The 56,296-nt window shown below is 44.8% G+C and carries 69 protein-coding genes (1 of these 69 cut by a window edge); 9 read left to right on the top strand and 60 right to left on the bottom strand.

Annotated elements, in window-relative coordinates; genetic code table 11:
• On the bottom strand, positions 1-11 hold the start of the coding sequence (locus KNP91_RS05620; RefSeq protein ID WP_214764479.1) for a CobW family GTP-binding protein. The gene continues 949 nt to the left of window position 1, outside the view; only the first 11 of its 960 coding nucleotides appear in the window; the start codon lies at positions 9-11; its stop codon lies beyond the left edge, outside the window.
• Positions 12-22: 11 nt separating this feature from the next.
• The gene (locus tag KNP91_RS05615; protein WP_214849042.1) at positions 23-1,213 is read right to left on the bottom strand and encodes an HD domain-containing protein; all 1,191 of its coding nucleotides are present in this window, start codon (positions 1,211-1,213) and stop codon (positions 23-25) included.
• A gap of 147 nt (positions 1,214-1,360) precedes the next feature.
• On the opposite strand from KNP91_RS05615, the gene KNP91_RS05610 reads away from it, so the two are divergent.
• A complete protein-coding gene (locus tag KNP91_RS05610; RefSeq protein ID WP_214849039.1) occupies positions 1,361-1,843 on the top strand; it encodes a hypothetical protein in 483 nt (160 codons plus the stop codon).
• A gap of 259 nt (positions 1,844-2,102) precedes the next feature.
• Here the strand turns inward: KNP91_RS05610 and KNP91_RS05605 are convergent, their stop codons facing one another.
• The 10 genes from KNP91_RS05605 to yvfG all read right to left on the bottom strand — a co-directional run bounded on the left by KNP91_RS05605 (position 2,103) and on the right by yvfG (position 10,891).
• Positions 2,103-2,675 carry a deoxycytidylate deaminase gene (locus tag KNP91_RS05605; RefSeq protein ID WP_214764736.1) on the bottom strand — a complete coding sequence of 191 codons (573 nt, stop codon included), beginning with the start codon at positions 2,673-2,675 and terminating at the stop codon, positions 2,103-2,105.
• A 64-nt stretch (positions 2,676-2,739) separates the two neighbouring features.
• Positions 2,740-3,960 (bottom strand): toxic anion resistance protein, encoded by a 1,221-nt coding sequence (locus tag KNP91_RS05600; RefSeq protein ID WP_214764455.1) that lies wholly within the window; start codon positions 3,958-3,960, stop codon positions 2,740-2,742.
• Positions 3,947-4,693 (bottom strand): 5-bromo-4-chloroindolyl phosphate hydrolysis family protein, encoded by a 747-nt coding sequence (locus tag KNP91_RS05595; protein ID WP_012370622.1) that lies wholly within the window; start codon positions 4,691-4,693, stop codon positions 3,947-3,949. The genes KNP91_RS05600 and KNP91_RS05595 overlap by 14 nt, the downstream gene beginning before the upstream one ends.
• Before the next feature lie 273 nt (positions 4,694-4,966).
• Complete coding sequence (locus KNP91_RS05590; protein ID WP_214764453.1) at positions 4,967-6,313, bottom strand: sodium-dependent transporter; 1,347 nt, start codon at positions 6,311-6,313, stop codon at positions 4,967-4,969.
• Between the two features lie 201 nt (positions 6,314-6,514).
• Positions 6,515-7,399, bottom strand: coding sequence for a diacylglycerol/lipid kinase family protein (locus tag KNP91_RS05585; RefSeq protein WP_012370624.1), 885 nt, complete (start codon positions 7,397-7,399; stop codon positions 6,515-6,517).
• Positions 7,396-8,913 carry an ABC transporter permease/substrate-binding protein gene (locus KNP91_RS05580; protein ID WP_214764446.1) on the bottom strand — a complete coding sequence of 506 codons (1,518 nt, stop codon included), beginning with the start codon at positions 8,911-8,913 and terminating at the stop codon, positions 7,396-7,398. Before KNP91_RS05580 ends, KNP91_RS05585 begins: the two co-directional genes overlap by 4 nt.
• On the bottom strand, positions 8,910-9,641 hold the full coding sequence (locus KNP91_RS05575) for an ABC transporter ATP-binding protein (protein WP_012370626.1): 732 nt from the start codon (positions 9,639-9,641) through the stop codon (positions 8,910-8,912). The genes KNP91_RS05580 and KNP91_RS05575 overlap by 4 nt, the downstream gene beginning before the upstream one ends.
• A gap of 144 nt (positions 9,642-9,785) precedes the next feature.
• Positions 9,786-9,992: a hypothetical protein gene (locus KNP91_RS05570; protein ID WP_012370627.1), complete on the bottom strand. Its 207-nt coding sequence runs from the start codon at positions 9,990-9,992 to the stop codon at positions 9,786-9,788.
• Positions 9,993-10,052: 60 nt separating this feature from the next.
• The gene (locus KNP91_RS05565; RefSeq protein WP_214764444.1) at positions 10,053-10,664 is read right to left on the bottom strand and encodes an NUDIX hydrolase; all 612 of its coding nucleotides are present in this window, start codon (positions 10,662-10,664) and stop codon (positions 10,053-10,055) included.
• The gene (yvfG, locus tag KNP91_RS05560) at positions 10,661-10,891 is read right to left on the bottom strand and encodes a protein YvfG (protein WP_233494521.1); all 231 of its coding nucleotides are present in this window, start codon (positions 10,889-10,891) and stop codon (positions 10,661-10,663) included. The genes KNP91_RS05565 and yvfG overlap by 4 nt, the downstream gene beginning before the upstream one ends.
• A gap of 80 nt (positions 10,892-10,971) precedes the next feature.
• Between yvfG and KNP91_RS05555 the strand changes: the two genes are divergently transcribed.
• On the top strand, positions 10,972-12,546 hold the full coding sequence (locus tag KNP91_RS05555; RefSeq protein WP_012370630.1) for an FAD-dependent monooxygenase: 1,575 nt from the start codon (positions 10,972-10,974) through the stop codon (positions 12,544-12,546).
• Between the two features lie 33 nt (positions 12,547-12,579).
• Entirely contained in the window at positions 12,580-12,888 is a 309-nt protein-coding gene (locus KNP91_RS05550; protein WP_012370631.1) for a hypothetical protein, read from the top strand.
• A 75-nt stretch (positions 12,889-12,963) separates the two neighbouring features.
• Here the strand turns inward: KNP91_RS05550 and gpsB are convergent, their stop codons facing one another.
• The 6 genes from gpsB to recU all read right to left on the bottom strand — a co-directional run bounded on the left by gpsB (position 12,964) and on the right by recU (position 20,741).
• Entirely contained in the window at positions 12,964-13,287 is a 324-nt protein-coding gene (gene gpsB, locus KNP91_RS05545; protein WP_214764442.1) for a cell division regulator GpsB, read from the bottom strand.
• A gap of 5 nt (positions 13,288-13,292) precedes the next feature.
• Positions 13,293-13,853 (bottom strand): SLOG family protein, encoded by a 561-nt coding sequence (locus KNP91_RS05540; protein WP_214764433.1) that lies wholly within the window; start codon positions 13,851-13,853, stop codon positions 13,293-13,295.
• A complete protein-coding gene (locus KNP91_RS05535; protein WP_214764426.1) occupies positions 13,850-15,031 on the bottom strand; it encodes a ribonuclease H-like domain-containing protein in 1,182 nt (393 codons plus the stop codon). Before KNP91_RS05535 ends, KNP91_RS05540 begins: the two co-directional genes overlap by 4 nt.
• Positions 15,028-17,292, bottom strand: coding sequence for a DEAD/DEAH box helicase (locus KNP91_RS05530; protein ID WP_214764419.1), 2,265 nt, complete (start codon positions 17,290-17,292; stop codon positions 15,028-15,030). Before KNP91_RS05530 ends, KNP91_RS05535 begins: the two co-directional genes overlap by 4 nt.
• A 107-nt stretch (positions 17,293-17,399) precedes the next feature.
• The gene (locus tag KNP91_RS05525) at positions 17,400-20,093 is read right to left on the bottom strand and encodes a transglycosylase domain-containing protein (RefSeq protein ID WP_214764408.1); all 2,694 of its coding nucleotides are present in this window, start codon (positions 20,091-20,093) and stop codon (positions 17,400-17,402) included.
• 33 nt (positions 20,094-20,126) lie between these two features.
• Positions 20,127-20,741, bottom strand: coding sequence for a Holliday junction resolvase RecU (gene recU / locus KNP91_RS05520; protein ID WP_041261972.1), 615 nt, complete (start codon positions 20,739-20,741; stop codon positions 20,127-20,129).
• A gap of 74 nt (positions 20,742-20,815) precedes the next feature.
• Here recU and KNP91_RS05515 point away from each other — a divergent pair, with 74 nt between their 5' ends.
• From KNP91_RS05515 to KNP91_RS05500, 4 genes are all read left to right on the top strand, one after another.
• Entirely contained in the window at positions 20,816-21,109 is a 294-nt protein-coding gene (locus tag KNP91_RS05515) for a DUF1798 family protein (protein WP_214764403.1), read from the top strand.
• A 169-nt stretch (positions 21,110-21,278) separates the two neighbouring features.
• A complete protein-coding gene (locus tag KNP91_RS05510) occupies positions 21,279-21,524 on the top strand; it encodes a hypothetical protein (protein WP_214764401.1) in 246 nt (81 codons plus the stop codon).
• A gap of 733 nt (positions 21,525-22,257) precedes the next feature.
• Positions 22,258-22,464, top strand: a complete 207-nt coding sequence (locus KNP91_RS05505) for a hypothetical protein (protein WP_214849036.1) — start codon at positions 22,258-22,260, stop codon at positions 22,462-22,464.
• 205 nt (positions 22,465-22,669) lie between these two features.
• Entirely contained in the window at positions 22,670-23,440 is a 771-nt protein-coding gene (locus KNP91_RS05500) for a hypothetical protein (RefSeq protein WP_214849034.1), read from the top strand.
• Positions 23,441-23,522: 82 nt separating this feature from the next.
• Here KNP91_RS05500 and KNP91_RS05495 read toward each other — a convergent pair whose 3' ends face one another.
• From KNP91_RS05495 to KNP91_RS05365, 27 genes are all read right to left on the bottom strand, one after another.
• A complete protein-coding gene (locus KNP91_RS05495; RefSeq protein WP_214849032.1) occupies positions 23,523-24,206 on the bottom strand; it encodes a peptidoglycan-binding protein in 684 nt (227 codons plus the stop codon).
• Positions 24,206-24,724, bottom strand: a complete 519-nt coding sequence (locus KNP91_RS05490) for a phage holin family protein (RefSeq protein WP_214849030.1) — start codon at positions 24,722-24,724, stop codon at positions 24,206-24,208. Before KNP91_RS05490 ends, KNP91_RS05495 begins: the two co-directional genes overlap by 1 nt.
• A gap of 76 nt (positions 24,725-24,800) precedes the next feature.
• Positions 24,801-24,947, bottom strand: coding sequence for a hypothetical protein (locus tag KNP91_RS05485; protein WP_214849028.1), 147 nt, complete (start codon positions 24,945-24,947; stop codon positions 24,801-24,803).
• Positions 24,948-24,979: 32 nt separating this feature from the next.
• Complete coding sequence (locus KNP91_RS05480; protein ID WP_214849025.1) at positions 24,980-25,267, bottom strand: hypothetical protein; 288 nt, start codon at positions 25,265-25,267, stop codon at positions 24,980-24,982.
• Positions 25,268-25,281: 14 nt separating this feature from the next.
• The gene (locus tag KNP91_RS05475; RefSeq protein ID WP_214849023.1) at positions 25,282-28,569 is read right to left on the bottom strand and encodes a hypothetical protein; all 3,288 of its coding nucleotides are present in this window, start codon (positions 28,567-28,569) and stop codon (positions 25,282-25,284) included.
• Between the two features lie 15 nt (positions 28,570-28,584).
• Positions 28,585-29,229, bottom strand: a complete 645-nt coding sequence (locus tag KNP91_RS05470) for a DUF2612 domain-containing protein (protein WP_251135903.1) — start codon at positions 29,227-29,229, stop codon at positions 28,585-28,587.
• Positions 29,230-29,231: 2 nt separating this feature from the next.
• Positions 29,232-30,401 carry a baseplate J/gp47 family protein gene (locus KNP91_RS05465; protein ID WP_214849021.1) on the bottom strand — a complete coding sequence of 390 codons (1,170 nt, stop codon included), beginning with the start codon at positions 30,399-30,401 and terminating at the stop codon, positions 29,232-29,234.
• A complete protein-coding gene (locus KNP91_RS05460) occupies positions 30,401-30,754 on the bottom strand; it encodes a contractile injection system sheath initiator (RefSeq protein WP_214849020.1) in 354 nt (117 codons plus the stop codon). The genes KNP91_RS05465 and KNP91_RS05460 overlap by 1 nt, the downstream gene beginning before the upstream one ends.
• Positions 30,751-31,095: a Gp138 family membrane-puncturing spike protein gene (locus KNP91_RS05455; protein ID WP_214849018.1), complete on the bottom strand. Its 345-nt coding sequence runs from the start codon at positions 31,093-31,095 to the stop codon at positions 30,751-30,753. Before KNP91_RS05455 ends, KNP91_RS05460 begins: the two co-directional genes overlap by 4 nt.
• Positions 31,095-31,982, bottom strand: a complete 888-nt coding sequence (locus KNP91_RS05450) for a phage protein (protein ID WP_214849016.1) — start codon at positions 31,980-31,982, stop codon at positions 31,095-31,097. Before KNP91_RS05450 ends, KNP91_RS05455 begins: the two co-directional genes overlap by 1 nt.
• A complete protein-coding gene (locus KNP91_RS05445; RefSeq protein WP_214849014.1) occupies positions 31,969-32,343 on the bottom strand; it encodes a phage baseplate plug family protein in 375 nt (124 codons plus the stop codon). Before KNP91_RS05445 ends, KNP91_RS05450 begins: the two co-directional genes overlap by 14 nt.
• An 8-nt stretch (positions 32,344-32,351) precedes the next feature.
• The gene (locus KNP91_RS05440) at positions 32,352-32,918 is read right to left on the bottom strand and encodes a LysM peptidoglycan-binding domain-containing protein (protein ID WP_214849012.1); all 567 of its coding nucleotides are present in this window, start codon (positions 32,916-32,918) and stop codon (positions 32,352-32,354) included.
• Complete coding sequence (locus tag KNP91_RS05435) at positions 32,918-36,397, bottom strand: phage tail protein (RefSeq protein ID WP_214849010.1); 3,480 nt, start codon at positions 36,395-36,397, stop codon at positions 32,918-32,920. Before KNP91_RS05435 ends, KNP91_RS05440 begins: the two co-directional genes overlap by 1 nt.
• A gap of 200 nt (positions 36,398-36,597) precedes the next feature.
• Positions 36,598-36,870: a hypothetical protein gene (locus tag KNP91_RS05430; protein ID WP_251135902.1), complete on the bottom strand. Its 273-nt coding sequence runs from the start codon at positions 36,868-36,870 to the stop codon at positions 36,598-36,600.
• 93 nt (positions 36,871-36,963) lie between these two features.
• Positions 36,964-37,356 carry a phage structural protein gene (locus KNP91_RS05425; RefSeq protein ID WP_214849009.1) on the bottom strand — a complete coding sequence of 131 codons (393 nt, stop codon included), beginning with the start codon at positions 37,354-37,356 and terminating at the stop codon, positions 36,964-36,966.
• 22 nt (positions 37,357-37,378) lie between these two features.
• Positions 37,379-38,368 carry a DUF3383 family protein gene (locus KNP91_RS05420; protein ID WP_214849008.1) on the bottom strand — a complete coding sequence of 330 codons (990 nt, stop codon included), beginning with the start codon at positions 38,366-38,368 and terminating at the stop codon, positions 37,379-37,381.
• A 15-nt stretch (positions 38,369-38,383) separates the two neighbouring features.
• On the bottom strand, positions 38,384-38,839 hold the full coding sequence (locus tag KNP91_RS05415) for a phage neck terminator protein (protein WP_214849007.1): 456 nt from the start codon (positions 38,837-38,839) through the stop codon (positions 38,384-38,386).
• Positions 38,839-39,201 carry a head-tail adaptor protein gene (locus KNP91_RS05410; protein ID WP_214849006.1) on the bottom strand — a complete coding sequence of 121 codons (363 nt, stop codon included), beginning with the start codon at positions 39,199-39,201 and terminating at the stop codon, positions 38,839-38,841. The genes KNP91_RS05415 and KNP91_RS05410 overlap by 1 nt, the downstream gene beginning before the upstream one ends.
• Positions 39,202-39,212: 11 nt before the next feature.
• The gene (locus KNP91_RS05405) at positions 39,213-39,704 is read right to left on the bottom strand and encodes a hypothetical protein (protein ID WP_353048711.1); all 492 of its coding nucleotides are present in this window, start codon (positions 39,702-39,704) and stop codon (positions 39,213-39,215) included.
• Between the two features lie 21 nt (positions 39,705-39,725).
• Positions 39,726-40,085, bottom strand: coding sequence for a head-tail connector protein (locus KNP91_RS05400; protein WP_214849002.1), 360 nt, complete (start codon positions 40,083-40,085; stop codon positions 39,726-39,728).
• Between the two features lie 2 nt (positions 40,086-40,087).
• Positions 40,088-40,333 carry a hypothetical protein gene (locus tag KNP91_RS05395; protein WP_214849000.1) on the bottom strand — a complete coding sequence of 82 codons (246 nt, stop codon included), beginning with the start codon at positions 40,331-40,333 and terminating at the stop codon, positions 40,088-40,090.
• A 24-nt stretch (positions 40,334-40,357) separates the two neighbouring features.
• Positions 40,358-41,329, bottom strand: coding sequence for a phage major capsid protein (locus tag KNP91_RS05390; protein WP_251135901.1), 972 nt, complete (start codon positions 41,327-41,329; stop codon positions 40,358-40,360).
• An 18-nt stretch (positions 41,330-41,347) separates the two neighbouring features.
• Positions 41,348-41,989, bottom strand: coding sequence for a capsid assembly scaffolding protein Gp46 family protein (locus tag KNP91_RS05385; protein ID WP_214848996.1), 642 nt, complete (start codon positions 41,987-41,989; stop codon positions 41,348-41,350).
• Between the two features lie 95 nt (positions 41,990-42,084).
• Positions 42,085-42,843 carry a phage minor head protein gene (locus KNP91_RS05380; RefSeq protein WP_214848993.1) on the bottom strand — a complete coding sequence of 253 codons (759 nt, stop codon included), beginning with the start codon at positions 42,841-42,843 and terminating at the stop codon, positions 42,085-42,087.
• Positions 42,844-43,004: 161 nt separating this feature from the next.
• A complete protein-coding gene (locus KNP91_RS05375; RefSeq protein ID WP_214848991.1) occupies positions 43,005-44,429 on the bottom strand; it encodes a phage portal protein in 1,425 nt (474 codons plus the stop codon).
• A 13-nt stretch (positions 44,430-44,442) separates the two neighbouring features.
• The gene (locus tag KNP91_RS05370; RefSeq protein WP_214848990.1) at positions 44,443-45,705 is read right to left on the bottom strand and encodes a PBSX family phage terminase large subunit; all 1,263 of its coding nucleotides are present in this window, start codon (positions 45,703-45,705) and stop codon (positions 44,443-44,445) included.
• Positions 45,702-46,130 (bottom strand): terminase small subunit, encoded by a 429-nt coding sequence (locus tag KNP91_RS05365; RefSeq protein ID WP_214848989.1) that lies wholly within the window; start codon positions 46,128-46,130, stop codon positions 45,702-45,704. Before KNP91_RS05365 ends, KNP91_RS05370 begins: the two co-directional genes overlap by 4 nt.
• Before the next feature lie 188 nt (positions 46,131-46,318).
• Between KNP91_RS05365 and KNP91_RS05360 the strand changes: the two genes are divergently transcribed.
• On the top strand, positions 46,319-46,822 hold the full coding sequence (locus tag KNP91_RS05360; protein ID WP_214848988.1) for a hypothetical protein: 504 nt from the start codon (positions 46,319-46,321) through the stop codon (positions 46,820-46,822).
• A 15-nt stretch (positions 46,823-46,837) separates the two neighbouring features.
• Positions 46,838-47,167 carry a hypothetical protein gene (locus tag KNP91_RS05355; protein WP_214848987.1) on the top strand — a complete coding sequence of 110 codons (330 nt, stop codon included), beginning with the start codon at positions 46,838-46,840 and terminating at the stop codon, positions 47,165-47,167.
• A 234-nt stretch (positions 47,168-47,401) separates the two neighbouring features.
• Here KNP91_RS05355 and KNP91_RS05350 read toward each other — a convergent pair whose 3' ends face one another.
• From KNP91_RS05350 to KNP91_RS05280, 15 genes are all read right to left on the bottom strand, one after another.
• The gene (locus KNP91_RS05350; protein ID WP_214848986.1) at positions 47,402-47,833 is read right to left on the bottom strand and encodes a hypothetical protein; all 432 of its coding nucleotides are present in this window, start codon (positions 47,831-47,833) and stop codon (positions 47,402-47,404) included.
• A gap of 596 nt (positions 47,834-48,429) precedes the next feature.
• The gene (locus tag KNP91_RS05345; protein ID WP_214848983.1) at positions 48,430-49,434 is read right to left on the bottom strand and encodes a hypothetical protein; all 1,005 of its coding nucleotides are present in this window, start codon (positions 49,432-49,434) and stop codon (positions 48,430-48,432) included.
• Between the two features lie 72 nt (positions 49,435-49,506).
• Positions 49,507-50,010: a hypothetical protein gene (locus tag KNP91_RS05340; RefSeq protein WP_214848981.1), complete on the bottom strand. Its 504-nt coding sequence runs from the start codon at positions 50,008-50,010 to the stop codon at positions 49,507-49,509.
• Between the two features lie 64 nt (positions 50,011-50,074).
• Positions 50,075-51,058, bottom strand: coding sequence for a hypothetical protein (locus tag KNP91_RS05335; RefSeq protein ID WP_214848979.1), 984 nt, complete (start codon positions 51,056-51,058; stop codon positions 50,075-50,077).
• Between the two features lie 97 nt (positions 51,059-51,155).
• Positions 51,156-51,599: a hypothetical protein gene (locus tag KNP91_RS05330; RefSeq protein ID WP_214848978.1), complete on the bottom strand. Its 444-nt coding sequence runs from the start codon at positions 51,597-51,599 to the stop codon at positions 51,156-51,158.
• A 157-nt stretch (positions 51,600-51,756) separates the two neighbouring features.
• Positions 51,757-51,993, bottom strand: coding sequence for a hypothetical protein (locus KNP91_RS05325; RefSeq protein WP_214848976.1), 237 nt, complete (start codon positions 51,991-51,993; stop codon positions 51,757-51,759).
• Positions 51,990-52,223, bottom strand: coding sequence for a hypothetical protein (locus tag KNP91_RS05320; RefSeq protein ID WP_214848974.1), 234 nt, complete (start codon positions 52,221-52,223; stop codon positions 51,990-51,992). The genes KNP91_RS05325 and KNP91_RS05320 overlap by 4 nt, the downstream gene beginning before the upstream one ends.
• Positions 52,224-52,235: 12 nt before the next feature.
• The gene (locus tag KNP91_RS05315) at positions 52,236-53,138 is read right to left on the bottom strand and encodes a DnaD domain protein (protein ID WP_214848971.1); all 903 of its coding nucleotides are present in this window, start codon (positions 53,136-53,138) and stop codon (positions 52,236-52,238) included.
• An 11-nt stretch (positions 53,139-53,149) separates the two neighbouring features.
• Positions 53,150-54,061 carry a recombinase RecT gene (locus tag KNP91_RS05310; protein WP_214848968.1) on the bottom strand — a complete coding sequence of 304 codons (912 nt, stop codon included), beginning with the start codon at positions 54,059-54,061 and terminating at the stop codon, positions 53,150-53,152.
• Positions 54,062-54,076: 15 nt separating this feature from the next.
• Complete coding sequence (locus tag KNP91_RS05305; protein WP_214848964.1) at positions 54,077-55,021, bottom strand: YqaJ viral recombinase family nuclease; 945 nt, start codon at positions 55,019-55,021, stop codon at positions 54,077-54,079.
• Between the two features lie 12 nt (positions 55,022-55,033).
• Positions 55,034-55,171 (bottom strand): hypothetical protein, encoded by a 138-nt coding sequence (locus KNP91_RS05300; RefSeq protein WP_214848962.1) that lies wholly within the window; start codon positions 55,169-55,171, stop codon positions 55,034-55,036.
• Positions 55,168-55,416, bottom strand: coding sequence for a hypothetical protein (locus KNP91_RS05295; protein WP_214848960.1), 249 nt, complete (start codon positions 55,414-55,416; stop codon positions 55,168-55,170). Before KNP91_RS05295 ends, KNP91_RS05300 begins: the two co-directional genes overlap by 4 nt.
• A gap of 52 nt (positions 55,417-55,468) precedes the next feature.
• The gene (locus KNP91_RS05290) at positions 55,469-55,621 is read right to left on the bottom strand and encodes a hypothetical protein (protein WP_214848958.1); all 153 of its coding nucleotides are present in this window, start codon (positions 55,619-55,621) and stop codon (positions 55,469-55,471) included.
• A 100-nt stretch (positions 55,622-55,721) separates the two neighbouring features.
• The gene (locus tag KNP91_RS05285; protein ID WP_214848956.1) at positions 55,722-56,009 is read right to left on the bottom strand and encodes a hypothetical protein; all 288 of its coding nucleotides are present in this window, start codon (positions 56,007-56,009) and stop codon (positions 55,722-55,724) included.
• Positions 55,996-56,289 (bottom strand): helix-turn-helix domain-containing protein, encoded by a 294-nt coding sequence (locus tag KNP91_RS05280; RefSeq protein WP_214848953.1) that lies wholly within the window; start codon positions 56,287-56,289, stop codon positions 55,996-55,998. The genes KNP91_RS05285 and KNP91_RS05280 overlap by 14 nt, the downstream gene beginning before the upstream one ends.
• Positions 56,290-56,296: the final 7 nt, after the last annotated feature.

Genomic DNA, 56,296 nt, shown 5'->3' with positions numbered 1-56,296 from the left:
CGTTCAGACATAGGTTCACTCCTTATGTTAACTGCGACTGGCGCCATTTTTCTTTTCGCGCATCGAGTAAATCGATGGCGTGCAAATACCAGGCGTCCGTTGTCTGCGGGGTAACGCTTGAGCCCCACTCTTTTTTACCATGATGGGATAAAATCATATGCATCAACCGGTGATACTGATCAACCGGAAGCCGGACAGCTTCTGCTTGTAGTGCTTGTTCCAGGACAAAACAACCGTACGGCATATGACCAACCAACACACCGTTCGGATCTAGAGCAATCCCGGATAATTTTTCATCGGTCGGTTCCGTTTGGACCAAACGGGAAAAACGGTCACCGCTTGCCCCAAGGTGGGTATATTCAAAGATTTTTCCGATATCGTGCAATAAAATACCCAACAGTAATTCATCCTGATGCGGTCGTTCGTTTAACAGGGCAATCGAACGTGCAGACTGATACAACGCATCAAAGCTGTCGTCCCAGGCAAATTGGCGCATGTCCCGTTCACCTGCTTGGAATAAATCATTTTTGTGATCCGCTTCGGCTTCCTGAATACATTGTAACAGCGTCAAATCGGGCCGTTCCGATTGACAGATGCCAAAACCAATCGTCATCATACACGCCGTATGCTTTAACAATCCACCGATATAGGCATGATGATGATACAAGGCTGCCGGACGAGTCGAAAAATCGTCCCAATAGGCGGATACCACCCGATGTGCGACTTGCCGGAGCGGTGCCTCCATTTTTTCAATCAATCCGATCAATTGATCACGGTAGTCTTGTGCGGATTCACCTGCTGGCATTTGCGGTAAATAGGCGGTACCCGATTGATCGTGCACAGCTTTCACCGTCTGGACCGTTAAAGATTTGTTTCCGGAATCAACGGGATATTCATCTACCTTGGCCGAGACATGAACGATTCCGGTTTCAAGATACGGACGCATCGCCTCTTCTGCTGTTCCCTGGTTCAACCATTGTTTCCCTTTGCAGGAACCACTTGGAGAGTTGAAGGTGAACTGTAACCATTCACGATCTGTCTGACTTGTTTTAATTTCAGCTGATGCGACAAGCAAGGTTTCTTCCACCTGTTCTCCAGGAACATGGTTCGAGATCAGAAAGCCGGTCGTCTTCTCAGTTCCGTCGACCGGATAATCTTCTCCGCTGTAAACCGGCAATTCAAGCTCGGGAATCGCTTTAAATAATCGAATCATCGTCAACACTCCTCTCATTTACTCTGCCTCTCATGATAACAAATCTTCCTGATTCCTGCATATGCTAAAACATTCATTGTAAGCGCTTCATTTATGATTTAAAATGACAAGTGAAGACAAATTATCCATGATAAGGAGGATTACCGGATGATTTTTTCATTATCGACTTGTTATGACACCGTTCAAGCTTCAGAACTGGAGCCGGAACAAACTATTGTCACTCGTGAACAGCTTCGTCAAGCCGTTTCGGTTTATGATCCGCTTGCTCTGAAAAATCCTTGTTTATTACATCAACTCATTGATCAAGAAATGATCTTAGCATGCCGACAAGTGGAGGCACTTGGTTTATCACTTGAAGCAACCCCTGTTAAGCTGTTGATTGTCTCGTCATTTAATCCGGGTGCCGGCTTTGATACGGTAGAAATCGATCGCATGTCCCATGAGACATTAAAACGGCAACTTGCAACGAACGATGTCGTTTTCTCACGGTTCATCCAGCAACTGTTTCTTCATCAAACACAACCCGACATTCTCTGTCAACGTTTGATGACCGTGTTAGCCGGCGCGACGGCGAAAAAAGCACGTGTTCGAGCTGAGCGCCTTCAAACTTCCTGGGCCATCCTGCATTAAGCATACAAAAAGTCCTGACTCAAATGAGTCAGGACTTTTTTTCAACGACCTGGCATTCCAGCTCCTTGATGGACATTTCTAATGAAAATGCGGCATTCCGCTTCGTCATATTCTATATACATCATTGCAGAATATTGGAAATATGTCAATTTATTTTTCAAAAAAAAGTGGGATAACTTCGTCTGAAGTTATCCCGAATGGAAGAGTGAATAATTACCATGGCAATGCTTAATTTCATAATACAATGCAATGGAAGCGTTTACAAGTCTTTATCGAAAATTCTTTCAAGAAAATATTCTTCTGTTAACGGACGATGAAGAACTTCGATCCCGCTTTGACGCATCAGTGTCAAACCATCCCCGTATTCGTAGCCTGTTGAATAGACGACACGATCGATCTTCGAGGCGATCAAGGCTAAGCTGCAGGCATGACAGGGACTGTGTGTCACATAGGCTGTCGCATGGCGGGCGCTCGTCGAGTCGGCCGCAAGTTTTCCGAGTGCATTGATTTCAGCATGAATCTCGTTCATCTTCGACCATTCGTGGTGTTCTTCTTGGTTGTTACAGCGGTAAAATACTTGACCGTTATGTACGATTGACAAGGCATCGGTCTTTCCTTCAGATTCTGCTTTATACAGGATGTTGTCCTGCTTTAAATAGATTTCATTACAATTCACGTGCTGACTCGGTGTTCCATTGATTCCAATCGATATCGGTTTCTCATCTTTGACGATGACACAAGCAACGGACTTTGACGCACACTTTGAATGGCGATCCGCCATCATCCGTGCAAACAAAAGCCAGGTCGTATCCCATTGATGTTGTTTTTTCATCATAACGTTTTCCCCCTGAATAACTATTTTAAAAAAACCACTAAGGAACACATAAATGTGTTCCTTAGTAAGGGCGGTTTGGTAATTCGCGATTTTTTGAAGCCACTTCCATGACTTTTTGCTTCAATTCATTTTCCATTCGTTCAAGCTCGTGTTCCGCATCACGACGTTTTTGTTTTCCGTCCTGTTGAATGCGAAGCGTTTCATCCAACGTTTCGATCAGGTTTTGGTGCGCCACTTTCAAGGACTCAACAGACACGATTCCTTTTTCGTTTTCTTCTGCAATTTCGATCGATGAATCTTTGAGCAGTCGTGAATTTTGTTCCAACAATTGATTCGTCGTATTCGTGACGTCTTTTTGCATCTGCAGGGCTGTTTTTTGCCGCGACAGACTGAGCGAGAGAACGACTTGGTTTTTCCAAAGTGGAATCGTATTGACGACCGCTGATTCAATCTTCTCCGCTAAAATCTGATTGTTTTGTTGAATGACACGAATTTGTGGAGCCATTTGTAAACTAATTGTCCGTGACAGTTTTAAGTCATGGATTTTCTTTTCAAATCGATCAGCGAGCTGAATCATGTCATTGAGTTCCTGTATCCGCGTCTGATCCTGTGACCGTTCGACTTCCATACGTAACGGTTCGATTTCATGTTCTCTGACATGTTTAATCTTTGTTTCCCCTGCAGCGATGTAGAGGTTCAGTTCTTCGAAGTACCGTTTATTTTTTTGATACATCTGATCAAGCAGCGTGATATCCTTCATCAAACCGAATTTTGAACGATCCAGATTATGAACGACTTCTTCCAGGTAAGCACTCATTTTTTCGTACTGTAAAAAGTACGTCTCTGCTTTTTTCTTCGCCCGGCCGATGACCGGAACATTGGACCAGAAACTTTTCTTTTCCTGTAATGTATCCGGATCCATCTGACGGACCCGTTGCATTAAATCCGACAAAAGTTTGCCGGCATCGCCGCCGTCTTTCATTTTCACTTCACTCAACACTTGATCTGAAAACTGTGACAATTCGCGTTGAACCGGTGCCCCGTACTGCATGACGGCATCTGATTTGTTTAAATCGATGACTTGGAGCAACCGTTCAATTTTTTGGCGTTGTTCTGCCGGAACGTCACTCGGGATCATGTCTTCGACCGGCCGGACCGGTGCAGCCGGACGGGATGTCGCTTCCGCAAGGTTCAAGTCAACGGACGGATCCGAAATTGTCGGTTGTGTCGTTGATTCTTCTTCCGGCCATTGTTGCCAACTGTTGTTATCAGAATGGGTCATGTTTATAACTCTCCTCCTGTTTTCGTTGTTCTGACTCTTGTGCCAAAACCTTTTCAATCGTTAACAATTCACGTTCTAAGTCTACTGTATCGCCTTCTAACAACAACGATTGCTGTTGTTTTAACTTCTCGGCGATCAGTTTCAGATTGGATTGCAACTGTTCCCGTGTGTCAAGTTGAACTTGCGCTCCTCGCCGTTCGAGATCCGCAAACTTTTCTGAAATCGAGAGCAGCGAATCCAGATAAAATGTAAAGAAATCACGGACTTTTTTGACTTCACGCGGCGCCGTGAACAATTCTTCAAACAGGACATGGGCTTCCCGGGAAACAATCCGCATTTCAGAGCGGACTTCACTATCCCGGATCGCCGGAATGATTTTATCGAAGGATTGAAGTTTAGCAAATCCTTCTTCGACCGTCCGCTGTAAGACCTGAAGCTCTAAATCATCCGTTTCATCGAACCTTCGCGTTGCTTGTTCCGGTTTTAAGATGACACTTCCGACAAACTCATCTTCATCATCAAGCAACAGTTTCTTTTTCACATTTTTTCGTTTTAATTCCGTTGATTTCCGTTCAGTCCGATACCGTTTTCCCGGTTTTGCACGATAACCGCTCCAAATGAACCAGAGACCCAGTGCAATAAAAATGCCGGAAAAATTCAAGGCATCCGCCACTTGAAGAAATACGAACATCAGACCGATGGAACCAAAGATCCACCATGTAGAAGACTTCACCTCATCACCACCCCTTTTGATTGTTTCTTCTATTCTGTCTTCACTGTCTGCACTTTAATTATTTGTTACTTATATCTTACCATTACGCATCATATAACAAAAAGTTTCCCGTTTTAGAGAAATGTTAGTCCTCTCTATTTCTTATTTCACCATAATCTATCGAGCGTGACATCCGTCTCAAGTTTGATTTCTGCCATCATACCGGCAACAAAAAAAGTCCGTCCGCAAAACATTGCAGACGGGCTTTTAACTAGACTTGTCACTATTTTTTTCTTAAGAACCAAACAGCGGCCAAATCAAGATAATCAAAATGGCGAGCGGACTTAAATAACAAATACTGAAACGCCAAAACGGAAGAATCCGTTTCATCAGCGGACTTGTGACAAGTTCTTGTTCGACTAGAGCGCGATCCAATTTAAATCCGGCAAAAAATGAAATCAACAAGGCACCAATCGGCATCAGGAGATTGGAAACGGTAAAGTCCATCCAGTCAAAAACCGTTTTATCCATCCATGTGATGTCAGCTGCCATACCAAATGAAAGAGCGGATGGAATACCGATTACCCCGATTAATATCGTGGCAATGATCGTATTTCGTTTTTTATCCCGGAACGTCGCGGTTTCTTTCCGGTCCGTAATAGCGGACACCACCACTTCAAGCATCGCAATAGATGAAGTAATCGATGCGAATGCGAACAAGAGGAAAAACAGGACCAAGAACAACGATCCGAATTGGATTTGACTAAACACCGTCGGCAAGACGATGAACAATAACGAAGGGCCTTCCGCCGGATCGAGACCGGATGCGAAAACAGCCGGGAAAATGGCGAATCCTGCAAGCAAGGAGACGACCACATTCAACGACACGATCCAGATCGCGGAACGATTGATTTGTCCCCGTTCCTTCATGTACGAAGCATAAGTCAGCATCGCTGATACGCCTAACGATAAAGAAAAGAACGCTTGCCCTAACGCACTAAGGACCGATGTCCGGTTCAGGGCCGAGAAGTCAGGTTCGATGAAGAAGCGGACTCCCGCGCCTGCTCCTTCGAGTGTCAACGAACGAACGACAAGAACGATGAAACAGAGGAAAAGTAAAGGCATCATGATTTTACTCATTTTTTCAATACCGGCCTGCACTCCGCGTAAGACAATCACACACGTAATGATCAGAAAAATTAACTGTCCTGTAATGGCATAACCGGGCGAACCGGAGACTGTCGCAAATAATTCACCCAAGTCCGCCCCATTCATCGACGTTAAATTTCCGGAAAACCCTAGCACGATATAGATGAGAACCCAACCGCCGATGACACTGTAAAATGAGAGCAACAGAAAACACGCGATAACACCGAGCCAACCAATAAACGTATATTTTTTATGACCAAGCTCTGAAAAAGCTCGTAAGGCGGTTTTGCCACTCGTCCGCCCGATTAAGAATTCGGCAATCAATACCGGTAATCCGAGCAAAAGCGTAAAGGCCAAAAATAATAATAAAAATGCCCCGCCTCCGTTTGTTCCCGTTGTGTATGGGAACTTCCAAATTGCGCCCAGCCCGATCGCTGATCCAGCTGCCGCCAAAATAAATCCAATCTTTGAAGCCCATGCATTTCCCTTCATGTGCTCACCCTCCTTTTCAAAAATACTTTTCCATTGTACAAAAGTTCATCCAGGAAGTCATCCTTTATCAAACATTTTCTTTAAAGCGTCAAAGCATAACCGCATATTCGTACTGAATTAACGATGTTTCATCCTAAAAAAAATCGAAGTCCGTATGAGGAACTTCGATCCGAAAACACTTTATTTAATTGATGATTCGTTTCATGTTAATGCATCAATCCGTCCACTGTACATCTTCAAAAACTCTGGTAATACTTTGACTTCGATCGGCGAATGCATCGCTTTTTCTCCATCCGTATCAATGACTTTCGGAGAGTCGGTTTTTAACGTGAAGCCGCTTGTCAAAATATGTGTAAACGACGGTTCTGTCGCCAGACCTATTTTTTGTAAGATGACATCGCGGATTGTCGTCAAGTTCACTTCATCAACGATGACAAGATCAAGTTTTCCGTCGTTATAAGCGCCTTCTGACAGATTGGTTCCGATGCCACCCAGTGATTCCCCGTTCGCAGCTAAAATCAGCACGGCTTCTCCCGTCATTTTTTGACCTTCCGCTAACTTGAGCTCGTAAGAAAACGGTTCTGCCTCCATACTGGATCGAATCGTTGAGAGATAATATCCCATCTTACCGAGACGGGCTTTTTCTTCTGTATCAATTCCGATGGAAGCTTCCGCAATCAGACCTAAACCAAGGAAGTTCAAGAAGTACGTATCATTGACCTGCCCGAGATCGACTTCGACGATTTGCTGGGTCGCAATCATTCCGGCAGCTAACCGTGGCACCATTGGTAATCCGAGCGTCCGGGCAAAGTCGTTACACGTACCACCCGGAATGATACCGAGAACCGGACGGGTCTCAAGTTTCGCGATTCCATTGATGACTTCAAAAACAGTCCCGTCCCCGCCGATGACGACGAGGGCATCAAAACCGTCCGCTTCTTCTGCAAAATGTAAGGCATCAAGGACTTTGGCAGTTTGCCGAATGACGATTTCGTCAAACATCGCTGCCAACGGATCAATCACATCCTGTAAAAGTCCGGCGCGGTTGGACCCGGCCGTCGGGTTACTGATCAATAGCAATCTCATTTCAGAATTCCTTCTTTCTGTAAATAGTCGCGTGCGACTTGATTGGCTGTTTTCCCGCCATAAGCGACCGCTTCATTCATTTTTGACATCTCGCTGTCGGAAATTTTTCCATCCAACTGCTTTAATGCCTGTTCGACTTCCGGATATTCGTCTAACGTCTCTTGTCGAAGAAGAGGAGCCCCCTCATAAGGCGGGAATAGTTGCTGATCATCCTCTAACACAACCATGTTATATTTGGCGATTTCCGGATCGGTCGAATACGCATCGATGACTTGAATATCACCCGACTGGACGGCTTTATAACGTAGTTTCGGTTCCATCGTCACCACTTCTTTGAAATTGACACCGTATTTTTCTTGAATTCCTTTATAGCCGTCTTGCCGATCTTTAAACTCTAATGTAAATCCGGCTTTTAATTGATCCGCTACTTGCTGTAAATCGGAAATCGTCTTTAATTGATATTGGTCTGCCACCTTTTTCGGAACGGCGACAGCATAGGTGTTGTTATAGTTCATCGGAGGCAACAGTGCCAGCTTTTGTTTAGCAAGACCATCGCGTGCCTGCTCAAAAACAGCTTGTTTATCATTCGAGACCGGCTTTTCGTTCGTCAGACTGGCAAGCACTGTGCCCGTGAATTCCGGATACAAATCAATATCACCGGACTGTAAGGCTTTATAGACGAATGTCGTCTTCCCGAAGTTCGGTTTGACTTGAACGTTCAAATCCGTCTGATCTTCAATGACCAGTTTATACATATTCATTAGAATTTCTGGTTCGACCCCTAATTTACCGGCAACGACCAGATCCGGTTGTTCCGTCCTTCCGAGGGCGAATGGTGTAATGATTAATGCTGCAATCAAGGCTAGAGCGACCACAAGTCGACCGGTTTGACGTTTTTTAGTCGCGACTTCTGTCTGTCTTAACAATCCGTCAAACAAAAGAGCGAGCAAGGCGGCAGGAATCGCACCGAGTAATAACAAATAATTGTCATTGCGGTCAATCCCAAGCAGGATGATCGAACCAAGTCCGCCGGCTCCAATCAAGGCGGCAATCGTAGCCGTCCCGATAATCAGAACCATCGCCGTCCGAATCCCGGCCATCATGACCGGCAAGGCAAGCGGAAGCTCAACTTTCATCAAACTCTGCATCGGTGTCATCCCGCAAGCCCGCGCTGCTTCCTTCAGTGAAGGGTCTACTTCCGCTAAGCCCGTATACGTATTTCGGACGATTGGAAGAAGGGCATATAAAACAAGAGCGATGACGGATGGGACTGTCCCGATGCCGACGAGCGGAATCATCAGACCGAGTAACGCGAGTGAAGGAATCGTTTGGATGACTGAAGTGACCCCGATCGACCATTCACTGAACTTTTTGTGGCGCGACAGATAGATACCGAGGGGAATGGCAATCACACAGGCAATCACCAGTGATAAAACAGACAGTTGAATATGTTCAATCAACGCCTGCAACAATTCCGTCTTTCGGTCTTGGTACGTCTCAAACAATCCTGTCATTGGACAGTCCCCCTGACTTGACCCATGAATTCTTGAACAAATTCATCTTTGCTGGCCAAAATCTCTTCTTTTGTCCCAATCAAAACAATCTCGCCGTCATTCATTAAACAGATCCGGCTGCCGAGCTTTAACGCTTCATTCATGTCATGGGTGACGAATAAAATGGTTTTCCCGAGTTCTGCGTTTAAGCGCAACAAATCGTTTTGTAATTGGTCTCTTGAAATCGGATCAAGGGCTGAGAACGGTTCATCCATTAAGATGACGTCTTGTTCTGCCGCCAAAGCCCGCATGACACCCACCCGCTGTTGCTGGCCGCCCGAAAGTTCCCCCGGATATTTTTTTCTTAAATTCTCATTTAAACCGGTTAACTGGAAGAGGTTATGGACACGTTCTTCGACCTTCTTTTTGTCCCACTTCAATAAATGCGGAACGACACTTACGTTTTCTTCAATCGTCATATGCGGAAATAAGGCGATTTGCTGAAGGACGTAACCAATTTGACGACGCAACTCGTGTTCATTGATTGACATGATCGGTTGACCGTTGATCCAAATTTGCCCTTCCGTATGATCAATCAATCGATTGACCATTTTCATCGTCGTCGTTTTCCCGCAACCGGACGGACCGATCAGACAAAAGATTTCCCCCTGATCGACTGTAAAGTTTAAATCGCGGACCGCTTTAGTTCCATCTGGATATGTTTTTCCAACTGCTTTAAATTCAATCACGTACGATCCCTCCAGCACCTTAATGTAGTCAAGTCTATTCTTTATTATCTTTGTAAAATTTCCCTGATTTAACCGTTCTGAAACCTGCTTTACACGATTGGAAGACACAAAAAAACCGGCAGAAGATTCTGTCCGGTTTACTGTTTATTTTGTCTTACGCTCTAATAATTCAATCTCTGATTTGATTAAAACTTGTTTCTCAAATTCAAACCCAAGAGATTCGAAGTTTTTTGTATGCGAGAGATCGCCTACTACCGTATTTGTTAATACAGCCGTGACTTCCGCCACCCAACCTTCTTTTGTTTTTACCATATCACCGACGATATAATCAAATAACTCTTCTTCTTCCATCTTCTTCATCTCCTGACACGTTCAGATAGTCTTAATCATATAAAAGAACCTGTGAAAAAGCTAGTATTGCGTCAAGGTACGTAACATCTGCCGTAAAATCTTCGCAGTCAGTCCCCAAATCAAATACTCTTCATGTTCGTAAAAATGTTCGACTGTTTTATATGTCCGGTCGACATATGCATCCCGGTTCGCCAGACGATCCGTTGGAACGGTTTTACCGGGACGAATCCGCCACTCCATTTCACCTTGAATCGGTTCTGCTGCAAGCAAGTCGGCAAGCGCCACATAAAAGATATGGTCGACTTCCATCGGCGACGGCTGAATATCCTCCGCTGTCAGGATGCCGAGATACGGATAGATGATGGAACGATTGGGCGTGACGAGCGGTTCCAATGTTCCGATGATTTCAATTTCAGTTTCGCGAATATTCAATTCTTCCGTTGTTTCCCGCACTGCCGCTGCTCTCGGCTGTTCTCCGGGATCAATCCGACCGCCGGGAAATGCAATTTCTCCCGGTTGCGAACGCAACGTCTTCGCCCGTACTTGGAATAAGAGATGCACTTCCCCGTCCCGCTCTACTAGTGGGAGTAAAACGGCTGCGGCATTTTTAGGAAGCTGTTCCGTAGAAGACGCAAACACGCGTTTGACGTCATGTAATCGAATTTCTTTCATCGTGTTTCCTGCGCCACTTTCTGATACGCTTCTTCGAGATGACGCATCCGAACGATCAAATCGGCATTTTTGGCGATACGATCCGCCAGAATCGATCCGGCGACGACCTTGTAATAGGCGTTTAATGCTTGGATTTTTGTCATGTACGCTTCATTTTGTTGCATGTATTCTCTGAAGTTACTCATCAGACGTTCTGTCGTAAATAATTGCTCGTTCACTGCTCTCATCCTTTCAGACGGTTTGCCGTCCAGTCGATAGTTTAATGGTAGCGAGTTTCGGCTAAGAAGTAAAATAAGGGGGGCTATCCGTGAAGAAAAAAATAGATGTATTGATTATTGGTGCCGGACCGACCGGCTTGACATTAGCGCTTGCCTTATCGCGTTACGGACTGACGTTTCGGATCATTGAACGCGCAAGCGGTCCATCTGTCGTTTCAAAAGCCATCGGTATTCAGGCACGATCACTCGAGTTGTTCGCACGTCTTGGTGTAGCCGATGCCTTAATGGAGAACGCCATTAAAATCAATCAAGGTAACTTATATGTCAATGGTGCCTGGCAGGCAAAACTTGACTTTACGGATTTAAATACACCGTTTCCTTTCGTCACCTTGTTGCCGCAAAGTGAAACAGAACGAATTCTTGAGACACGTCTAAAAGAAGACGGTCATACGGTCGAACGTGAAACTGAGTTGACCGGCTTCGCACAATTTCCGACATTCGTCACCGCATCGATTCGAAAACATGATGTCACGGAAACGGTCGATGCTTCCTTCATCATCGGGGCAGATGGGGCCAACAGCTTTGTCCGGCGTGAACTCGGACTCCCGTTCAGCGGGAAATCTTTTAAAGAATCCTGGGCACTGGCCGACATTGAAGTCGATTGGCCGTTGTCATCGGAAGAAGTGCATATTTTCTTCTCTGATCACGGTGTCATCGAATCCTTCCCGCTACAGTCGAATCTTTTCCGAATTACCGGTAATTTAACGAATGGTACCGTTCCGACCGACCATTCCGCTATCGAAGACTTCTTAAAAAATCGGGCGAAGGTGCCGTTCACTTTAAAGAAAGTCCATTGGTATTCCATGTTCCGCGTTCATAATCGAATCATCGAGAAGTTTGGACACCACCGGATCTATTTGATTGGTGACGCCGCGCATATCAATTCACCGGTTGGCGGACAAGGAATGAACACCGGCATTGCCGATGCGATGAATTTAGCCTGGAAACTGTGGTGCGTCCACCGGTTTAAAGCCAGTTTCCCGTTACTTGATTCGTACAGCGTCGAGCGACGCGAAGCAGCGCGCGGTATTTTACGTTCTACGAACCTTGCGACTGAGCTGTTACAGATCAATGTTCCCTTCTTATTGCCGCTTCAGGAAAAAGTCATTCGAAACAGTTTAAAGATTACACCGTTACACCATTACGTCACGAACCGGATTGCACAACTCAACAGTAATTATCAATCATCGCGGTTGTTTGTCACACAAGGCAATTTCCCGCTTTTGACGCCGCGTCCGGGAGAACCGATGCCGTACAGTGAAGTTGTCAATCCGCGCACGAAAAAAAATGAACTGTTGTTGCGACGGGCAGATCGTAACTTCCTGCTCCTGCTGTTCCTGCCGCGTGAAGCCGGTGAACAGACACTGTTGCCGTTTAAAGAATTGGCCTATTCGTATCCGGACCTGTTCGAAACCGTTTCGATTCACCAGGAACTGAAAGATGACGGCGTCGTCGATCAGGGCGGCGAACTGGCACGAAAGTTTGGGATTAAACAAGCCGGCCTGTATTTGATTCGCCCGGACGGATACATTGCTTACCGCCAGCAGGGTTTAAAGATTCAATCCTTCTCACGTTATCTTGAACGTTTACTTTATGCCCGTTAAGGACGTATGATAAAGATGAGGTGAGGTTTTTATATGGACTTTAACACGATTCGAATTCTATTGATTGTTGTACTTGTTTTATGCTTTCTCTTCATCGTTACACGACGTACAAAAGAATCCTTACGTTGGGTCTTGCTCGGCGAAGAGTTTGGTGAAAAAGGAGAACGGTTGGCACGCGATCACGATCGGCTCGAACAAGCAGGACTTCATGTCCGGATGGAACGAGGCGTCAAAACCTCATTTTTGTTCCGTCGCTTCAGTAAAGATTTAGACGATCGGGTGGCGCTGTATGTCTTAAAAGAAGAGTTGCCCGAAGCCGAAGTGATTCTGCATCGGACGTAACACAAAAACACGGGATCTCCGTCCGGAGATTCCGTGTTTTATTACATAGTGACGTGTTTTTTAAGTAAGACAAGATTAATCTTCTTGATGAGGACGTCCGAAAACTGCTTTTTCAAGATTAGAAATTCGGCGTAACATATCGTAATTTGACGAATTCGAAGGTGGCGCTGTCACTTCTGGTTCTGATCGCCGCTCATCCCGTTTGAAACCGATAGAAGATGATGAAGATTTCGCCTCTGCCAATTCTCTTGTCAACCGCTCGATTTCTCGTTCGAATCCTTCATAATCCTTGATGACTTGATCGAGATAACCATCGACGTCTTCAATCACATATCCACGTAATCCGGTTTTGAACTCTTTTTTGTAAATATCATCTGCTGTCAATAACGGCTTATACATATGCTTCACTCCCACTGTTCATTGTAGTTCTGATCTTGCTCCATCATCGCTAAATCATCTTGCGTAATCAGAAACAATTGATAATCCGAACGTTCCATCTCTAGTTTAGCACGTTCCACTAAATACTTGGCAGATCCGCCGTGCTCTTCATCATAAACAGATAACAATCCTTGACTTTTTTGAATCATGAACTCCGTTTTATTTCGGAACTGGGATGGATTTTCATACGGTTTTTGACTGATGGCATCCACGAAATCCGCTTGATTCAGCACGGCCAGATACTGGGCTTGAACCGGCTCTTTCCATTTTGACTCTTGTTCCAAAAAAGGAAGCAGGATACCTAAACGGATTTCCGGATAGTCGTGTTTGAGTTCCAAAACGACTTCACACGCCCAAAGTTCACATCCCGGTGCAGCGCTGGTGATGAACCAGGTTGTTCCCATGTCTTCAATCAGGCGGATCATCCGTTCCCGGTAGGCGGCTTTCAGGATGTTGATTCCCGGGTGTTTTTGATCAAAGATCCCGAGTTCTGTCGGTTTATATCCGGTTACTGCGACGACGTTCATTCGCGACACTTCCTTTGCAGGCGTAAGCTCCGATGATTTAGCTCGGCAAATAATCGTTCTCGCCGCGAAGCTAACAACTGTCGATTTTCTAATAGACGTTTGGCTCGTTCAGTATAATCATAAGCAACGGATGGTTGTTTGGCAATGTGCTCGGCCCATTTTGCCAGTTCGATGAATCCTTCATAGGTATCACTTTTTTCAAAACAAGTATTGGCTTTTTCGTGTTGCTGCAGTTTTTTATACAACCGCCCTTGACGCAACCAACCTTCGGCCGTCAATTCGTCCGCCTGTCCGAAATGCTCCGCCGATTGTTCATGAATACCTAAATCGGCTAACCAGATGCCGATGTTCTCACGTACACGTGACGGTGCTTCCTGACGATGGGTCACGAGCCGGTTGCATTCGTCATACAAACTCACCAAAGTCAGACAGTCATGCAGATGGTGTTCAAGCACCCCTTCCATGATTGCCGGATTCTGGTGTTCGACATATTGAAAATAATGCATCGGCGCAAGAAATCCGGGCAAATCATCGGTACGTTCAAATCCAATCCGTTCTTCCATCGCCGTCAAACGGAATGAATCGTACAATCCTTTGAACATCCGTCGGCAGACATGCAGTAAATCCAGGTGGCCGACTTTCGGCAAACGGGGAACACGTTCCCGGACGAAGACGTGCCGGGTCTTAATCTGCGGCCAATCAAAACTTTTTCCGTTATACGTGATGAAACGGACATCTTCTCCGATATCATGCAGGAAATGATGATAAAGTGCTGCTTCATAATGCGGGTGCGGTAAAAAATACTGCCGCATCAGCAGCTGACCTTTTTCAAAACGGGCGAATCCCAGTAAAAAAATCGTTGTTCCCGTTCCTTTTAAGCCGGTCGTCTCCGTATCAAAAAAAATGACTTGTTCGAGCGGGACATCAAGTGCAAGCGGCGGATGCGGCAACTGCAACGATTCAAATACTTCCGCATATGACCGGTGTCCATGTTTTTCCTCAAGAGCATACCGGTGGTCCAACCGGACAATCCATTCGTCTTCAAACGTAAGAATGTCTGCTCCTCGGTCCAGCCAGGCGGTTTGTTCCGCTGTTGTCTTTTGCGCCTCATTGGTTGACGGGCTTGCTGTCGGCTCATTCTCTGTCGTCTTCAACATCCGTCTCAACTTATTTTTCATGATAGTTCCTTCTCCATTTCAGCTAGCATTCTGACCGTCCGCTCTTTTTCATCTGCCAAGCCGATCATTCCGATACATGCCGGACAACCATCCTGGCAAGGGCAGGTCTCAATCGAATCCCGTGCGGCCCGGAGCATGATGCCACGTTGTTTGTAGATGGATTCGGCAAGTCCGACCCCTCCCGGATAACGGTCATACAGGTAGATTGTCGGTTTTTGCGTGTGCGTCGCTTTGACTTGAGGTACGACGAAGACATCGCTTGCATCACACATCAAATACAATGGTGCGACCCTACGCAGACTGTTTGCCACGCCTTCGATGACTTGTTCCAGTTCCGTGCTTGAGGACGCTTCTTCCGGTAAAGAAAACCAGACGCCTGTCGTATGAATTTCTCTTTCCGGAAGATGAATCGGACCCGATCCGATATTTTCATGTGTTCCGAACTTGATTTTCTTGAACATCGTCGCCATCCCGCGGACACTGACATCCCCTCGGGCGACACTGAAGTCTCCATTCGTATAGCTGTCATCCTCATCGAGAACAGACAGTTCGACCGAAAAATTAGCATCCGTATAGTAATCGACGTCGACTGCACGCACGAATGCTTTTTTCTCTTCGAAATCCAGTACTTCGACTTGGTATTGGTCAGCCCCATGTAAATAGATGGCTTCGTCGTGTAATAGCGTCATCGCACTGAACGTATCCATTTCGCCGATGACCCGATTCGGAACCTCGGTTTGGTCGACGATGATGACATTTTCCTGATCACTCGAGCGCAAAGAAATACCGTGAGCCGGAAACGCATCATTCATCCAGTAATACCGTTCCCCACGTTGATGTAAGACACGTTCTTCGACGAGATACTCGAGAATGTCCTCCGTCTCCAGTGTTCCGAATGACTCCCCCTGACGAAACGGCAGTTCGAATGCCGCACATTTAATATGATCGACTGCAATGATCAGATTATCCGGATCGAGTCGCGCGGCTTCCGGTGACTGATTTAGAAACAATTCCGGACGTTCCGCAACATACTGATCGAGCATCCCGGATGAGGCAACCAAAATGATGAGCGCATCATCCTGACGGCGTCCGGCCCGGCCTGCTTGTTGCCACAGCGAAGCAATCGTTCCCGGGTATCCGTTCATGATACAGACCTGCAGTTGCCCGATATCCACTCCGAGCTCGAGCGCATTGGTCGAAACAATTCCCGTGATTTCTCCTTTACGCAATCGTCTTTCAATATCACGCCGTTCACTCGGCAGGTAACCGCCCCGGTAGCCTTCAATCGACTTCGGCCCTAATTCGAATCGGATGAGACTACGAAGATAGGTTAATAAGACTTCGACCCGGACACGCGACCTCGCAAAAACAATCGTCTGAAACTTCTTTTTAATAAAACGTGATGCCAATTGTTTCGTCTCAAGTGTTGCCGAACGGCGTATGCCGAGTTGTGCATTGACAATCGGCGGTTGGTAGACGATAAAATGTTTTCGGCCGGTCGGAGCCCCGTTGTCATCAATCAATTGGACTTTTTTTTCGGTCAACCGTTCCGCCAGTTCTTGTGGATTGGCAATCGTCGCACTTGTCATGATGAAAATCGGATCACTGCCGTAATACCGGCAAATCCGTCGTAACCGCCGGATAACATTGGCGACGTGGCTTCCAAATACCCCTCGATACGTATGCAGCTCGTCAATGACGATATGCGACAGATTTTCAAACAGTTCGATCCATTTCGTATGGTGCGGCAGGATTCCGGAATGAAGCATATCCGGATTCGTAATCACGATATTCCCGGCTTTTCGAACTTTTGTCCGAATCGTCGGTGATGTATCCCCGTCATAGGTAAAACAACGGATGGATGCTTCCATCTCATCAATCAGTTCCAACAATTCACTGTTTTGATCCTGGGCCAACGCTTTCGTCGGATACAGATACAGGGCCCTTGCATTCGGATTCGCTAAAAGATGCGATAAAATCGGTAAGTTAAAACAATAGGTTTTTCCTGACGCAGTCGGTGTTACAATCACCGTCGAAGCACCGCTTTGGACGGTTCGAAATGCTAACTCCTGATGGCGGTACAATGACGTAATGCCTCTGTTTTCGAGCGCTTGACGCAACCGTTCCGGCATTTCTTTTGGAAACGGTGCATACCGTCCAGCAGTCGCTTCCATCGTTTTCATATATGTGACACGTTCCATAAACGAACGATCGGCTTTTAGTTCTTCTAAATAGGTGACAAGTGATTGTTTGGATTCCATTGCCCCACTTCCTTCCTGACCTCCATTATACAAAAAAAGAGAAGCAAGACCGAAGAAACACACCCGTTTCTCCGGTCTTATCTTCTTCTCCTGATCCATTGACTCATTTATTGCTGTGTTTCCGATTCGGACTGTTGATCGGCAGGCGCATTATCTTGTCCTCGGCCTTGATTGCCGTTCGACGAATTCCCCCGGTTTGACTGAGTAGATGCTCCGTCACTTGCAGCCGGTTCATCTGTCGTTGGTTCATCCGTCGTCGGCTCGTCCGTTGTTGGTTCATCTGTCGTTGGTTCATCCGTCGTCGGCTCGTCCGTTGTTGGTTCATCCGTCGTTGGTTCATCCGTCGACGGTTCATCCGTCGTTGGTTCATCCGTCGTTGGTTCGTCCGTTGCCGGTTCGTCCGTCGTCGGTTCATCCGTCGTCGGTTCATCTGTTGTCGGCTCGTCTGTTGTCGGCTCGTCCGTTGTCGGCTCGTCCGTTGTCGGTTGATCTGCTTCAACGTCTGCCACAGTTACCGTCGTTGATACAGGACCGGACTTTTCTCCGGATGCTTTCGCAACGACTGTAAATGTTGTCCGTCCCGGATCAAGTCGATTGATTCCGATCCGGTTCGTTGAGCTGGTACCGAGTACCGATTGCTTTCCATCGGGATCGGTCATCGATACTTCGAACGATACACTGTCATAGCCGTTCGTCCGAAGTGCCGAATCGTTGTAACTCCATGTCAGTTCACCAGACTCCGAGTCTTCATTGTAGGATGCTTGTAAGCCAGTCGGAGCTGGTACTGCCTTTTTTTCGACAACCGGCTCTTTTGTCCCTTTTACGTAAAGTTCCTCACCGATACTGAGGACAGAACTCGGTTGTTCGAACGGAGCAGGTGTCCGGTCACGTGTTTTCGTGACAAAATCTTTCCAGATGTTTTGTGCCATCGTACTGTTGGTCGGTCCGCTTAAGCCGGCACCGTTGTTGTTGCCCGACTTCGTTGTTCCAGTCCAGACACTGATCGAGACGTCAGATGTGTAACCGGCAAACCAAACATCTTTATAAGCATTGGTTGTTCCGGTTTTACCCGCTGCGTCGAACGCAAGGGCAGCACTCGGGAACGTTCCGCCTGGTTTCAGAACATCACGTAACATATCGGTTAGCATGTAAGCCGTATAATCTTCCATGGCTTTTTTCGGTTTGACCGGTGATTTGATTTTTGAGCCGTCACTGTATTCAATCGTTTTGATGATGTGCGGTTTGATGTAGTCTCCGCCATTACCAAGCGTCGCATAGGCAGAGGCCATTTGCGTCGTGTTGAATCCGTGTTTCATCCCGCCAATCGCATACGCCGGTGAAATCGATTCATCTTTTTCTAAGCCCAATCCGGACTTAGCGGCAAAGCTTTCGACGGTATCGCCGCCAATTTGTTGGAACGTCTGGATAGCAGGCGTATTAGCAGAAATCTTCAGCCAGTAGCGAATCGTGTTGGTGCCCCGGTACCCGTCATAATAGTTACCGATCTTTTTACCGTTTACTTCTGTTTCCTGGTCCGTCAGCATTTTAGCTGTCGACCATTTCTCATTTTCAATGGCTGGTCCGTATGCGAAAAATGGTTTTGCCGATGAACCGGGTTGATGCGGTTCTTTAGCAAAGTTACGTCGCGCAGTACCCGTACCGGGCTTTTTCCCGTCGACGATTCCTAAAATCTCACCTGTTTGTGTATTGACCGCTGTCGCTGCTGCTTCCGCGTAATCCGGCAACTGGACGACTTGGTCTTTTTTGATTGCTTCGTTCATATAATCGTGCATCGGCTTATCGATCGACGTATACACTTTTAATCCTTGACCGTAAATATCTTTACCTTCTAGACCAAAAACATCTTCTAACTCTTGCGACACCATGTCAAAGATGACACTGTCGTAAGCCGCGTCGTCTTTCGATTTTGGTACCGGATTGATCAATTTCGAAATCGGTTGATCGACTGCTTTATCTCGTTGCTTTTCTGTGATGACGCCGGTCGTTAACATCGCGTTCAAGACTTGCGTCTGACGCCATTTCGTTAACTTCGGATCTCCTTGAATCGGATCGTATGCGGACGGACGTTGCGGAAGTCCTGCAAGCATCGCTGCTTCAGCATAGTTCAGCTTATCGACTGTCTTGTTGAAGTAGGCTTTTGATGCTGTCTGAATTCCGTAAGATTCTTGACCGTAATAGTTTTTATTCAAATACATCTCAAGAATCTGTTCTTTCGTATAGTCCCGCTCCAGACGAATTGCCAACCATTGTTCCTGAACTTTCCGAGTAATGGTCTTGTCTGAACTTAAAAATGATTGTTTGATGACCTGTTGCGTAATCGTTGAAGCTCCTTCAGAACCGAAACCATCGGTGATATTAGCAATGATGGCGCCGCCTAACCGTCGGAAATCGATTCCGTTATGCTGGTAGAAACGCCGGTCTTCAATCGAAATGAATGCGTCTTTAACGACATCCGGTACTTCTTTAATCGAGACATATTCCCGGCTCGTCCCGCCCTTTTTAATTTCTTCTTTGTTGCTCGCGTAAATTTTTAGCGGCAGGGCATCCCGTAACTTCGACTCATCAAGCTCCGGTGCGGTCGCAACAGCATAGGCCGCAAATCCGCCCCCTGCTATCAGCATCAGGATAAATAATCCTGTCGCGATTAATAGAAGTTTTTTCCAAAGCGGACCTTTACCACCGGACCCACCTGATTTTTTCTTTTTCGGACGCTTTGTCCGATTCGTTTGCTTGGCTGACGTCTTTGTTTCTTCACGACGTGCGACACGACTTCTTTCCATACGCTATCCTTCTCCTTCAATCTGTAAAGTTTCTCAAGTGAAATATAACTCGTCCACTGCCGGTAAATAATCAATCGCAGGAAACGCACCTGTCTCGAGTTTTTTTCCATGCCGTTCGATTTCGTCTAGCGGAATCGATTTTCTGCCCGTTTCCAGTTGCTCCCACCAGGGGAACAGATGCTCGGCAGACAACACATATTGCACATTATACATACTGAATCGAATGATGACAAAACAAATTCCTCCATGTGCAATACATTGGCGCATATGTTCGATTTGGTGGAGATGAAAGTTTTTCAGCGGGAACGACGTTTTATGGTTGGTTTCCTTCGCTTCGAAATCAATGTATTTTCCACGGTATACTCCATTGTAATCGGTCGTTGACGGTTGTTTGAAGTAGGCTTCCTTGACGACTGCAGCGGACCGTTTCGGATAATCGACTTGAACGATTTGAAGAGGAGTCGGTTTCTTGTGAATGATTGCCCGATTATGGGTCAGATAAAACATATTACTTTCATTAATCAATTTTTCAAGCTTCATCCCCCGGTTCGAAAAGGTCGAACCTGTCGTGCGGGCTTTCTGAATCGCCAGACCATGCGGCTCAGCAGGCTTCTGAAATTTCTTACCATTCGGGTAATTCAAAAGGATTCCCCTCCTAACGCGTTTATTGTACCATGATATGTGATTGTATCGTATCGGCCGAGAGGAGTAGTTAAAAACAAATGACAATAGAACCGTTACTTCAAGAGATAGAACGTATTTATCAGGCTGGCCGCAATGGGCAGGAATATGACTTTCAGGCAGAGGTTGTACCCTTCGTCGCAAAAGCCGACATTTTAATTGCCGACTGGCAACAGAACGCACAAAATAGCCCCTATTTACGTCCGGCAATGGTCGAGAGTGCCGTCGATCAGCTGAAGCAACTGTCCGTCCAAGCGTTCCAGCCAAAAACCAGTTTAAAACGCTTTAATGAAACGATCAAGTCTGTCCGTTATATCGATCAACTGATGCAATGAGTCTGAGGACGTCTGTTTTCAGATAGAAAATTTCGAACGTTTCATAATTCTATGTTTTGATAGGATCTTGAACTATCAGGATGATAATTTGACGGATTTCAATCAAACAAAGCATAATGAAAAACAGCAAAGCGTTACCTATGCCCTTTGCTATGAAAGGATGTTGTTTATGTCATCAAAAAAAGTCTGGTCAGTAGAAGGTTATGAAGACAATGGAGTAGAAACCCATCGTCAAGCAAGTAAGACGGAATCGTTTACGAACGAGGCCGATGCTCGTAAAGCGGCTAAAAAAATGGCGGATACATTTGATCACCTCGATGTCTATGTCATTTATACGAATACCGTAAACGGTAAAACAGAAGAACGTTTCTTCAATTCCAATGGATCTTACAGTGATGAAGGATTCGAATGGTAACACCCGGGCCGTCTAGATGACGGCTTTTTTGTATGATAAATCTCCCATAAATTTTTCTCTTTTCCATCGTCTATCCTGTAGAATCATTATCTCGTGTGAAATCCGCTGATTGAAATCAACAAGAAACGTGTTTCGTCATGCAGGAAGGACAGGCTCCATGACGAATATAAAATAACGAACCCTACTACCGGCCACATTGATTATCTGACCACCCGATCATCAAGAGTCGTCCTGGAAAGATTCAGGTATACAAGTTATGTAATAACCATGGATTTATATAGCCGTGTCAGTGTAAAGTTACATAAAGAGGTAATAAATGTGCTTGGTTTTAATAAAAGTGTGCAGTATGTGTGCAATTGGAGGAGATTCGCTTGAATAAAAGAGAACCAAGAAACGTGAAAAACGTTGATGTCAAAGGATTTCCTAGGGCTACAAATCCAACAGCTAAAAAATATGTCATGTTCGTGGATGAGACGGTGGTTGGAAGTAAGCTTACTATATAATAGGAAGTAACATGAATCAGTTCCGTTCACAATCTCTTTTCTTCTTGTTTTGCGACATATAGCTAGTGTGAAATTGAGTGTGTAATCAGAGGAAATATCATAAGTGTGCAATAAGGTGTGCAATGAAAAATTGCACACCTTATTCGTTTCTAAGCGAGGAATACGTGGTAAATAATCATAAATTAGTTAATGTGCAGCTGCTCGTCGTGGGAACGGGAGGTTAGCAAGCGATGAAAATATTATTGTTGGGAGATAATCAATTAGCGATCACTGGGGACATGTTCGAAATCAGACGTGTCATGGAACAACTGACGGCTGGGAACCAAGTTGATTTATTGCTGCGTACAGAATGCATGACCAAAATAAATGTCGTATTGTCTCGTACTCAACAAGCATCTGCTCCAATGTATGAACAAGTCGTGCTGAGTCTGGATTAACCATCCATATAACGGGAAAGGGGAGGTCCCCTTTCGCGAATTCCTGTCGCCCTTCGACTATGACTTCGCCCGACCTCTCCCTGGATTCCCTTATGGGGAGTCTTAATTTTATCATCCAAATCCCTTATTTACCCATTTTAAAATTGTTGTAATCTCCTAAATTTTTCTTTATGTTTAAAGGACGACAAAAATAGAGGAGTCCTCCATGAACGAATGGTTTAAAAACATTATTGAGGTTGCAGCAGCAGTAGGAACACTATGGGCTGCCATTTCAGCACGCCAATCAGCTAAAACTAGTGCTAAACAGTTAGACACACAAATTAATGAACAGGAAAAAGTCGAGCGTCCAAGAATAGTACCGTTGAATAAACAGGTATCAGCCGAAATTCCATTTCCCTTAGTGGACTGGTCAAGAGATGATCATGGTAGGCTGAATTTATTTGTAGGCTACTCAAAATTTAGTGAATTTACAATTCCGATAATCAACACCGGTAAGTCATTTGCTCTCAACGTGGGTTACTGTTACGAAATAGAGGGTGGTATTGAAGCAATTGAAGATAAAGCTTACGATGATCATTATATAATCGGTCCAAGCGCTGAAGAACGGATTCAAAAACTAGATCAATTCGAATTTAGTATAAGAGCTATCGATTATCGAAATTCTGCTGAAAATCGGATTCTGTTTATTGCCGAAGTAATACCTTATATTAACTATATTCCTATTGTTCAAAGTAATGCAACAGAACAATTACAAATACCTAGTTACTTCGTTGCTTTAAGCAATGTTTATTTACTTAACTGTTGGGATGATAGACCGGACAATGAATTGATTAGACCGAAATTGACCCTAACAATTTTTTATAAAGATCAATTTAACAATGAGCACGAGGATAAATTTAGAATGCAGTTAGGTGGCCAAATGAGCCAAAATGGTTCTATTACAAAAGCGTGGATTGAATTTGAGAACAAGGATTGAATTCGAGCTAATAAATCAAAGCAACTAATGAACCCTACCACCGCGATAGGGTTCATTCTTTATTTCGTAAAAATTGAATTCATTAAAACAAAGTATTCCAAGTAGCTAGTCCGACGACCCCATCTGCATCGAGTTTCTTACGTTTTTGGTATGCTTCAATAGCTTTCTCGGTAGCCGTATCATACTTTCCAGTAACAGATGCTCCAACAGCCCGCTGGATACGCTCGATATCCTTTTTAACCATACCTTTTGCCCCTTTATAAAGCGGATTGCCCGGGTACGGTACGATTGCTTTTCCATCACCTTGCGCCGGCTTCGGTTTAGCTGAAGGTTTAGTAGCAGGTGCAGCAGCGAGTACTTTATCTGATCCGTAGCCTTTATAGTTGTACTGCAGGTGTGGTGAGTCGATGAATGTTTCATCTTGTTGGCTGCCGTCCGAGTCCCAGTCCCCGCCCCATGTGAATCCGAGACGTTGAGCTTCTTTAATGGCTTTCTGAATGCTCGAGGCATTATAACCACCCCATAATGCTTTGCCGTCCTTGACCGGTACAAAATCGAGTGCCTGGCCAACAATATGATAGGAGTACATGGTCTGCGATGCGCCGGATGCAACGTTCGCTCGTTGTTCAGCAACAGTACGACGAGCATCATAAACTAAGACCTCAATGCCGTTCTTGACAAGATACTCGTACCATTTGAGTGCGAGTCGTTTTGTGTTCGGTGCTAGTTCGTTTAAAGTTGAGCGGTTTCGTTTATCGTAATACATTATTTTGCCTCCTTTTGTTTTTCATCAGACTTTACTTCAGCAATGCTCACTTCACTTGAAATCGGTGTTACTTGTTCTTCTTCCGCTGCTGCATTCTCGATGATCGAATCGATCGTGCGTGGTTGCTTCTCTTCTTGGAGCTGGGTCAATACATCCACTAACTGTTGCGGCAACGGGACACCAAGCAAGGCAAAATTTTCGGTGACGGATAGAGCCTCCCGAGCAATGTAGTAATAAAGGACAAGCGTCCGCATGATTGGCAACCCGTTATTGACCAGTTCGTCCACCAATACCGCAATGATGACCACAATAAAAACGACGCCCTTTCGGACGCCGCCCCAAAACATGACATCGGAATTAACCTTCTTCAACTTATAGGCAGCTAAGAAGCCACTCATGTAATCGACGACCATTAGAACCACTAAAATTTTCAGTGCAGTATCCCACCCTCCCATCAATGCTGTGATGACTGTCCCTATTAAGGCAATCGATCCCTCAAAAAAATAATGTGTTTTCATAAATTCACTCGCTTCCTTATTCACGATTTTTGAAAATAAAAAAACGTCTTCATTTTGTTTCCAAATGTTAGACGTTTTAAGAACTTGAGTTTTGAGGTGTTCCAAGAATTGCGTTTGCTTCTTCCTGAGTCAGTCGTTTTGCTTCGACTTGATAAAGGACATATGATTCATCGCACCGTCGTTCTTTCCACATTTTCAATACAAATGGATACATTACGCTCATTTGAATAACCTCCCGTTTTTGTTTGTTTTATATCAAAGCTGTGACGTTGTTAGCATCATCACGATGTCTTCAAGCATCGCCACGCTGGATTTTAAGTCTATATTTTCCTTCTCGAGTTGTTCAATCCGTTCGGAATCATTCAAGCCAGGTGGTTTGAAGTAACAAATATGATTGTCTGGATCAAACATGAGCACGTCGTTTTCTTTTTCTGGTTTTGGTAATGAATCATCTAACTTAATGAAATCAAGCATGGTTGAATCTTCCGAATAGAAAACGGCCGTGACTTTATTTCTTTCGTCGTGCTGAACAAATGTATTCATTGGTTACCCTCCTATTAATCAGTGTCAATTGCGACCCAGTTAACCCCGGTTGATGACGTGTTTGTTCTGGTTACATAGATTGTGCAACCTGTCGTAGAAGCGCTAAACGCTGCAACACCCGTGACAGAACTACCAGGGACGGTTGTGTTTGCCGAAACAACGACGGTCGGCGTCTTTTTGAACGGCGTCGGGAATGTGATATTGACACCCGTTGGAACGTTTGCAGCACTAGGTGTAATCGACAATGAACCAGTTTGGATGTTTTGTTGGCCGTACATCGGCGTCCACGCACCCCAAACACCGGTAGATAATCGACGTCTGATATACGTTAAAACGATTACTGTATTACTGTGAGCAACTTGCATAAGTGTCACACCGTCTGTCGGGTGTTTCATTACATGCAGGAACCATCCTTGATCTGGCAATGGTGCATTTGCTTGTCCGGTTACCGCATAAAAGTAACCTGATCCGGTTGCCTGGTTAAAGTCAGTGATTGAAGCGAGACCAAATCCGTTCGCTTGCGTAAGCGGGTACAATTGCGAGTTGTTCCATTTTGCTTTTTCTGCGTCGGTTGTAAAGCGGTGCATCGAATCTTCCGCAATGTTAACGCCCCAATTTCCCCAGGTAACCCCGCTATCAAGTGAGCGGCGATAATAAGAGAGCATTTCCATGTTGTCAGAATAGGAAACTTGCACAATCATTTGTCCGCTTACTTTTACATCAATGAACCATCCAAACACATCATCTGGAACGTTTAACCCGAATTTAGGGATGTAGTAACGACCTTCTAAATCAAGGTAGTTAGCATTTGTTTCGCCAGTCGATCGGTCAGCAAGTGCCAGGTTTGGTTTTCCTGTGACTTCTCCCCAGGCAACATTTCCCCATGCTGCGGAATTGGCTGTTGCTCCCGCTTTAAGGACTTTCCCGCTGTTGGTTGTTCCGGTTGCAGGAATGTGCGAGTTACCGTCTCCCGTTGGATGCGCATAGACGGTTGTATTCGCACCATCAATGGCAATGACACCGTTCGTTGCTGGATTGGTGACTTTATTCGCACCAGTGGAAACGCCGTCCAGTTTAACTTTATCTGTCGCACTCATAAGACCGTTTGCGGATGTAGTCGCTACCGCTGTGCTCGCCTTTGCGTTCCATGTTGCCTTTTCCGTGTCGGTAACAAATCGTTTCGTTGCACTTTCGACAATCATTGCTGCATCATGTGTAGTTGGATGCGTGTACACCGTGACTTGCGCTCCGTCAATTGCAATGTTCCCGTTTGTCCCGCTGCTCACTGTCTTGTTTGCCCCGGTTGAAATACCATTCAATTTCACTTTGTCCGCAGCTGCCATGAATCCATCGGTTGTTGTTGTGGCGTCGGCGTGATCGTGTGAAGCGGCTGCCTTTCCATCTAGTGTTGATTGAAGGTTTGTCACGTCTGCGATAGTGTGACCATGTGCGGATGGTGCGAACGTCGAAGGAACGCCCGTTAATTCGCTGTATGCCACGTTACCCCATGCAGCTGAACCGGCTGTTGAACCGGCTTTGAGAACTTTCGTGTTATTCGTCGTTCCTGTCGCTGGAACGTGCAAATTACCGTCGCCAGTAGGATGCGAATAGTTGTTTGCATTGGCAGCAATGCCAGCCAGTTTCGTGAAATCTGCTGCACTCATTAATCCTGCTACTGATGCCGTGGCAACCGCTGATGTTGCTAAATCAATCCAAGTGGACCAAACAAGCGGCGACCCCGAACCATAACGAGTCCATAATTTCTTTCCGCCACTATCAAACGCAATTTGTGTGATACGATCCGTTGCGGATGCTGTAACTAAAATATTTCCATAGGCGAAACCGGCTGGACCATTTGTGATTGTTGTTCCGATTGCATAAATACCGGTGGTTGTATATGTGTTTAAATCGACACTGTTTGCCCGAGTATCATTCCGTGGAACCGATGCCGCTTCTGCATTTGCTTCCGCTGCATTTGCTTTCGCCTGTGCCCCTGCCGGTGTCTCTTTTGCGTTCCACGCTGCCTTTTCTGCATCTGTCGTGAATCGGTTTGATGCGTCTTGCGTGATGATTGACGGTGAATGATTCGCAGGGTGCGTGTAAACTTGCGCCGGTGTACCATCAATGGAAATTTCCCCGTTGTTTACGGTGTTCAGTACCTTGTTTGCTCCTGGTGATACTCCATCAAGTTTCGTTTTATCAGTTGAACTCATTAAGCCGTTCGCTGTTGTCGTGGCGACTGTTGTACTTGCTTTCGCATTCCAGGTATTGCGTTCAGCTGCGGTGATGTGCTTCACGGAATCGCCGGCGTGTGCATCGACTTTCGCTTGCGCTCCTGCTGTTGTTTCAACTTCTAACCAGTCATTCCAAACACCGTTGAAAAACACACGCCAAAACTTGCGGTTGTTTACCGCTGGTGTAGAATTGGCCACAAATTCTTGAACAAGGTAATTAGCGCTAACTGCGTGAACCAATACCCATCCTGTCGTGAATCCAGCTGGTCCGTTTGTCATAGCTGATCCGTAAAAGAAACCCGTATCTTTGATTGTGTTTAAATCGCTGTTAGAAATTGAAATAGAATACCCGTTCTGTTCCGTCAGTTTCTTCAATTGAGCAGCATCCCATTTTGTGCGCTCCGCTCCTGTAATATGACGGACATTATCATTCAAATGACTTGTCAAATCGTTATCGACTTCGTTGATTGCAAGGACGACGCTTCCTTTTGCTGTTGTAACTAGCGTTGCCAGGGAACCCACCTTGTTATCAGCTGCCAGTTTCGCATCTGTTACCGATCCGTCCGTAATGTTAGCGGTAGGGATCAAAGGAATTTGAGCAATCGGAATCTTTGTTGTGGCGTCCAGTGTAGCAACACCGTTTGCAGCTGCTCGCTGTGTGAGCGGGATTTTTGCATCGGTTGATGTTTTCAATTCGTTCACTGCTACCACGACCGTTGTTTTCGCCGTCGTCGTGAGCATTGCCAGGGAACCGACTTTAATATCTGTCACAAGATCAGTGTTCGTAATCGAACCGTCCGTGATTTGTGCCGATCCGATGGCCGGTAATTGCGCAGCGGTCAACTTGCTATCCGCTCCCAGGGTTGCAACACCATTCGCAGCGCCTAATTTTTCCGAGTGAACCGAACTTAACTGCAATTCTTGCAAAGCGTAATACGTGTTATACATCCACCAGTTCCACCAGGCAGCGGGTGGCTTTTCACCAATCAACCAACCTTCTGTGATTTTCGATGCCGGCGGCTTTGTACCGGCGTTTTTCCATTCTGGAAGTGCTTGTGTAAAAGGCATGATTTAACCCCCTATTTAGATTGGTAATACAATTTCATCGTCTGGATCGAACGAACCGGATAAGGTACCGCCTGTGCTTTGGTTGACCGGTGCAAATCCTGTTGCGGTATCAACCTCAACTGCGTTTGCTTGACTGCTAAATGCAAACGTACCGCTCAAATCAATAGCGGCTACACGGACCCCGGAAGCGACTACACGTTGCGTGATTTTACCGAACTGAACGGCACTCATGCCCGATTGGTTGATGACTTCGATCGGTAGGCTGGTAATGACGATTGCAGCCGGTTCCGGTGTGAGTGCATCGCTGTAAAGTTCTTTGATGCCGAATTTATCGGGTGTCGTGTTCAATGTGACTGCCAGGGAATTGATAACCCCGTCCATCGTGCCGTCTGAAACGTTCCGAGCAACCCGGGCACGAATAAGGATGCGCAATACTTCATCCGTTGCAAGCCCTCGCAGCTGGCCAACGTTCGCAGCGATAAGGTCCAACGTCTCACCTTCTGCCTGGTTAATGTCTCGCCAGGTTTCAACTTTTTTCAACGTTTCGTCCAGGTCTTCCATCTGACCCGAGACAAGCAGGATCAATTTTCCCACGTTGCTATTCGGGTTTTTCGTATACGATTCTGTTAAGCTGCGCATCATATTTTCAAAGATTCCCACGCTTAAATCACCGTCACTTTCGCCGTGTCAGTTTGTGCCACCTGGTTATCAGCAATGACAAGGTTTGCGGTTCCGAGTGTGCCGGCGCTTGTTCCAATTCTTACTTTTGCGTCGTCGATACCGGTAATGTTCAATACTGCCCGTGTCAACTGCGAAACAATAACGTCTTCGCCCATTTGAGAACCAACATAGATTGTTCCATCGCTTGCGGTACCGCCGATCAGTTGCACGATTTCATCTTTTACCAGGGTGATGCCGTTCGCAGGGAAACCAGCGTTCGTTGTCACATCGACTTCGACGTAAATACTGACTTGCGCTGCATAATCGAACCTTACCGTTTGGGCATTACCGGAAGCATCGTACACGGTTCTGACTTGCGTTCCCATTGGTTTAATACCAGCGGCTTTCTTTTCGTAAATGGCTTCTGCAATGGACTGCGCATCGCCACCGAGCACATAAGCATGAATGGATTTTGGATCATTGCCACCGACTGCCGTATTTTCATTGTTTTCAATGACCGATACCGCCCGAACGCTTGGAACTTCCAGGATGGCAGCACGAATTGAATTGGTGGTACCGAATCCGTTTCCTGCGGTTGAATCGAGCAAGCGGGCGACTAATTCCGTATCTGTTTCAATGTCTCGTCCTTCTGTTGCGCCCAGCGGGTTGTTTACCGTATAGACGTCTGCGGATGGTTCCGCTTGAATGGTGATCGTGTTAGCGGGTACGTTACCGACCGCACCAGGGAATAAAGCGACGGCGGACCCGGTACCGATTCCAGATGAATTCAATAGAACGTCCTGTGTCAGAACGAAATAAATATCATTGTCCGTCGTGAACTGCGTTCCTTCCAGGATCGTGAAATTCGGCTTTCCTGTGAACGATAGGTCCACGACCGATGATTGTTCCGGGTTTCGCTGCGTGTTATAGAGCGGCGTTAAATAGTCCAGCTGTACACCTTCCGCCTTGCCGACGAATGCGGAATTATAAACCTTTTCCGCCAGTTCCCACCCTTTCGAATGAAACCAGGCAAACAGACGAATGAGAATACCGAGCGGGGAACGTTCTGACGTGTTGATGTCATCGCCGAATAATTCCCGGGCCTTTATGTCCATTTCATCGAATATTTCAGCATAGTTTTTCTTTTTAAATCCCTTTGCATCAAGCCCCATTAAATCTCAACTCCTTCCAGCTGGACTTCTTCACCATTTGTTTTAAGCAGCGTCATAGTTACGGACAAACGACGTGATTTAAAATCCGGTACCATGTCCAATTGATCGACTGCTTGGATGCGTTCATCTGTTGTCGCAGCTTCGATGATTGCGAGTCGTGCCGCTTCTTCGTTGAATGGTTTTGTTTCAAACGGTTCACGATCCATACCATAATTCAAATCCAAGAACCATTCGCCTTGTGCTGCTTCCAGGTTCATTCGGACCGATTGTGCCAGTTCTTCGTCGTCTTCAATCATGGCAAAATCCCCGTTACTGATAACGAGGTCGCCGTTTGTGACTTTTAATGTTCTCATATCTCCAAGACCCCCAATATGACCGCATCCCGAATATCGTGCATCCTGGATGCGTCGGGATCGAACGGCTCTTTTTGTAGGTTGTCGAGTGCTCTTTCAGAAAATGCGACAAATACAATGTCATCTTCCGATAATGCCCCGACGTGCTTCAATACCGGTGCCCCTTCAATGAGTGGGTACCGTTCTGTTGTGCCGTCCTTATAAACGGTCATAAACAACAATTCAATGTCCGCTTGCTTCGCAGCTGCATCATAACTGACGACCCTTGCCGGTGCTGTTGTATGGACCGCTAGACGGATAGAACGTTTTAATTGGTCAAAGAAGGTTGCGTGTTTTGACATTAAATCATCTCCGCTTCTGTGTAGAATCCGTCTGACGTAGCAACGTGCTTTCCCCTGACCACCCGGAATGTACCGTTTGCGGTCGATGACTTCACTTTGACGATGCTTGCAACCGTGATTCGATGTTGCAGCAGCATTTTCACTTTATAACCTTCCGATTTGTCGTCGTCGAATGGTTCTGGTGAAGCAATCAATCCCGTTTCCTCACTCAACGTGAACCACTCGTCAAATCCTTCCTGCAGCGGGCGAATGACCAGGCGACCACGACGATAATAGATGATTGATCCGCAATCCCGCACGACTTCTTCCAGGTTGTTTAGGATTAAGCCCGTGACCATGTAACCCTTCTTATATACCTTGTCACGAACGAGTTTCGGTTTTGCTGCAAGTTTAATCCCGAGCACCTTCACCAGCTTGTTGATGATGACGGACCCTTTTGTTTCTTTCTTGAAAGCAATCTGCAATTTTTGTTCCTTGTCCTGTCCTTTTTTCTTGCCAGATGTGTATTTTTCAGCAGGATCAGCGGTTTTCTTCGTGACTTTGATTCGGGAAAAGTCATCACCTTCTAAAACAAAAACAGATGTGATTTTATCAACGCCCTCACGCTTCGTTAGAGCACGGGAAACGATGCCGGAAGCCAAGACCCCAACTTCACCCCGATAGCCCGCCTGTAACGTACAACGGACGCCACGTTTGATTTTGGCTATGCTGTCTTTCGAAAGGTTATACAATTGGATTTCGGTTTCGTTCGGCTTCGAATCATCATCAAAAGGGTTTTCGAATCGGATTTCCAACCCGTTATCCCCTTCATTGGTGTATGTCGCTTTATAGTTGCCGCTTTCAAAGGACACCCGCTTGACCCGGCCGAATTGTTCAGTCTGTTGCATCCGTTTCATCCTCCCCGCTACCATCCGCAATATAAAGAAAAACGGATTCCCCAAAATTCTCATAGAAAACCCGTCTTGCTTTCATACCAATATCAAGCGGAATGAGCGTTGGCGCTGGTAAATCGACCCGGGGAACGTCCGCCCATAAAGGACGACCGAGCACCAGTTTTTCACCCATAATGAATTCCACGTCCTCCCCGCTGTCGCCCGTCGTATACAGATCAAGCGTGAAGAAATCGCCAATCTCGTTGTAGTTGACTTGCATCGTGAACGGTTCGTCCGCTAAATCAATGTCAAAACGTTCTGGAAGCGCCGTCTTATCAATCGGGATGATGTCGTAAACCTCTTTTGCCAGTTCCATTTGCTCACCTACTTTATGCGTAATTTAACCCCAATCGGAATTCTCCGGTCGGGGTACTTGTTGAACGATCGTAATTTAGAAACGGTTGTTCCGTATTTTCTGGCCAAATCCCAATATGTGTCGCCTTTTTTCACGATGTGATACCGTTTCGGGCTAGGACGTGGCTTCTTTGATGCTGGTTTCTTTTTACCGCCCCGTGTGACCGGCTTTTGTGCTTTCTTCTTGATCCACGGGCTTTTTGACAAGCGGATTTTTTGAAGACTGACCGTGAGCGCAATACCATTTGCGATATTCGAATTATAATCCCTGTCAATCGACGTAATCAGAACCGCTGTTGCGGCGGTACGACCGACATAGTTCACGATCGTACCGTTATTCATATAGTCTTTTAATGTCCGCAGCCGGGTTGAATAATCTTTCCCGAGCAAATAAGCGGTGAACGTGTATTTCGGTGATGTTCTTTCGACATGATCCGAAATCGGCGCCCCTTTTTCAACCGGGTATTCAGTGACCCGGACGGCTTCACTCACGTTTTCATTTTCAACGTGAATGAGCACTTTGCCGAGTTTAGCCATTAATAATCGACCCCCTCTGCGAACAAGTCATGCAAGTGACTGTATATTTCGTCATTCGCTTGTCGGATTTGTTCTTTTACCGATGCCCCATCGCTGTCTCCACTCACTGTGATGTTGTATGTCGGATTGAAGTCAATACGAACGGTTTTATTGCTGTTGGTTGTCGTTCCTGCGCCGTATGATGCACCGCCTCCCATTCCTTCGTTTGCCACGGTCAACATGCTTTGCATCTGCATAGCAGGTAACGCTGCCGGTTGTGGCATCGTTGGCATCGTTGGCATTTCAAGCGCCGGGATTGTAGGCATAGCCGGTAATTTCGGAATAGCGGCGTTTGCCATTGATTTAGTAACGTCCTGGACCATACGCAAGTTATCGTCCATACCAATTGCGAGACCTTCAGTAGTCCATCCACCGTACTGAATCATAACTTTCGATGGTGAAGCGATTCCGAGAATTCCAGTAATTCCATCTTTAACCGTGTTCGCAATGTCACCGATCGTTCTAGCGACTGAACCGGCCATGCTCGAGATACCACCGATAAGACCCTGGATGATGTTCTTACCGATTCCGGCCAGGTCGATGCCGGAAAGTGTGTCCATGATGCTATTTCCGATACTCAATGCAGCTTGTCCGACTGCTCCGAGCAATTGCAAAATCCCGTTGATTAATGCCTGGATCAATTGAACGCCAGCTGAAAGCAATTGCGGTGCTGCTGAAACAAGCGCCTGGACCAATGCAACGATTAATTGCAGCGCTGCGGCGACCAGCTGCGGAACCATCTGAATGATTCCATTGATTAAGGACGTAAGGATTTGAACCCCGGCATTGATGATTTGTGGCAGGTTCGCAACAAGCGTGTTTGTCAGCTGCGTAATCAAGTTGACGGCCATCGTCACCAGCTGCGGCAACATTTGTGTGATTCCCGTTACCAGCTGCGTGATGACCCCGATACCCACCGTAATGAGTTGAGGAAGAAGCGTTGTCAATGTCGTGACCAGCTGCATGATGATACTCATTGCTGTTGTTAAGAGTTGCGGCAATGCTTGCATGATTCCAGTTAGTAAGCCCGTCAAAATTTGCATACCAGCGTTCAATAATAACGGCAAGTTGACCATGATTCCGTTTGCAATTGCCATAATGATTTGAAGCGCTCCGTTAAGGATCAGCGGCAAGGCCTGGACAATTCCATTCAACAATCCTTGAATTAATTGAAGTCCTAACGTTAAAAGCTGAGGAATCAAAGTTAAAATCGTGTTGACCAGCGTCATAATAATCTGCATAGCCACCGGAATGAGCGTTGGTAAAAGCGTCAGAATTCCAGTGATTAAGGCCTGCAAGATGCTAAATGCGGTCGTGACCAGGATCGGTAAAAGCGTCACGATTCCAGCAATCAATGCTTGCAAAATCTGCATTCCAGCATTCAGAAGAACCGGAAGCAATTGGCCAATGCTCGTTACCAGCATCAAGACAATTTGTGATAAAGCGGCGACGACTTGCGGAAGTGCCTGTGCGATACCCTGGACTAGACTTGTAACGATTTTAACGCCTTGATTCACGAACTGCGGTACTTGCGTGACAAGGAACGTTGCAATGCTCTGTACGACTTGCCCGATGGTTCCCGCTAGTGATGTGGCGTTTGAAGAAATACCCTGTGCAATGGCCGGAATGAAACGAGAAGCGGCAATGATAAGACCAGGAATCCCGCCGACCAGGAAACCAATGATAGACGGCACGATTTGTGCGAATATATCGCCTATCTTGCTGAAATCACCCTTGAAAGCGGCTGAAATAGCGGATGCGAACGCCGTTGCTTGCTGGACCAGCTGATTGAACACCGGCGCCAGGAATTTAGCGAGCCACCCGAACACTTGTTGTGCGACCTGTTGAATGCTTTTCCACGCTGAATTCACGGCATCGGCAAACACCTTGTTGTTTTGATACAACGCCGTGAATGCCACACCGAGCAACGCAAGCCCTGTGATGATTAGCGGGATCGGTCCGAGTGTTGCCATTAAACTAGCAGCGAGCGCCATTCCTGCTTGTGAGGACAAGAACGCCAGGACAAGTTTCACGGCAATAGCGAGAGCCGCTACCCCTTGCACGACACGATATAAAATCGGGTGTGCTTTCTGGAACGCACTTGTGAATTCATTGACTTTCGTAATGACCGCAAACAGGATATTGAACACCGCTGCAAACGCATTAGTCAAGCCGCTGAAAATCGTGACGACTGCTGAACCAACCATTTTCATTACTTTCATAAATCCGCCACCGAGTTTTTCGGTCAGACTATCAACCATCTTTGCAAATGCTTCGTTTTCACGGTACGCCTTACGGAATCCCGATACTAAACCGACAATTGCAGCTGCGACCAGGTACACGGTACCGGACATAGCAGCAAGACCCGTAACGAGCGGACCAAGCAGCATCCAGGCAGCAGCAAACGCTGCTTTCATACCCATGATTAGACCGATACCGATTGCGAGCGGGGAAAGAATCAACGTAAGCGCCGGAATGAGCATCAAGAACCCTTGCAGCATTCGTGCAACTGCCGGGTGTGCTTCATTGAACGCTGTCACCATGTTGGCGAGAACTGTTATAAAATTATAAATTCGTTTCATTACGTCGCCGAACACCTGGACCATTGGTTCAAATGCTTTTCGGACGGCGCTTTGCATCCGGTTAAATGCTTCCTCGTAACCCGCAACACTTTTCATTGCTGCTTTGTGCAAGGATGAATAGAGAAGTGCCGACGTAACGGCAGCAGCCATTGCGACCATCTGCATCCGCATGAGACCTTGTGAAATCATCATCGTCATTTCATTCAGCTGCTTCATGTTGGCATTTGGACCGAGCATTTGAAGCGCTAAAACTGCCGGTTGTCCCTGCATAGCGATGCGGTTCATACCGTCTGCGACTGCAAGTGCCCCCCTGTTGACCTGGTAAAGCGGGTTTCTCATTCGGTCAAAGTTGGCCGCAATCTTGTTTGCTTGTGTCGATCGTGCAAGCATTTGTCCGACACCCTGGATGAATCCCATTTTGGCCATCTTATCGGCTTTCATCATGGCGTCGGTAACTGCTTTGTGTGCCAATCCTGCTTTTTGGACTTCTCGCATGAATTGATTCGTTGATCCGCTATATGTATCAGCGGCTTTTGTTAGCTTGAACATGTCATATTCAGCTTTCATCATCTGATTACGTAATGGAATCATAGCCGCTCGTTGGGACTGGTACGCATCAAGCATTTGCCGTTTCATTTCTAATGCTTCTTGCGACATGCCCCGTGTTTGCATCATCATCCAGTTGGTTGATTCACCCATACGACGATAACCCCTAGAATAATTCCCGCTCATACGGTTGATGTCGTTCGTCATATCCCGTGTATTCTGCGTGACCTCATTGATTCGTTGGTTAATATCCCGCAGCGGATCAGCGTTGGCCAAAATATCGACGATGATTTGATTTTCACGCAATGCCATGTCTAGCACCCCCTTACTTTTTCTTCTGCGCTTCCTTGTCTTCTAGCTTTCTGTATTCTTCCAATGCGACGGAAGCCATTCGGATTTCGTGCGGGTCCATCATGGAAACTTCTGTATAGCTAAATTTCTCACTCATTATTAGCTTCCAGAACGCCCAATCTCGAGCGACTTCACGTGCATAAACGGATTTCGGGAACGGTTTAGCCCATAAGAAAGTCTGACGCTTCTTTCATCAATTCATTGAACGCCGTGTTGCCGATTTCTTCGACCGTTTCCCAGGTTACCCGTGGTTCGACAATGACGTGTTTCATGTACTCGTCATACAATTTTTCTTCGACAATCTGACCGTTCATGTTCTTTGCCCGGTCACGGATGCGGACACCTTCACGAACGCCTGGATGTTGTAACGTGAATTCTTTTTGATCGTCACCGATAGTTACCGTCTTTTGTGTACCTTGTGCTGTTTTTGCCAATTTGAGCATCTCCCTTTTACTAGCCATAGTTTTTTATCACCCTTTCAATACAATGAAATACGCCGAAATATTTGTCCCGGCGCATCCTGGTTCTTATTGGTCCGTATAGTCGAACACACGGATTTCAAATTCTCGGTCTTCGATTTCGTCACTCAATCCACCAGACGGCGACTTGACGAACATTGCTTTTGTACCACCGATTTTTTCCGATGGTGTTTTAACCCAAATCGGGAACACTTTTCGAGCGGCTGCGAGTTTCTTTAAAGCTGCCAGCGATGGTGAAGTTTGAGACAACGTAAGGGTGATTGTACCCGTGTTGTTGTTCGTGATCGCAACCGCTGTATCTCCAAGCGCATCCGTTTTCGAGTTAAAGTTGTCCTCGTCCTTTTCCCATTCAACAAATGAACCTTCTGCAAATCCTGTGATGAATTTGTTATCGATATTTACTGATGTTTCCCGTGCGTCAAACGTGCGAACTTCCGGCATGATTCTTTACCCCCTCTTTTGATTACAATTCAATTTGTCCGTACACTTCGACTTCATGGATCGCCCCAGCATTAGCAAAGCGGAATGAAAGCCCTTTGTAAATGCGGTTTGCTCGGTCAGCTGGATTCGATTCATTGCGTGTGAGCGCTGTAATCGTGTAATCCGGCAATTTGTCATCCGTTTCAGCAATGATGCCTTGTGTGTACGCCAATTGAAGCGCTGTTGTTGCTGCTCCTTCGATCAATCCGATTCCTCGGTTATCATAAGGTACTTTCGGCGCATTTTGCAGCGCTGTTTGAATCTGGTTTTCCATCGTGACTTTCACGAAATCTTTTCCGTGCAAGGCGTCGATATATTCACCAGTACCAGTGATACCGTTCGACAATTGACCTTTGCCCGCTTTCACGACGTAAGCAATAGCGTTGTCCGCTTCGATTTCGGCCAATTCACCTTCTGCAAGGTAACCTGGCGTGATGCCAGCGAAACCGCCTTTGAACTTCCATGTGATCGAACCGACCGGAAGTGAAGCGAGCGAACCGACCGCAGCTGCATCCAAATGCTCACCGACTGTCGGGTGATCGAAAATGATTGTCCGTTTGTACGTTTTGAGCGTTTCCCGTGAGTTGTTGTCTTTTGTGAGAGCAGCAAAGAACTTGAAGTCCATTCCGTCGATGAATTGAGCGACTTTCACTTGATCCGCTGAAACGCCACCGACCAAAAGTGCAAAGTGCCATTCCCGGTTTGCGAATTGCAGCAATGCTGAATCCGGCGCCCCTGTTTGATACGTTGCAACCGCAATTGCTTCCGCATGATTGGATTGAGCAAAGAACGTTTGCGCTTTTGCATATGTTTCCGTTTCTGCTGCAAAGTCCGCTTCGAGTGCTTCCAGTGAATAATATTCTTTGAACATCGATGTTCCGGTTTTTTCAACCAGGATCAGCGGGCGACCGAGACCAACCAACGGCGCTGGCGATGCCAGGTCAATAATTACTTTAACGTCTGTTAATGCCATGATTTATTTTCCTCCCTATTGCAGTATTTCTACCGATTCGATGATTTCACCGCTTGATTCTTCTACATGAGTAACACGGAACCGGACATCTAGCCCGTACCGTCGTTCGTTATCCACTGACAAGAACGTGTCACGGCTTTGAATCCCTTCAATCTTCACAAACACAATGCCCTGGTCACTTAACGTCTGTCGATGCTGCGACAACTTAAATAACATGGCCGTTTTATGCGAGAGCATTTGAACTTCCGTTGCATCCTGCGAATGCCAGGTGAAGGAAAAGACAATTTCCACGTCTTCAATCAATTGGCCGTCGATTTCTGCGCTTGCTTTTGGCAAATACGGTGAAGTCAGTGTGTAGGCACAAAACGGATAGGCGGGTTGTTCATCATTCGACGCTTGCAAGATGACCAGGTGCCCTGTGTTGTTACGAATGTGAAAAATGATGATTCGTTTGATATTCTCGTAATCCATCATTCCACCACCCTATCGAATGAACTCACGTATTTGACCGTATAGGAATTGAAATCCCCATAAGTCTCATGCGGATTGACCCGCAGTACATGATAGATTTTGTCCTCATGTTTGATCCGTGTTCCATTCGCTAGTTTTGGACCAGTGAAATATAACGTCCTGTCGGCTTCTGTGAGCGTTCCGCCGCTTTGCGCAATCTGTCGGTCTCCTAATGGAACTAACGCCCCACGGTGCCCCTCCCATGCGTTTTCAGCGGTGACCTTCTCCCCGATGTCGTTATAATAACTAGCCCCCACAATCTCGATAGAGAAAGGGACGCTGTATTTATCTATTAATCTTTTAAAACGATAGATGATCGACACAACGCCACCCCCTATTCAATCTTGTGGTCCATCGAATTAATCATGTTGCCGGTATCGACCAGCGGATTGCTTGAACCCTTCTGTTCGACGGTTAAACCGACGTTTGCCGGGTCTCGTAAGTCCCGAGCGAATTCTTGCAGCTTGCCTTGTGATTCGAGAGCGAGAGCGGATAGTAACGCTTCTGGCGGTACCCCATTCAAAATAGCGGACCCAATCAGTTCGTTATACTTGCGAACGATTTCGGGTCCGTGTTGGTCCCATCCAGCCCGAATGAAAGAGCGTTCCGGGATTTTGATTTGTGTTGTCGTCTTTTTCAAGCTGATACCGAATTTATAGCGGAAGAACCCCCGCATTTTATCCGTGACGTCGATCGTGCATCCGAATTCGTGGATGTCGGCCAACATTTGCGTGAACCCTTCACCGAAATAACCAACCCGAATCCGCTTACCGTCAAATGCTTCTGCGCTTGAAATGGCTTGCGGTAATCGGTTTCGGTCTTTCACTCTAATTCGTGCCCTCATGGTTTACACCGAAAAGAAACGAACCGCTGAATGATAAGGTGCCCAATGCCCATAAGCGCCACGGAACGCCTGTGTTGCATCGGTTGAGAATGATTGAGACATGCCGCCGATGGATTCAGCAACGACGTTCCCTTGTTCTGAACCGGCTTGTGCTGCCTTGACCCATTCCGCTATCCCTAGTTTTACAGGACCAGGCAAGACGAGTTTCCCCGATACCGGTTCGATCAGCTGCATGAAATCCAACTTGTCACAATGTTCCTGTGCTGCGAGCAAGCCCGATTCCAGAAAGAGCGCAAGTTTTACATCTTGTGATAAATCATCAAGCGGGATTCCCAGCAATGTTTTTAACTCGTCCAGGGTCATAATTACTCACCCTTTTGTTCAGCTGCGATTGTATCGTCAAGCAATGATCGTAAGTCTGCGACCTTTGCTTTCGGATCAAAGTTCACTTCACGTTTCTTTAATTCTTCGATGACTTCCGTTTTCGTCAATTCCTTGACTGTTTGACGCACCCAACCGAGCGGCTTGTAAAACAAACGGAAACGGCGTTCATCCACTTCTAATTCCTGCCCGTCACGTTCAATGGTGATTAGTTCTTGTTTTTCGGCCATGTTAAGACCCTCCTATTCGTTTGATTATGCCGTTACGTCTGGTGTAAGAACCGCAAACGCTTCGTTTTTCAAGACCATGAATCCGACGTACATCGTTACACGCAAGGCAACCATGTCACGTTCCCAAAGGTTGATCGGGACGTTGTTTTCATCGACGACTGTTGAAATCGTCGCTTGTGTTGAGATGTCATATTCCATTTCTTGCGGAATTCCGAAACGAGCCATGTTCCAGTCACCAGTCATGGCAACCGCTTTTGTTTTATCAAACGATTTACCGTTGACGTATGAGAGCGGAAGACCCAGGATGTCGTCTGGTGCTGTGCCGTCACCTTTTGTAAAGATTGGGCGACCGGCCGCATCCAATTCACCACGGAACTTTTGTTTGAGTGAACGGACCGTAACAATTCCATCTGGATCAATTTCATTGTCTTCCACCAACCCGAGCAAACCGTTTAATTGCGGGTAAAGCGGCGCTGAATCATCAAGCGGAACGTCGTTATCTGCTGCAACGGCAGCTGCAAGGATGTTTTGACCCGCTGCATACGGTGAATTCGTACCGAACAATGCTGCCTGGTCAAACTTCGTGTAAAACGCTTCTGCGATTTTAGGACGCATCATGTCAAAGAATGTTGGTACGTTGTAACGTAAGAATTCTTTTGTAACAGGAAGGATGACCGCAATTTTCTTCGCACGTAACGTCGCTTTGAGCCATGTTGGTTTTGAAGTTTGAATGCGTTCCCCTTCATCCACCCAGTAAGCGCCGACGCCATCTGCAAGATACGTGAATTCTTTTTCAAGCGTCGTCATTTCCTCAAATTCCGCTTGCTGCATGACTGCGGATTGTGCCACAACGTCACCGATTGTTTCGACTGCGTATTGTTTTGGTACGTTTCCTGTCATTGCGTCCGACATGAGGACGTTATCTGGTGTGAATGTTGGTTTAGCGAAAAATTGGATATTTAATTTCATAGGGAATTTAGGATTTGGCGTTGACATGTGTTGTACCTTCTTTCGTTATTTTTTAATTTGATTCTTGCGGATCGTGTCAAGAAGTGATGGTGAACCACCCGCATTTGAACCAGCGTTACCGTTACCCGGGTTATAGCCGGCGCCTTTGAACTTGTCTTGTACCTGTTCAGCGACCAGCTGATTGATGACGTCGGTTAGCGTTTTGATTTTTCCGTCCATATCAGCTTGACGGGTTTCCTCGTCTTCACCTTCTGTTGTAACGACGAAATCCAATAATCGGGCATCTAACTTTTGTTCATTTAGCTTCTGTGAAGCATAAAAGCGGGCTTCTTTTACCGCTAATTCCTGTTTCGCTTGTTCGAACTTGTCTTGTGCTTGCTGCGCCAACTGTTCTTTCGTCAATCCCTGGTTTTTGAGTTGTTCAATCGTCGTTTCAAGCGCCTTTGTGCGGTGGCTCCATGTGTTTGTGACGGAATCTTTCGCCTTATTAATTAAAGCGTCGATTGCTTGCTGTTGCTCCGGTGTAAATAGGTCATTATCTCCCCCAGCGCCTTTGTCTGTGCCTGGATCGGGATTGCCTAGATTACTGCCGGGAGGTTCAGCGCCGCCACCTGCCCCGCCGCCTGGATCAGCTGAAAAGAATTGGATTGGTAAACGTAATGTGTAACGTGATTGATTAATAAACATGGTTCATTCTCCTTTGTGCGTTCCACTGTTCTAACCCGCTTCCGCCCCGTAGACCGTTGCTTTCACGTTCCAGACACAATGACCCGCAAGAAATTTTATGATGCCTTGCTTTGTTGCCATTTCTTGTACTGTCTTTGCAATGCCGCTTCACCGTCTGCGACGCCGATCGTCTTAATGCCGACGACTTCATAACGAGCAAAGCAGCGGCAGCGGATGTCATTGTAAGGCGTACCGCTTTTGCCGGGAATCATGGCTGTAACACCGTTACCCAGGTCAAACGGTTCATCTAGTGCCCGTTTCTGGCCTTGTAACACTCGATGGTTTGCCTTACGTGTCTTTCTCACCCGCTCGTCACCCATGTTCACCCAATACTTGACCATCACAACGCCCTGGTTACTTGCATTTTGAGCGCTATCGAATGTGCCTTGTTCCCGGATGCGGTGGACTTCCGTTTCACTAATCATCAATGCCCGGTTGTAATCCATCGTGAATACCCGTTGAATTTCCGCAGCCATTTGATGAAGGTCTTGCCCTTGCGCTAACCCCTGCGAGATAGCCGCTTGAATATCAGCGGTGATTTTCTGCCTGGACTTCTCGAGTGACGCATTTAACCGCAATTTTTCAATCTTGTTTTTCTGCGTGAGTGCCAGCAATTCCGGTGTGCGTGGTGAAACGTTACCGAGTGTTTTATCAATTGCCTTTTCCAAACCAAACGACATCCAGGAATAAGAAAAACTGTATGAATCATCAAGCAGCGATTGAATGACTTCCCGATTGTATTTGCCTAACCGATTCGCCTGTGCGACTGCCTGCTGCTGCAACCGTTGAATGTCTCGATAAGCGACTATATCCATATAGGACAACTTGCCATCCTTTATTTTGACAAATAGGCCGCCTAACTCTTTCGTTAGGTCCGTGACTACCTTTTCATACTCACGACGAATCAGACGCAAGGTGTCTTGTTCCCTGCGTGTCAACTGCTTGTATAAGAAGTCAAAGAACTGAATCCAATTCATTACGGATCAACTTCTTTCAGTGGCAGCGGATCAATTGTAAGAGCGGCATTCAATTCCCGATCTTCCTCCATCTGTTGCATTTCGTATTCCACATCGTCGATGAAGGTTGCTTGCGCTAACCGGGTTTGTTCCGACACGCTGCCTTTTAGTTTCATCAACACATCTGCTTCATTCAGCAAGTTTTTCGGGAAATTACGTTTGAATTCCGAGAAGACTTTAAACGGATTGATCGTGATGTTTTCGACGGCCCATTTAGATGCCAGGACTTCAAACATGCGGGTGTCCGCTGCCTTGAACTTCTGTTCGAAACGGGCACATTTTGTTTCCATGCCAAACAACTTGAATTTGAGTGATTCACCGCTTTGATTCCCTCCGAACGCTTCGTCTGCAAGGTCCGGCGTGCCGCTGAAACGATAGATCGCATCATGTAGGCGGTTCAAATGGTTTTCGACTGCCGTATCATTCAAATTCTTTTCCAAGAACCGAGCGTCCACCTTGTCGCCACCCAGGCCGGGAATGTTAAGTGCTCCCGTGTTCTTCATGTTCGTGATAGCTTCCTGGTCAACCGCTGCGCCTAAAATCAATAGGTAGGCCAGGCGAAACGCTTCAATTTCACTGTTCATGTCCGATGTTGTCCGGTCGAACGCATCAATGAGGGTCAGAACCTTTTCGGGATCGCCCATCAATTCATCGTTGTTTGGATAACCGATCATCGGACATTTCTTGAATCCGTGTATCTGTTCTTCTACCAGGTTTAACGCTTCCCCGTCTTGCTGATAGCGGTACCGCATCGTTGAATCATAGAAATGAACGACGTACTTTCCTTCTTCACCGTAATAGCGGATAGCATATTCAGTTTCGATAATGTTTCCGTCCTCATTCAGCAAAATAACCTGTTGACCTGGAATGTACATCATCCGGTCTCTTGCTTCTAAATCGAGATAGAGCAAGCGGGCTGCATATCCACCAATGGCACAATACTTTGTTGTTTCCATGTTGACGTCAGCGATGCGGTTACGTTCCAGGAAGTCCGAAAGTAGCTGATTCGCTTGCTCGAATTCCGTTTGTTTCTTGTCATAACTGTAAGCCGCTTGTTTGCCGGCGAAATATCCGGTCTTCATATCTACGATTTCCGAAAAATAGTCATTGTTGATCCGGTTATCTATTGTGACTTCTCGTTCGAATTTACGACGGAAGATTGGAACACCGTTCACGTCGGTTTTGTATCGCTGGTAATTACTCAGCATCCGCAGCCGTTGCGGTTTGTGTTTCTCAATCAGCTTTAAAATAATATCCCGTCGATCTTCACCGTCTTTCAATTTCACAATTTCTTCTGTGTAGTCTGGTATATCAAACGAATAACCTTGTGAGGCTCCATTACCATGAAAGCCACCACCACGTTCCCATTCTGATGCATAAGACATTTTTCTCACCTCCTTAGAATCTCAATGCAGCTGCTTGCGGTCTCATGTCCCGCTCGAACGCATAACGGGTTGAATCAATCGAGTGGTTATTTTTATCCTCGAGACGTGGTTTCGGGTTGCCGTCCTTGTCTGTTTGGTAATCAATGTCCTCGAATTCTTTTGCCGTATGTGGCGTCCGTTTCGGATCAATAATGATTTCTTCCATGTCATCCAGCCAACGTTCACCATATTCAACCGAATCCGGGCCCTTCTTTGCTCCTACAATGCGAGCAATCCCATATCCCCGTATCTCTGCTATTGATTTCGGTTCGGAACTGTCAGCGACGATTTCATGTGTCTGATAGCCCTTTGCCAATATCCATTCTGCTAACTTGCGGTTCGATATTTGAACGCCGTGTAATTCATCCATCAAATACAGGCGCTTTCGAGTCTTGTCGTAATGCCAGCGGACATAAGCGAGCGGATCGGTTGCATAACCAAAATCGACACCTTGACGAATGTTATCGAATGCCGAGATTTCTTCATCTGTGATGCTGCGGAACGTAAGATTGTTGAATGGTATGACACCGCTTCCGATGGCTTCACCGAGATATTCCCAGCGGTACCGCAATTCGTTCCGGGCTTTTGCTGCTTCCGCTTCTGCAATGAACTGTTTTGAAATATGCGGGTTATCGTAATACGTTGAATGGTGCACAAACGTATTGGCAGCAACAAACGCTGATTCGTATTTTTTATTGACCCAGGATTGCTTGCGTTTGGGCGGGTTGTAACTGTAAAAGAATTTATAAAAAAGACCATCGTCCAGTTCCCCACGTAACAGGGAATTGGTGATGGTCGTCACTTCGTCTTCTGTTTTGAATTCCGCTAATTCCTCGAGCCAAGCAATCGCAAACGGAAAAGTAGCAGATTTGAGCGACTTGATCCGCTCCGGTTCTTGAGCTCCACGGAATACCATATAGTTACCTCGGGGAATGTAGGTAATCCGCATTGGTGATTTATTGACCTTGAATAAATGACTTACACCTGATACCTCGATGGCCCATTTCATTTGTTCGAAGATAGATAGTTCAATTGTGTTATCTATCTTACGAATACCTACCGCATTTACCGGGTATCGCATGAGTAACTGAGCAATGATAATGGCAATATCAGACGATTTACCGGAACCACGGCCACCTTTCTCGACGATGTTTAAAATGTTAGGATTTATGGCCGCTTTCCAGCTGTTATGAAATGCTTTTGGCAGCAACTGAGATAAACGAACTTGTTTCTTCAACTCGTATCGCCACCTGAGATATCATCAATGAACTCGACAGCACCGGTTAACTGAATCTCTTGACGATCCGTAAAGAGTTTGTAGTACTTTCCAAGTATTTCAGCTGCTCGGATTTTCTCTGTATTTGTGGGCGGGACCTGTTCCACTTCCTGTGCTCCCTGCCCTATTCCCACGAGCGCTGTACCTTGTTCCTTTCCCATGACGATTCGAGTCAATAATTTTAAGATGTCGTCCTGATCAGCGATGAGCGCAGTCTCTTTCTCCGCCAGTCGTTCTTCCAAATAAGATTGGATTTTAGTATTCTTTAGTAACTTGTCTGCATTCTGTCCTACATAGTTTCCTTTGTATCCTGCTTTTTTAGCTGCATCCGTTGCATTCAAGCTAATCAGATATTCATCACAAAAACGCTTCTGACGTGCATTCAAAGGAAAGTTCCCCCTGTCTTTATTATTTTCTAAAAATATAACTATATTTTTATGAAAACACTCTAAATCTAATTAATTCATCATTATTTTTACATGGTAAATTTAATATATATTGGTAAAAACCATTTACAAATTACCATTTAAATTGTAGGTTAATAAAGAATTAAAACTGAAAAGGTGGGAACTACATGTTAAAAAAAATTACTTTATTGGTCATCTCAACCGTATTGTTTATTTCAGCTTTCATTCCTTTAGGGGAATTAAAAGTTGAAGCAAATGATGATTCTTCAATTACTTCAATTCAAACAAACGATTTAGATAATCAAAGAGTGAATATGGATGTAATTTCAACCCAATCTTCTGAACCTACAATGGGGACATATGGGTTAAAATCAAAAGCAGTTATTAAAGTTGCTCAGTTATTACGTGCTGGCGGAGATGAAGTTATTGATGCAGCGCGTGCCTTTAATATTCTCGGTAAAGCTGAAGCAAAGGTACTAAAAAACAATAGTAAGAAGATCGGAAAATACTTAGAACGATTCGAAAACGCTGGAAGTGACGCAGCAGCTATGATTCGCTCACAATTACCAGTTTGGCTTAAAAACAATACCAGTATGGGCAAAGGAACAGCTGAAAATATTGCAATAGCTATATCATGGGCAGTTCGTGGTGCAGACTGGATTTTCATTTAAAGGAGATATAATCACATGACAAATTTAACAGCATCCGAATGGTTATCAGATAAAAATATTGATGAAGAAAACATACACTTTATTGAAAGCTTATTAACCTTTACATCTACAGTAAAAGTAGCGACTAATAAAAAAGATGCAATAAACAATTCTTTAAAACAAGAATTTCCTAGTAAGCAATTTTTAATTTCTCCAGAGATGTCATATCTACAATTCGAAAAAACTTTAAAAGACAACAATATCAACGTAGAAGCTAATAACGTTTTAGAAGTATACAAGAATCAAGGTCTCTGCGAACCTCTTTGTAATGAGTGGTTAGATCAATTCAAACAGATTACTAAATAACAACTTTATTATTTATTAAAAGGTACTCCAAAGTTTCGATTTTCCGGAACAATGAAGTACCTTTTTTGTAAAAAAAACACCCTTTTTTCAAAGACTCTTATGAAACTTGTTTGTATGAAATAATTGTACATTCCATAATTTCCTCTCTTATGCTTTCCAACGAACCGACTAGGCCGATTCCGATTAGCTGGTTGCAAGGCACAAAAAAAGCACCCCGAAGGATGCTTGAACGAATTAAGTTAATGCTTTTTCAAAGATAGCATCTAGTACTGATGAAGAAATTAATTCTTCATCTTTGATATCCCTAAGAGAGTTCATGTGTTTTACAATTGCGCCCTTATGCTTAGGTTTGATTTCTGCGAGAGTACTGTAATTATGCTCACTCAGATTGTTAATAATTCTAATAGTAATCATCTGAGCACGTTCGTTATATTCTACCTGGAAACCCTTCTCTTTTTCATCTAAGGAAGGAATAATATAATCGTAAGTTCCATCATCATGTTCAGTAACTTCTAATCCACCATTATTTCCTGTTTTACTTGATAATTCTCTACATAAATTTTCAATCTGGGATTTTACATAGACCTTTAAACCGTCAAAATTTTTAGTACTTTTTAAAAACATAGTTTGCGAAATTTTTTCTGCAACAGCATTCTTCCATTCCACGCTAATCAACCCCATATTCAAGATCGGCTTTGCCGTCCTAAATATTGTATCATTATATCCTTTATCTTCCTATTAGTACATCATCCTCCTAACAACGTACGACTACTCGGCCCTCGTGTTTGATTTACGTTTTCTCTTGGCTGCGTCATACGTTGTTGGCAAGAAGCGAATCATCTCCTTCGCTCGATTTCTTTTTTTCAGAGGTATTTCAACCAATCACTTTGCGGGATTTTCTTTACTGCTCCTGTTTGTTTATCTTTATGATTCATATTTACGTACCAGCAGATCAGAAATGGTTTGTCTTTCATACGTTTCAATCCTTTATATGTACAAATATCCGGATGAGACCAATCATTGCAAGCATTTGGGGAATGACATGGAATCGACCGATAGGCTGACTAAGGGAAGTCAAGTTCACTCATCCGGATATTTCTGCATACAAAAAAAGCGCCCTGTCCGTCACAAGGCGCTTGATATGTGAGTAATGGTCCTGTAGAACAATGCAACCGTCGTCGCACCCGCTTCGTCTACATAGAAAGAATATCACGTATTTGGCAAGTTTTCGTATCAAGATTGTATCAAAAATGTATCATAGTTTATTTTATTTTTTGCTTTTTTCTCCTTCTTTTCATATCTTTAGAACCATCGTTTTTCATAAGTTCAGTATTAATATCGTTTGAAATATCGTCTTCAATTTGACTAACTAAATGTTTCATATAAGCTCTATAGGAATAACTAACTGAATGATCTAACTCTTTCATTGATTCATAGTTATAATTCAATTTTTCTGCCCTATTTGTTAAAAACTCATATAAATCAGCTACATCCTCATAATAAGTATAATTACCCATTTCAAATAATTCATTTTGAACAATATCTATGTATTTCTCAATTATTTTAGAGTACTCATAATTTTCATCAATAAAAATTATGTTAGCCATTATATCTGTTGAAATGGCATGTAAAGATGAACTTATCTGATTTAATTCATTTTTTAATAAACTTATTTTTTCATTATTCTTATCTACAATTTCATCTATCCTACTAAATTTAATCTCACTTTCTTTTATTTCTTCGTCAGATTCGTTTACTTTATTATTAACGATCTTATATATATTTCTCTCAATGTTCGCACTTTGTAATTTTTCTAATGCGGATGCATGTTTAATATAGTTATCAATCAAATTTTCTTGCTCAAAAATCAGTTCATTTGCAATGTGATTATATTTCAACAATGTACTTTTTAATTCAACAAAAATTTTGAATAATTCAACATTTTTTTCTATTTTCAAATTAAGGTTAATACGTTTTCTTTCGAGTTTATCATTTTCTTTTGCAGCTATTACAATTTGATTTGTTTGACTTTTAATTTGCAAAGTAGTCGCTGTAATTGCTCCAATAATCCCTAAAATAGCACCTAAATATCCTCCCCAAAAGCTCATCCATGACTCTGCTTTTTGACTTCCCCAATTCATTAAGGGAGACTCCATCAGAAATGATACGACTAGCGGAACGAGAAGAATTGTTAATAAACCTACTAGAATTGGTTTTATATATTTTTTTCTTAAAAACTCATTCATTTCTCTCCACAAATTTTTCATCAGTGCCTTCAACTCCCATTATAATATGACAATTTTAATATACAGGAGGATAATAGTTTCAAAAGAGTGGTATTAAATTGAATTTTTATTTCGCCATCTTATTTTATTTTTTTTTATAGATTTATCATAAGAAACTCCAATTTCTTTTTTAGTATTTTCTATCACATAGTAAAGACGATCAAGGAATTCTCTATCTAAATCATATACTTGATTTTTATACTCTTCTTTTGAAAGGTAATCCCATGATTCTCTATTTTCCCATTGATAGCTGTATAAAATTTTATACAACTTTCGATCCACAAGATGGAGTTTATTTCTAATCACTCTCAACATTGAGTTTATATCATCAATGTCTAAGCCCGGATATTCCGCATCGTTAATAGCTTTGTCTTCTACAATAACCATCAAGGGAATATAAACTTCGATTAGAACCTCTTCTCCATACTTTCTTTTAGCAGAAGATTTTTGGTTTTTAGAATTTGCATATATTGCAATCAATGCCCCAACTACCGTTGATACTAGTGTGGTAATAGAGGCAATGAACTCTTTAGACTGTAAAGCAGTAAGAATTGACAATATAATATCTCCTTCAATATTTCATAAAATGAAAAATTAATTTGAGCATATTTCTTTAAAATTTTCAAAGTTTGGGCGTTTGAGGCTTAATTATCCATACGGCTTTTAATCTTTTATTTCCATCAATCTTTTTCCAAAATCGCATATTTGAAATTTTTTTTACTTCTTCAGATTTAATATCTCTAAATTCATTTTCAAAACAATAAATTGGGTTATTTATTTTACTGCATTTTGTTATCTTTCTAATCAAAAAAACATTTTTATTATCACTTACAATATAAAATTTTTCATCTTCAACTTCCGGATTTTTCTTTATGTACTGATTGGTAAATGTAACAATTTGTATGTCACCTTCTACGTTAGTATTTTCAATATCTGACTTTATCATTTGAAACGGTAGAATAACAATTGTTGATACAATTACAACAATGAGGAGTGTGAAACTTAGATTACTAGGTACAAGATAAAATACTTTTTCATTTTTAAAACAATCTATTGATATTTTGGTCTTATAAATTATGATTACAGTTAATAAAATAAAAATAAAACACATACATATAATTTGAGAATCACCATAGAAGTTTGAATCAAGATAGTACTCTGTTTCTGCCCTAGAAATTTTAAAATTTTCTAAAGAACGTCTCAAATAAAAAAAACTATTGCCAAGTAAGATTAATATCATAACCCAATACATTTTTTGTCCAACCCTATCAAATTGCTTGTTGTTTTTCTTACTAGCACTTATTAAAATGATAAATACTAAAAATCCAACTATCATCAACAAAATCAATACCTGGAAAACCCTTATTCCTTCAACTGATTGATTCTCATTTAATAATAAGTTAGGATGTCCCCAATATTCTGCAATTCTAATTTTATACAATGCATAGTGGTAATAACACATTGTCAATGCAAATCCACCCAAACTAATTATTAGATGTAAATTTTCATTTATTTTATTAAATCTATTATTCTCATTTTCGTCATAATTATTATATTCACCTCTATTTTTATCAAGTCTAGATTTTCGAGTTCCCATACCTTCCATTATTAGCAATCATCCTTCCAAAAAAAAATGTTATTTTAATAATATACTATTTTTGAAACATTCCCATTTTTATTAATTCAATTCTTGACTATTATGGTTAATAATAATCATCCCAAACACCGAAGCGATCGGCGACGATGCCGAGTAATTTGTCCTTCGCCTCGTAATACGTGTTCCGGTTGCCGTAGCGCATCATTTCGATGACGACGTTATCCGTGTACTTGAATTTCGGCCGGTACCGTAGATTCCAAATCTCATTTAAGTCCGGGTCAGTCTCGTCGAGTTCTTCACGGATCCGCAGCAAGAGTCGTTGCTCTGCTTCTGCCTGCCGGAGTTGTTCAAGCAGCATGACCGCTTTCTCCACACTGCTCGACGGTCGACTGTTCCGCTGTACCTCGCTCGGTTGATAGCCGGCCGTGATCGAGGGAGCTGAGCGGGCCTTTAACGATTCGATGCGGGCAGGTAACGTATACAGGCTTTTCAGTTTGTTCTCAACGAGAACGCGTTGTGCTTTCGTCAACTTATGTGCGATATATTCCATGCAGTGCCGTCTTTCCTTTCGTTTTAGAGTCGGAGCGGTCGTCAGCCGTCCTTGATCATCTTTTGCGTTTCATGTTGTGTGGCATCTGGGATGTACAGCACTATGTACTGTTTCTTTTCGTAACGCTCGAATAATTGCGGTTTCGTTCCGCTGTACTTTATTCGCTGATTCGGTCGGGCCATCGCCGTGACACCTCATGTTCATCGAGTGAGCGACCTTCGAGCGTCCAATCCTTTCGCTCTCTCGACAGCATGACCGCGATGCTGATTGGTCGAAGTCCGTCCTCCACCTGGACCAATCGACCAGCAACTAACGTATGACGACGGATTTGATTTGAGATGAACAGGATTTCTTCACGGTGATCATGCTTCTTCCGAAAAACGAGTGTTTTCATCGCCTTATCCCCTTCCTTGGCTTCCGCTCCGGAAGCTCCATCAATGCGACATACCGAACATATTCATTTCGAGAAACGAACCTGACACGACCGGAGAATTCTTCTTTCGAGAACTGCTTGCTTCCTTTTACGAATTGATCACGCCGGACGAGCCTGGCGCCGCGGCTCTCATGGTCCGCGATACGCCGGTCAAGTCCTTTCTCACTGATATCCGTCAACCTGAACTGCATGCATCATTCCTCCTAGTCCTGATGAAGCGAGCGAAGTAGTTCCTGGACTTCCGAGTCATCCGGAACATTACTTTCAAGCTCCTGCTTTTTTCGTTGTTCGAATGCTTGTTGGTCCTCTTTCTCTTTTGCGACCCATGCCGGTTCTTCCATATCCGGGGCATTTCGACGATTACGACCGAACCCTTTCGTAGATCGAGAAGTTGACCGTTTGGACTCATGCAACTGGATGGCTTCGAGTGTGAATAGTTTCTTATCAGCAAGCTTCCGAATTATTGCTTTTGCATACTTCCAGTTCCGGACATCGTTGAGAACCGATTGTTCGAGTGCGTACTGAATCAATTCATAGGAACTTTCAGCGAGCGTATGCTGAATATCATCAATGACGTAACTGGATGCCAGCCCGATTTCTTTTTGAAAGAAGCTGACTAATTTTGAAAGATCATCGGGATTATTAATGGCGTCCTCTGATGATGATGAATTACTTAAAGGGTTATTCTTAATAGGGTTATTCTTAGGGTCAACGTCAGTGACCACCCCTAGTCTCTGTGGTTGACTACCCTGGTCAACGTCAGTGACCACTCCTAGTCGTTGTGAATTACCAGTAACGAAATTTTCTATGGTGTAAATATTACTTGTCTGATTCCCATCATCGTTCTTTCTAGCATTTTTTCGGACGAGTCCTTTACAAACAAGAGCTTTCACGCAATTGATTGCTTTATACCTTGAACACTGCGCTTCTTTTGCAATCGTCGCGTACGAAGGGAAGGCTCCAGTCCCGTTGACCGCATGACTTTTGAGAACGAAGTAGACCATCTTTTCATAGATGTCCCCAAAGGTCGCATTGTCGCGTACGACCTCGTGGGGAATCATGGTGAATGGAATCGTGTTACTATCGTGAATTCGATCTTGGCTCATATTCCGTCACCTCACACGTCGAAGGGGAACTGCTGCCCATCGAATGGATCCTCTTCTTTGTTCAATGTTTCAGGTTCTGTCTGTTCTGCCACCGTGTCGACATATTGGTTTTCGAGGAATCCCGTCTGCGCAACAGTTGATTCTTTGACCACACTGATTGAATTGTCGGCACTGATGAGTTCACCGATTTGGCGAACTTGTCCGTCCTCCCGCTCAATCGAAAGTGGTGCGGTCTTCAGTAATTTAATGATGACCGTCTTTTTCGCCATCTCCACGAAATGGTCTTTCCATGGTCCAAAGACGTTTCCACTTTTATCTTTCGATTTCGTGAAACGATCACGGTGCTTCTCAACCTGGTTCCGCGTCATAACGACGAAGTCTGATCCGCCGTCTTTGAGGTGATACACTGCATAAAAGTGTGTGACCTTACTTGGGTCATCTTCACCACAAGGAACGTGATGCAAATCCTTGTTCAGACCATAAGAATAGTGGAAATTATCTCCTTCATAGACCTCATGTGTGTACAGTTGCTTGAGCTCTCCGGAGCGACGTGCAAGATCGATCGTTCCCTTAAAACCTAGTTGAAATTGGGCTTCCATTTGCTTCGTCTTACCATTCCAAAATGGAAGGATGTAGGCATGACCGATTAGATTCGGCTCGACGCCGAGTGCAGCGCAATTGACAATGGCGCCGACGAGCGTCGCTGGATCACAATCGAACAACTTTGGGTTACGTGTCGCTGCATTCAAACCGAGGCGCGCCAAACGCTCTGGCGTGACATGCTTTGGTACGAGAGATTGAATCGCCTTGAAGTTTGAGGCAAGCATGTTTTGAAGTCCTTGCTCAGGTGTCGTATCTTGTTGTGCCGGTGCTTGAGAAGCCCGGTTTGCGAGTTGATTTTTGATATCTGATGTTTTGGCCATGATTAATGCCCTCCCTTATTTCGTTTCTTTTATCGTAAAGCGGCGTGTCGGTTTTCCGATTTTGACGTACTTTTCATATAGATCCGGTTGGTCTTTTGCGAACGACTTTGTATCGAATGTTTCGCGAGGCTTCGTATTCTTCCACTGAACAAGATGGTTACGTGTGATACCAACTTCCGCCTCACCAATCATTCCTTTGAGACGATTTTCCGCATCGAGTACTGATTTTTTCAACTCTGCTTCACGCACTTTGGCAAAGCGATATGCATCGATTAGATCATCTGCATCATCTGGCAATTCAATTTCTGAATCACTTTCTGCCATTGGGAACAACTGTTTCAGCAGGTCACTCGATGCGCCAGTACCGTCGTATGCAGGTGGAATACGCTTGAGGATGTGATTATTCCAAAAATCTGAGGCGATGTCCGTGATGTATTGAATCAGTTCATCGTCACGCTCGATTCGTTTATAGATGAAGTGGTTGCCACCAATCAGTACAGCAATCCATGCGGCTTCGTATCCGGTGATATTGAGGTAGTGCATAACTTGAATCAGATAGGCTGCCGGAATCTCATCGTCTTTCCACTCTTCTTTGAGATAAGCGGATGCCGTCTTACATTCGAGTAGTTCCTTCTTGCCAATCAGGACGCGATCAAGATTTCCGAGCAAGTATGGGTGCTCTAGGTGATGAATCATGTGATTCTTGCGACGAACCTTTTGTCCGCTGCGTGCTTCGAATTCCTTCGCTACAACATCTTCCATCACGGTGCCCCAATAGGCGGCCTCACCTGCTGTATCCTCGATGTCTACCTCTCCTGTTTTTTCGAGATAAACGCTCATTGCTGACTTGTATTTGTTCAGACCAGCGATGGCTGCAATATCACTCCCGCCGAGCCCTTTTTTACGCCACTCGAGCCATTCGTTCTTCTCCATGTCTTTCGTCTTCACTAAAATGTTCATCTTCGTTCCTCCTTATAGGATGGCATTTCGATAGTCGGCCAGCTGTTCCTTAAGTTCCGGATCCAGCTCGAACGTATCGAAGTCCGGTTCAGTGGTAGTGTCACCTGACTCATAATCTTCGACGAAATCATTACAGTGGTTGGTCGTCATTTTGACTCCTCCTTCACCGTGTCTAAAGCAACTTTCAACGTCTCGATTTGGTTTTGAAGTACCTGGACGAATGAATAAGCCGGTGCGTATGTGCCGAGCACGAACCCTAAACGTGATAGCGTCTTCTCTAACTCTGCGATGGTATGATCCACAGATTCATTAGTGCGATTGACTTCAATGGCTGCTTTCTGCTTTTTGATGAACAGCAGACGCCCGATACGTTGCGCTCGATTGATTGTGTTCATGGTTTTCCTCCTGTCCGGAGCGTGATACACTTAAGGTCCTACGCAAAAGTGGTCATCGCTCTCTTGAGTGGTGGCTTTTTTTCTTGTCCGTTTGTTCTTGCTCCAACCTTCGCTCCTCACGTCCTTCAATGATGAAGACGGGAACCACGGCAATCAGTGAGACGACCCAGACGGCCGCCATCATGACGAATGCTTCCGGTGACATGTACTCACCTCCTTTCAAGGTCGATCTCGTTCATCCCACCACCAGCCGCCGAATGCAATGGCGAAAGCGAGCAATCCGAAACCATAGATGACATATGCATTCATTTCAGCATGATCGGGTGTCCATTCGAAGCAAACGCATATCGAATGTGGCTGAGAACATGCTTCTTATTGACGGCATCAATCACGATAATCGGATCATTTTTGACCATCTGTTTGAAATGGACCAAGGCATGTTGCTCGGATTCTTCCACCATCTCCCGGGTCACATCAACGAGGATGCTTGATACGACGTCCTCGACGTTGATCAAGGGTTGAAGCGTTGGGTTTTCGTGGAACCGGTCCACGAGCATGTTGGCTAAGACATCAAGATTTTTATAAAGTGGCATGTTGTCTCACTCCTTCGATTGTTTGGTCCCAGTTGTTACTTTCGACTCGTTTATCGAGCCATTCATATAAATGCTCGCGGCGGACAATGATTTTCCCGTCGACACGCGTAATGGGTAATCCGTTCTCACGGATCTGTTTATCAATCATGCTTCGGCTGCACCGTAGCTCTTCGCATACTTCCGGTACCGTGAGATACTCACGCTTCCGTGCAATCGTTGCAAGTGATTCTGCAATTCCGTCTGCAATAATCCTTTTAAATTCTTTCTCGTCAAATAACATCTGTTTA

This window comes from Exiguobacterium sp. s138 (assembly GCF_018618775.1).
Classification (GTDB): Bacteria; Bacillota; Bacilli; order Exiguobacteriales; family Exiguobacteriaceae; genus Exiguobacterium_A; species Exiguobacterium_A artemiae.
This window is presented reverse-complemented; position numbering and strand designations above follow the sequence as displayed.

Excerpts from the sequence above, each read along its gene's own strand:
- KNP91_RS05615 (WP_214849042.1), bottom strand. The coding sequence starts at position 1,213 with ATGATTCGATTATTTAAAGCGATTCCCGAGCTTGAATTGCCGGTTTAC.
- KNP91_RS05610 (WP_214849039.1), top strand. The coding sequence starts at position 1,361 with ATGATTTTTTCATTATCGACTTGTTATGACACCGTTCAAGCTTCAGAA.
- KNP91_RS05605 (WP_214764736.1), bottom strand. The coding sequence starts at position 2,675 with ATGAAAAAACAACATCAATGGGATACGACCTGGCTTTTGTTTGCACGG.
- KNP91_RS05600 (WP_214764455.1), bottom strand. The coding sequence starts at position 3,960 with ATGACCCATTCTGATAACAACAGTTGGCAACAATGGCCGGAAGAAGAA.
- KNP91_RS05590 (WP_214764453.1), bottom strand. The coding sequence starts at position 6,313 with ATGAAGGGAAATGCATGGGCTTCAAAGATTGGATTTATTTTGGCGGCA.
- KNP91_RS05585 (WP_012370624.1), bottom strand. The coding sequence starts at position 7,399 with ATGAGATTGCTATTGATCAGTAACCCGACGGCCGGGTCCAACCGCGCC.
- KNP91_RS05580 (WP_214764446.1), bottom strand. The coding sequence starts at position 8,913 with ATGACAGGATTGTTTGAGACGTACCAAGACCGAAAGACGGAATTGTTG.
- KNP91_RS05570 (WP_012370627.1), bottom strand. The coding sequence starts at position 9,992 with ATGGAAGAAGAAGAGTTATTTGATTATATCGTCGGTGATATGGTAAAA.
- KNP91_RS05565 (WP_214764444.1), bottom strand. The coding sequence starts at position 10,664 with ATGAAAGAAATTCGATTACATGACGTCAAACGCGTGTTTGCGTCTTCT.
- yvfG (WP_233494521.1), bottom strand. The coding sequence starts at position 10,891 with ATGAGAGCAGTGAACGAGCAATTATTTACGACAGAACGTCTGATGAGT.
- KNP91_RS05550 (WP_012370631.1), top strand. The coding sequence starts at position 12,580 with ATGGACTTTAACACGATTCGAATTCTATTGATTGTTGTACTTGTTTTA.
- gpsB (WP_214764442.1), bottom strand. The coding sequence starts at position 13,287 with ATGTATAAGCCGTTATTGACAGCAGATGATATTTACAAAAAAGAGTTC.
- KNP91_RS05540 (WP_214764433.1), bottom strand. The coding sequence starts at position 13,853 with ATGAACGTCGTCGCAGTAACCGGATATAAACCGACAGAACTCGGGATC.
- KNP91_RS05535 (WP_214764426.1), bottom strand. The coding sequence starts at position 15,031 with ATGAAAAATAAGTTGAGACGGATGTTGAAGACGACAGAGAATGAGCCG.
- KNP91_RS05530 (WP_214764419.1), bottom strand. The coding sequence starts at position 17,292 with ATGGAATCCAAACAATCACTTGTCACCTATTTAGAAGAACTAAAAGCC.
- KNP91_RS05525 (WP_214764408.1), bottom strand. The coding sequence starts at position 20,093 with ATGGAAAGAAGTCGTGTCGCACGTCGTGAAGAAACAAAGACGTCAGCC.
- KNP91_RS05515 (WP_214764403.1), top strand. The coding sequence starts at position 20,816 with ATGACAATAGAACCGTTACTTCAAGAGATAGAACGTATTTATCAGGCT.
- KNP91_RS05510 (WP_214764401.1), top strand. The coding sequence starts at position 21,279 with ATGTCATCAAAAAAAGTCTGGTCAGTAGAAGGTTATGAAGACAATGGA.
- KNP91_RS05505 (WP_214849036.1), top strand. The coding sequence starts at position 22,258 with ATGAAAATATTATTGTTGGGAGATAATCAATTAGCGATCACTGGGGAC.
- KNP91_RS05500 (WP_214849034.1), top strand. The coding sequence starts at position 22,670 with ATGAACGAATGGTTTAAAAACATTATTGAGGTTGCAGCAGCAGTAGGA.
- KNP91_RS05495 (WP_214849032.1), bottom strand. The coding sequence starts at position 24,206 with ATGTATTACGATAAACGAAACCGCTCAACTTTAAACGAACTAGCACCG.
- KNP91_RS05490 (WP_214849030.1), bottom strand. The coding sequence starts at position 24,724 with ATGAAAACACATTATTTTTTTGAGGGATCGATTGCCTTAATAGGGACA.
- KNP91_RS05485 (WP_214849028.1), bottom strand. The coding sequence starts at position 24,947 with ATGAGCGTAATGTATCCATTTGTATTGAAAATGTGGAAAGAACGACGG.
- KNP91_RS05480 (WP_214849025.1), bottom strand. The coding sequence starts at position 25,267 with ATGAATACATTTGTTCAGCACGACGAAAGAAATAAAGTCACGGCCGTT.
- KNP91_RS05475 (WP_214849023.1), bottom strand. The coding sequence starts at position 28,569 with ATGCCTTTTACACAAGCACTTCCAGAATGGAAAAACGCCGGTACAAAG.
- KNP91_RS05465 (WP_214849021.1), bottom strand. The coding sequence starts at position 30,401 with ATGGGGCTTGATGCAAAGGGATTTAAAAAGAAAAACTATGCTGAAATA.
- KNP91_RS05460 (WP_214849020.1), bottom strand. The coding sequence starts at position 30,754 with ATGAGAACATTAAAAGTCACAAACGGCGACCTCGTTATCAGTAACGGG.
- KNP91_RS05455 (WP_214849018.1), bottom strand. The coding sequence starts at position 31,095 with ATGTCAAAACACGCAACCTTCTTTGACCAATTAAAACGTTCTATCCGT.
- KNP91_RS05450 (WP_214849016.1), bottom strand. The coding sequence starts at position 31,982 with ATGCAACAGACTGAACAATTCGGCCGGGTCAAGCGGGTGTCCTTTGAA.
- KNP91_RS05445 (WP_214849014.1), bottom strand. The coding sequence starts at position 32,343 with ATGGAACTGGCAAAAGAGGTTTACGACATCATCCCGATTGATAAGACG.
- KNP91_RS05440 (WP_214849012.1), bottom strand. The coding sequence starts at position 32,918 with ATGGCTAAACTCGGCAAAGTGCTCATTCACGTTGAAAATGAAAACGTG.
- KNP91_RS05435 (WP_214849010.1), bottom strand. The coding sequence starts at position 36,397 with ATGGCATTGCGTGAAAATCAAATCATCGTCGATATTTTGGCCAACGCT.
- KNP91_RS05425 (WP_214849009.1), bottom strand. The coding sequence starts at position 37,356 with ATGCCGGAAGTTCGCACGTTTGACGCACGGGAAACATCAGTAAATATC.
- KNP91_RS05420 (WP_214849008.1), bottom strand. The coding sequence starts at position 38,368 with ATGGCATTAACAGACGTTAAAGTAATTATTGACCTGGCATCGCCAGCG.
- KNP91_RS05415 (WP_214849007.1), bottom strand. The coding sequence starts at position 38,839 with ATGGATTACGAGAATATCAAACGAATCATCATTTTTCACATTCGTAAC.
- KNP91_RS05400 (WP_214849002.1), bottom strand. The coding sequence starts at position 40,085 with ATGACCCTGGACGAGTTAAAAACATTGCTGGGAATCCCGCTTGATGAT.
- KNP91_RS05395 (WP_214849000.1), bottom strand. The coding sequence starts at position 40,333 with ATGGCCGAAAAACAAGAACTAATCACCATTGAACGTGACGGGCAGGAA.
- KNP91_RS05390 (WP_251135901.1), bottom strand. The coding sequence starts at position 41,329 with ATGTCAACGCCAAATCCTAAATTCCCTATGAAATTAAATATCCAATTT.
- KNP91_RS05385 (WP_214848996.1), bottom strand. The coding sequence starts at position 41,989 with ATGTTTATTAATCAATCACGTTACACATTACGTTTACCAATCCAATTC.
- KNP91_RS05380 (WP_214848993.1), bottom strand. The coding sequence starts at position 42,843 with ATGGATATAGTCGCTTATCGAGACATTCAACGGTTGCAGCAGCAGGCA.
- KNP91_RS05375 (WP_214848991.1), bottom strand. The coding sequence starts at position 44,429 with ATGTCTTATGCATCAGAATGGGAACGTGGTGGTGGCTTTCATGGTAAT.
- KNP91_RS05360 (WP_214848988.1), top strand. The coding sequence starts at position 46,319 with ATGTTAAAAAAAATTACTTTATTGGTCATCTCAACCGTATTGTTTATT.
- KNP91_RS05355 (WP_214848987.1), top strand. The coding sequence starts at position 46,838 with ATGACAAATTTAACAGCATCCGAATGGTTATCAGATAAAAATATTGAT.
- KNP91_RS05345 (WP_214848983.1), bottom strand. The coding sequence starts at position 49,434 with ATGAAAAATTTGTGGAGAGAAATGAATGAGTTTTTAAGAAAAAAATAT.
- KNP91_RS05335 (WP_214848979.1), bottom strand. The coding sequence starts at position 51,058 with ATGGAAGGTATGGGAACTCGAAAATCTAGACTTGATAAAAATAGAGGT.
- KNP91_RS05330 (WP_214848978.1), bottom strand. The coding sequence starts at position 51,599 with ATGGAATATATCGCACATAAGTTGACGAAAGCACAACGCGTTCTCGTT.
- KNP91_RS05325 (WP_214848976.1), bottom strand. The coding sequence starts at position 51,993 with ATGAAAACACTCGTTTTTCGGAAGAAGCATGATCACCGTGAAGAAATC.
- KNP91_RS05320 (WP_214848974.1), bottom strand. The coding sequence starts at position 52,223 with ATGCAGTTCAGGTTGACGGATATCAGTGAGAAAGGACTTGACCGGCGT.
- KNP91_RS05315 (WP_214848971.1), bottom strand. The coding sequence starts at position 53,138 with ATGAGCCAAGATCGAATTCACGATAGTAACACGATTCCATTCACCATG.
- KNP91_RS05310 (WP_214848968.1), bottom strand. The coding sequence starts at position 54,061 with ATGGCCAAAACATCAGATATCAAAAATCAACTCGCAAACCGGGCTTCT.
- KNP91_RS05305 (WP_214848964.1), bottom strand. The coding sequence starts at position 55,021 with ATGAACATTTTAGTGAAGACGAAAGACATGGAGAAGAACGAATGGCTC.
- KNP91_RS05300 (WP_214848962.1), bottom strand. The coding sequence starts at position 55,171 with ATGACGACCAACCACTGTAATGATTTCGTCGAAGATTATGAGTCAGGT.
- KNP91_RS05295 (WP_214848960.1), bottom strand. The coding sequence starts at position 55,416 with ATGAACACAATCAATCGAGCGCAACGTATCGGGCGTCTGCTGTTCATC.
- KNP91_RS05290 (WP_214848958.1), bottom strand. The coding sequence starts at position 55,621 with ATGTCACCGGAAGCATTCGTCATGATGGCGGCCGTCTGGGTCGTCTCA.
- KNP91_RS05285 (WP_214848956.1), bottom strand. The coding sequence starts at position 56,009 with ATGCCACTTTATAAAAATCTTGATGTCTTAGCCAACATGCTCGTGGAC.
- KNP91_RS05280 (WP_214848953.1), bottom strand. The coding sequence starts at position 56,289 with ATGTTATTTGACGAGAAAGAATTTAAAAGGATTATTGCAGACGGAATT.